The organism is Alishewanella aestuarii B11, assembly GCF_000280055.1.
Taxonomy (GTDB): domain Bacteria; phylum Pseudomonadota; class Gammaproteobacteria; order Enterobacterales; family Alteromonadaceae; genus Alishewanella; species Alishewanella aestuarii.
Map to the genome: position 1 here is coordinate 1 of NZ_ALAB01000019.1, position 43,112 is coordinate 43,112.

Genomic DNA, 43,112 nt, shown 5'->3' on the forward strand with positions numbered 1-43,112 from the left:
TCCCATCCGATATCCAGTACTTGCCTAAACCAAGGGCCACGAAATCCGGCGTCTGTAACGATAACCGGGCTTGCAGCTTGCCGGTAGTATTGCGTGAAGGCGCCTTAGAAATTGCTGATGAGTTTGGGGTTTATCTTTAGTCGCCAGGGAATGCACTTCCTCATAAAGGGTTATCGAGCGCCCCTCACATGCCAATGCGGCGCGCAGCAGGAAGAACTGCTGACCGGGCTCTAAGTCTGACCAGTCGACCAAAATCACTGGCTGTGCTTGATAACCTGCAAAATATCGGGCCAGTTGCTGATAAATGTGCGGTAACTCATAAAAAAGTTGCGTATTGGAGAGCAGGCGATCAGCACTTTTTATTCGATGCTTTTCATAGGCTTGCGTGTCAAGGTTCCGCCCAAGCGAAGTGACTGTGAGTTGCTGCTGGGTCGAGGCACTTAAGACTATATTTTGTAGCGCCTTGCGCCGGGCACTATGCATAGAAGGTGTGACAGCGTGAATGAAATTGGTTAGGATGTGCTGAACATTCATGGCGATTCCTGATTGTTTTTTTTGGCGAAAGATCTGATCATCGAGCGCCATGAATGTTCCCTTCCTATACCAATTTATTTAATCCTTTGTTTTATCATCCTATTTCGTGGGGATACCTCAGGGTCTGACCTCTGACCGGTACCGGAGTGCTGTGGATAAGTTGGGGTTGTGTCGGGGGGAGGGCTTTGGTAGCATTGCCGCGTAAAATCTACTTGTACAGGACGTCAGAGTATTACTATGCGGTTTGTTTATACAGTTGTTCTGGCCTCTGCCACACTCGCGTTTTCCCCGCTGTTGCAAGCTGCACCCTGGGTAAAAACAGAAGATCAATTTCTGCAACAAAGTATTCAGTTGCTCGCTAATGCTGGCCTGATTAAAACACCGGTTAATACTTGGCCGTTAATGTGGCAGCCCATTCTGCAAGACCTGGCGCAAATTGACACCCAAGGCCTCACAGATGCGCAGCTGCACGCCTATTTGCGCATAAAGTCAGCTGCGGGTTTTGCACAACAGGATCGGATTAACAGCCTTACGCTCTCTGGCAGCAATGAAGCCCTCGGCCCTCGTGGTGCCGGTAATCAGTACCAGCAAGAGGCCATGCTAAGCCTTGGTGCCGAACTAAAAGACAATAACTGGACGGCTGCGGTATACAAGCAATTCCGGCGCGATGCATACGACGCCAACAGCTTCTCTGACAACGATACCCATTGGGACGGTAGCTACGGTGCTTACACCGCGGGCAACTGGGTTATGCTGGCAGCCATTCATCAGCAATGGTGGGGGCCGGCAATTCATAGCAGCTTTAATTTTAACAACCAGCAACGTCCGGCAAAAAGCTTACAAATAAGCCGTCTTAATCCGAATTTACCACTACACCAAAGCCTTAGCGCACTTGGCGCCGTGCAGTTTAATCTGCAATATGGTGAATTTGCCGGCACAGCGCCAACCCGCCATGCTACCTATCTGGCGAGCCGGATTGGCTTAAAGCCCCTTACAACGCTGGAAGTTGGCCTAAGTGGGCGCAAATTACAGCCAAAGCCTGAGCAGCAGGCAATTAGCGAACCTTTTTACCAGCAACTACCGCAGCAGGATATCACTACCCTTGGCCTGGACCTGCGCTATCACCTGAATAACCAAACCGCGTTGTATGCCGAATACTCCAGCCAACGTAGTGATGAAACGGCTAGTGGTTGGCTCGTTGGTGGCCAATACCACTTAGGTAACGAATTTGTGTTGTTGCGCTTTTTTAACGAGTACCAACATATTGCAGCCGACTACAACCAATGGTTGTTTATTCAGCCCGGCCAGATACAGGCTGCAATTAAAAATGAATGGGTAGCAGGGGTGCAAATTACTACTCCCTCGGGTGAAAGCGGCTATGTTAAATTTAGTAAAACCCGCTCACAGCTAAACCCGGCTCAACCCGAATTGTTAGTTGATCCCGCCGCTATCCACGCCGGATACCAGCGGCCTTTGTTAAGCGGTTTAGTCAGTATCGACTACCAGCTACAGCGCGCCAAGCAATATGTTGATACCACCGAACTTAACCATGCAGTCGGCGTACGTTGGGAATGGCGTTGGTAATGGCGATAAAAGCAGCAGCTGCTCACTTTAACCGATGAAAGAATTGACGCCCGATACTGTTCAGCCTTACCATCCATACCAGCAATAAGGACGCAGTAATCTATGGACAATTGGTATCTTATTTACAGCAAATCGCAGCAAGAGCAGCGTGCACAACAACACCTTGCCAATCAGGGCTTTGAAAGCTTTGCCCCCCAGATCACTGTAAAAAAAATCCGTGCCGGTAAAACCGTACAGCTAACTGAGCCGCTGTTCCCGCGTTATATCTTTTTAAAGTGCCCGCAAACTCCTAACTTATCTACCATTCGAAGCACCCGCGGCGTCGCCGGGCTAGTCCGTTTTGGCGATAAACTAGCAACTGTACCCAGTTCTTTAATTAATCACCTGTTAAAAAACCAACTGGAATTACAGCAGCAAATGCCAGTGCAGCCGTTTCAACCCGGCGATAAGTTAGAAATTCTAAATGGGCCCTTTGCCAATTTAAATGCGGTATTTCAGCAAGCTGACGGCGAACAGCGCAGTATTATTTTGCTGAATTTTTTAGGCCAGCAACTGCAACTTAGTTTGGAAAATAAAGACTTAAGCAAGCCTGCTTAATACCAGCTGCCAACGCAGCTAAATCAGGCATTAAAACAGTAAAAACAGCAGGGCAGATAAGTTATACTCCCGCTGTTAAAAAAGTATGACATTCAGTTCTGGGGCGCCTAACTCAGGGGCGGTAGCGTGCCTGAAGGCTGGAAAACGCATAATCAACTACAAAACGGAAGCAAGTTAATGAGGTTGTCTAAAAGTTTTTTTCGCAAACTGGTTGTGAGCACCGCAGCGCTGTTTATGGCTGCCGGTGTCATGGCACAGCAACCCAGCGCAGCACAAATCGAACAGTTCAAACGTTTACCCAAGGCCCAGCAAGAGGCTTTGGCTAAACAGTACGGTTTCGATTTATCCATGATCTCCGGCACATCCAGTGCCAACCGCCTGCAAAGTCAGGATGTGGAAAAGTTGATGCCGCAGGCCGATCGCGACTCAATGCTGTTAATGCAGGCAATGGCCGATCTGGAAGACAAGCGCAAAACCCGCGAACCGGATGAAAAAGAACAATTAAAGCGTTTTGGCGAAAACCTGTTCGACGCCAATATCAGCACCTTTGCTCCGGTAGCGAATGCGCCGGTCCCAGATAATTATCGTCTGGGGCCAGACGACACCCTGTTATTACAAGTTTACGGCAAACAAAGCAGCAACTACGAGCTGGTAGTTAACCGCGAGGGTAGCGTCAATTTACCTGATCTCGGCCCGGTTAATGTGGCAGGTTTAACTTTTAGCCAGGCCAGCAGCCTGATCCGCAACCGTATTGCCGAAGCCAATATCGGTTTACAGGCGGCGGTCACCATGGGGCAGCTACGCACCATTAATGTCTTTATCGCTGGCGAAGCCCGTAATCCGGGTATGTATGCGGTATCGGCGCTGACTTCTGTTACTCAGGCGCTGTTTGTATCTGGCGGTGTGTCTGAAATTGGCAGCTTGCGCGATATCCGGGTAACCCGCAGTGGCCAAACTGTTGCCCGTTTCGATTTATACGACCTGCTTCTTAAAGGCAATAACGCCAACGATATTACCCTGCAGCATGGCGATGTGGTTTTTGTGGCACCAGCGGGTGCAGTAGTAGCCATCGAAGGTGAAGTACGCCGCCCCGCTTATTACGAGCTTGCTACGGGTGAAACCCTTGGCCAGTTGTTAACTATGGCTGGCGGTTTACAGGCCTCTGCTCACGTTAATGCTGTCTCATTACAACGCTCCGGCCCCAATGGCCGCGAGCTGGTTAACCTGAACCTGACTGAGCCCTCAGCACAAAGCTTTGCTTTACGCTCTGGTGATAAATTAGTTGTACCGGTGCTTTCACAGCGCGTACGTGACCAGGTTACTATCGCCGGTGCCGTATCGCGCCCGGGCACCTATGCCTGGCGCAGTGGTATGCAACTGCATCACCTGTTGGGTAACGTTTGGTCAGATTTACTGCATAGCACCGATACCGACTACGCCCTGATTGTGCGCCGCGTCAATAACCGTGGCGATGTTGAAGTACTGCAAATTAACCTGCTGGATGCAGTCGACAACAGCCAGTCTGGCGGTTTTACTCCGGTTAGCTTACAGCCACAAGATATCGTTTTAGTATTCCATCAGGTAAACCTGGCTTACGAGCGCGAACAGTTAAATACATTTATTCGCAAAGCTGTGCATAACAAGCTAAGCCATTTTTCAGAAAACGTTCTACTCTCAGGCGATATTACCGGTAATTTCTTTAAACAAATCGAAAGTAACTCCGCACTAATCGCCAGTACCCAGTTTAAGTTCGACGACAAAGAGCTGTCAGAGCAGGCGCTTATTGAAAGCTTTGTTGGCACTATGCTGCAGCAGTTATACGTTAACCCCGAGTATCTGGCGTTATCCAAGCATTTTACACGCCGCGAGCTACTATTCCCGCTGTTGCAAACCTTACGCAAGCAAAGCACCGATCAACGTGTCATCCCTATCGTATCGGTAAGTGGCGACGTAAAAGTGCCAGGCGAATACCCATTGGCACAGGGTGGTAATGTGGCGATGTTGCTGCAGGCCGCCGGTGGCTTAAATGCCTCTGCCTATTTACCACGGGCTGAACTTAGCCGCTTTCTGGCACAGCAAATTGAGCGTAACGGTGTTGAACAGCAAAATATTAATATCGACCTGGGTGCAATCCTAAGTGGTCAGCAGCAGGATCTGCAACTTACCAGCCGTGACCGCATTAATGTGTTCTCAACGCCAGACTGGTCGCAGGTACGCTTGGTTAATATTAAAGGTGAAGTACGCTTCCCAGGTACCTATCAGGTATTAAAGGGCGAAAAGCTATCCGATGTAATTAAACGTGCCGGTGGCTTTACCCGTGATGCTTATCCTTACGGCGCAGTTTTTACCCGCGAGGCCATTAAGCAACGGGAAACCGAGCAAGCCGAAAAGCTACTGGCACAGTTAAAGTCGGATGTGACCAGCCGTATTCTAACCTCTGGCCAGCCTATGACAGCGCCGGCACCATTACAAATGCTGCAAGAGCTGCAAACCCTGGAGCCGGTAGGTCGCATGGTTATCGACCTGGAGCAGATTATGCTGGGCCGTACCGACTTTGATATCGAAGTGGAGCACCGGGATAGCCTGACCATTCCTCGTACCCAAACGTCTGTGACCGTAATGGGTGAAGTGCAACACCCAGGCTCACATCGTTACCGCGCAGGTTTAAGTGTGCGTGACTACCTGGCATTAGCGGGCGGTGCCCGTAAACGCGCTGACGAAAAACGGGTATTTGTAATCCGCGCCGACGGCTCAGTAATGATCCCAAGCCAAAACCGCTGGTTTAGCGCAGCGAATGACGAACTACGCCCGGGCGATACCGTTATTATGCCACTGGATACCGAATATAAAGATGGCCTGAGTATGTGGGCGCAAGTCACCCAAATTTTCTATCAAACTGCCGTTGCTTTGGCAGCCCTGAATTCATTCTAAAAAACCAGGCTTAACAATGGCATTCGGTACAGCAGGCGAGCCGAATGCCTAAAATGCTAACAAGGAATCTTATGTCTGACCAAGTTCAACAACCCGTGTCGCAGGTTGCAGACGACGAAATTGATTTACGCGAGCTTTTTAGTGCGCTATGGCAAGGTAAGTGGATAATTATCGTCACAACCTTCCTATTTAGCGTAGCTTCGGTGTTCTATGCCTTAAGCTTACCCGATATTTATAAAAGCGAAGTGACACTGGCGCCGGTATCAGAAGATTCAGGCCTTAAAATCCCCGGCCAATTAGGTGGTTTAGCTGCCCTAGCTGGCGTAAATTTAGGTGGGGCCGGTGGAGGTGATAAGACTATATTAGCACTTGAAATTTTGAAATCTCGGGATTTTCTAGGTCGGTTTATATTAGAGAATGATTTATACATACCAATTTTTGCTTCAACGGGCTGGGATTTAATAAATAATAAACTCATTATAGATCCTAAAATATATGACGAGATAAGTGCTGAATGGGTAAGAGTTATAAATCCTCCATTTAAAGCAAAACCAAGTATACATGAGGTAGTAGATAGCTTTAAGAAGAGTTTAAGTATTAGCCAAGATAAAATGACTGGAATTGTTAAACTAAGTGTAAGTCATTATTCGCCATACTTAGCTAAAGATATAGCAGATAAGTTAGTTTCCAGAATTAATGAAGAGATGCGAAAAAGAGATTTAGAAGAGGCTGAACTCAGTATCATTTATTTAAACAGCCAAATTATGACAACTACCTTAGCTGATGTGAGGAATATGCTTTATTCATTGATAGAAGAGCAAACTAAAACATTAATGATAGCTAATGTAAGAAGAGAGTATGTTTTTAAAACAATAGATCCTGCAATTGTTCCTGAATTTAAAGCTAAGCCTTATAGAGCATTAATTTCTGCTTTAGGCTTCGGATTTGGTCTTTTAATAAGCATCTTTTTCTTATTAACAAAATTTTTTCTAAGCAACAGGAAATGAAAACTTTAATTGTATTTGGTACCCGCCCTGAAGCCATTAAAATGGCACCTTTGGTGCATGCATTAGCAGCGGATAGCCGATTTGAAGCTAAAGTTTGCGTTACAGCACAGCACCGTGAAATGCTTGATCAGGTTTTGGCTTTATTTGAAATTCGCCCAGACTATGACTTAAATATTATGAAAGCAGGGCAAACCCTTACAGATGTTACAACAGGAATTCTGAAAGGACTGCAACCTATTCTTTCTGAATTTAAACCCGATGTCGTATTAGTGCATGGCGATACCGCCACGACTTTAGCAACCTCTTTAGCTGCTTACTACCAGCAAATAAAAGTAGGTCACGTTGAGGCAGGTTTACGTACAGGTAATATCTATAGCCCCTGGCCAGAAGAAGGTAATCGTAAGTTAACTGGCGCATTAGCTAGCTTTCATTTTGCCCCTACTACTACCTCGCAACAAAACCTGTTAGCAGAAAACGTAGCGCAAGCAAGTATTAGCGTTACAGGTAACACCGTTATCGATGCTTTATTGCTAGTTAAACAAAAAATTGAACAAAAAATAGAGCTTGCCAATATTTTAGCCAGCCGTTACCCCTTTTTAGATGTTAACAAAAAAATGATACTGGTAACCGGGCATCGCCGTGAAAGTTTTGGTGGCGGTTTTGAGCGCATTTGTGAAGCTCTGCGGCAAATTGCGGTTAACTATCCAAATTGCCAAATTGTCTATCCTGTTCACCTAAACCCCAATGTACAAGAACCGGTAAACCGTTTATTAGCTGGTTTAAGTAATGTGTTTTTAATTGAGCCACAAGACTATTTGCCTTTTGTTTATTTGATGATGCGCTCGCACATTATTCTCACGGATTCAGGTGGTATTCAGGAGGAAGCCCCATCACTTGGTAAACCGGTGCTCGTTATGCGTGATACTACGGAGCGACCAGAGGCTGTTGCTGCCGGCACAGTCAAACTAGTAGGCACCGACGTGGGAAAAATCTTCTCTGAAGTGACTAGCCTGCTTACCAACGGCGAGGCTTACGAAAATATGAGCCGTGCGCATAACCCCTATGGTGATGGCAAAGCCTGCCAACGTATTCTTGATACACTTTTTCAAGGTAATTAGTTAATGAAATTCACGTCTTTATCCGTTATTGGTTTAGGCTATATTGGCTTGCCTACAGCCGCTGTCTTCGCGTCACGTAAAATTAAGGTAATAGGGGTTGATGTAAACCAAAAGGCTGTCGACACAATTAATCAGGGCAAAATTCATATTGTAGAACCCGATCTGGATATTGTGGTACATGCTGCGGTAACCGAGGGTTACCTGAAAGCGACAACCGCACCAGAGCCGGCAGATGCCTTTATTGTAGCAGTGCCTACCCCGTTTAAAGGTGATAACCACGAGCCGGATTTAAGCTATATAGAAGCGGCCAGCAAAGCCATCGCGCCTGCACTGCAAAAAGGCAATCTGGTTATTTTGGAGTCGACATCACCGGTGGGTGCAACAGAGCAAATGGCTGCTTGGCTTGCCGAGGCCCGGCCAGATTTAACCTTTCCGCAAACCCACGGCGAAGACTCCGATATCCGGGTTGCCCATTGCCCTGAGCGGGTATTGCCAGGCCATGTAATGCGCGAGCTCATTGAAAATGATCGTGTAATAGGCGGTATGACGCCAAAATGCTCTGACTACGCCATAGAGCTCTACAAAACCTTTGTACAGGGTGAATGTGTGGTTACCAATGCCCGCACAGCTGAAATGGCAAAACTTACAGAAAATAGCTTCCGCGATGTAAATATTGCATTTGCCAACGAACTATCAATGATTTGTGACAAGTTAGATATTAACATTTGGGAGTTAATTAAGCTTGCAAATCGTCACCCTCGCGTAAATATCCTTCAACCTGGCCCAGGCGTTGGCGGCCACTGTATTGCGGTCGATCCATGGTTTATTGTTAGTAAAACACCTGAACAAGCAAGGTTGATTCGTACTGCTCGCGAAGTAAACGATAGCAAGCCAGAATGGGTTATTGAAAAAGTTAAAATTGCTATTTTTGATTTTCTGCAAGCCAACCCGACTAAAACTGCGAAAGATGTGACGGTTGCTTGTTATGGTTTAGCCTTTAAACCCGATATCGATGATCTGCGGGAAAGCCCTGCTTGTGCGATAGCTCAGCAAATTATCAATTTTCACCAAGGAACAGTGCTGTTAGTCGAACCTAATATCGAGTTTTTACCAGCTAAATTAAGCAACAATGAGTTAGTGGCAGCAGACTTAGCTTATGCTAAAGCAGATATTCATATACTTTTAGTTGATCATAAAGAGTTTAAACGGCAAGGCCCGACTAACGGTTTAGTGGTAGACGCAAAAGGGATATGGTTATGAAGTTGTTGGTAACGGGTGGTGCTGGCTTTATCGGCTCTGCGGTTGTGCGTCATATTATTGATAACACATCAAATAGTGTTATTAATGTTGATAAACTAACTTATGCGGGCAATTTGAATTCGGTAGCTAGCGTTGCTAACAACGAACGCTATGCGTTTGAACAAGCTGATATTTGTGATGCTGCTGCCATGGCCGAAATATTTGAAACTCATCAGCCAGATGCCGTTATGCATTTAGCAGCTGAGAGCCATGTCGATCGCTCTATAGATGGCCCGGCAACATTTATTGAAACCAATATTATTGGTACTTACACTTTACTTGAAGCAGCACGTAATTATTGGAAAGGTTTGCCAGAAGCGCGTAAACAGGCTTTTCGGTTTCATCATATCTCTACTGATGAAGTGTACGGTGATTTGCATGGTACTGACGATTTGTTTACTGAAACTACGCCTTATGCACCAAGCAGCCCTTATTCTGCCAGTAAAGCCAGTAGTGATCATTTAGTGCGCGCTTGGCAGCGTACTTATGGCTTACCGGTATTAGTCACTAACTGTTCAAACAATTACGGCCCTTACCATTTCCCAGAGAAGTTAATACCGCTGATGATTTTAAATGCGTTAGCAGGTAAGCCGCTGCCAGTTTATGGAAAAGGTAATCAGATCCGCGATTGGCTATATGTAGAAGACCATGCCAGGGCCTTATACAAGGTGGTTACTGAAGGAATTGTTGGTGAAACCTACAACATTGGTGGCCATAACGAAAAGCAAAATATTGAAGTTGTTAAAACTATTTGCGCTATTCTCGAAGAATTAGCACCAATTCAAAATTCAACACTAAACATTCAAAACTACGAAAGCTTAATCACTTTTGTACAGGACCGCCCGGGCCACGATCTACGTTATGCCATTGACGCCAGCAAAATAGAGCACGAATTAGGCTGGAAACCAGAAGAAACCTTTGAAACGGGTTTACGCAAAACAGTGCAGTGGTATTTAAACAACAAAGACTGGTGGCTTGGTGTTCTTAACGGAAGTTACCAGCTTGAACGTTTAGGGCAGGGAGCTTAACAATGAAAGGCATTATTCTGGCAGGTGGTTCGGGCACTAGGTTATACCCCATTACGATGGGTGTCTCTAAACAATTGTTGCCTATTTATGATAAACCGATGATTTATTATCCATTATCTGTCCTGATGCTTGCAGGTATTCGAGATATTCTAATCATCACAACACCTGAAGATCAGGCTTCATTTAAACGATTATTAAATGATGGTTCGCAATTTGGAATCAATCTCACTTATGCTGTTCAACCAACGCCAGATGGGTTGGCACAGGCGTTTATTATAGGTGAAGATTTTATTGGCTCTGATGATGTGTGTTTAGTCTTAGGTGACAACATATATTATGGTCAGGGATTTACACCAAAATTAAAAGAAGCCGTAAATAAAGCTAAAGAAGGAAAAGGGGCAACAGTTTTCGGTTATCAGGTAAAGGATCCTGAACGTTTTGGCGTTGTAGAGTTTGACGCTGAAATGAAGGCGATCTCTATTGAAGAAAAACCAAAAAAGCCAAAATCGCACTTTGCTGTAACCGGACTGTATTTCTATGATAACCGTGTCGTTGATATTGCCAAGCAAGTAGAGCCTAGCGATCGAGGAGAGTTAGAAATAACCTGCATAAATAACGCTTACCTAGCGTTGAATGAGCTCAATGTAGAGTTGCTTGGGCGGGGTTATGCTTGGTTGGATACCGGTACTCACGAGAGTTTATTGGAAGCAGCGCAATTTGTAGAGACCATTGAAAAACGGCAAGGTTATAAAGTTGCATGTTTAGAAGAAATTGCTTTTAACCGACAATGGCTTAACAAAGAACAATTAATAAAGACTGGTAAGTTAATGAGTAAAAATAGTTATGGTCAGTACTTACTGGAAGTCGCAGAGGGTAAATTATGAGTCTTGTCAAATTAATAGATTTACCCTCATTAGGCGATGAACGTGGTTCATTAGTTGCTATAGAATCATTAAGTAATGTCCCTTTTGAAATACAAAGGGTGTACTACATTTTTGGAACTGAGAAGGGAATTTCTCGTGGCTTTCATGCCCATAAGAATCTGCAGCAACTGGCGATTTGTGTTGCCGGTAAATGCCGAATGCTTTTAGATGATGGAAAAACTAAGGAGTCAGTTTGGCTTACATCACCTAAGCAGGCTTTGATAATCGGCGAGAACATTTGGCGTGAGATGCACGACTTTAGTGATGATTGCGTTCTGTTAGTATTAGCTAGCCAACATTACGATGAGAATGATTATATTCGTGATTACAGTGAGTTTTTGAGGTACGTAAAATGCTAAGCTTAAAATCCATACGTTTACGACTTGTAGAGCCAAGTGATGCAGAATTTATATTGAAACTTCGGTTAGATGAAAGATATAACAACTTTCTCTCTAAAGTCGATAATGATATCGAGTCTCAACGCCGTTGGATAATTAATTATAAAAAGGACGAAGCTGATAAGCGTCAATTCTATTTTATTATAGAGCGCCAAGACGGTACGCCATGTGGAACAGTAAGAATTTATGATTTAAAAGCAGACTCATTTTGCTGGGGAAGCTGGATTTTAAACGAGCATAAAACACGTTATGCTGCAATTGAGAGTGCGTTATTAGTTTATCAATATGGTTTTGATTTTTTAGGGTTTAGAAAATGCCACTTTGATGTAATGAAAGGTAACTCTAAGGTTGCAGATTTTCATAAAAAATTTGGTGCTATAATTGTTTCTGAAGATAATGATAATCACTATTTTGAAATAACCAAAGAAAGCGTTGATAAAATGGCTGTGAAATTTAAGGATTTGATTGGATGAGAAATGTGTTGGTTACCGGCGGTTCAAGAGGAATCGGTAAAGCCATCGTCGAATATTTGATTGAACAAAACTACAGAGTCGTTTTTACCTATAAAAACGCGTTACCTGAAGATTTCCCTGCCGCAGCTATAGCAATGAAGCTAGATATGACAGAAGTAGCGCACTGTGAAAGTTTGTTGGAACAACTTGAAGAACAAAATTTGTATCCTGAGATTTTAATTAATAATGCTGGCATTACTGCTGATGCAATGTTTCATAAAATGACGGCACAACAGTTTTCAGAAGTAATTAATACCAACCTTATTTCTATTTTTAATATTACCCAGCCAGTTTATATCAAAATGCGGGAGAAAGGCTTTGGCCGTATTGTAAATATTTCTTCGATTAATGCAAGAAAAGGTCAAATTGGGCAAACAAATTACTGTGCATCGAAAGCGGGTATACAGGGTTTTACTAAAGCCCTGGCATTAGAGGGGGCAAAATTTGGCGTGACAGTAAATTCGGTCTCCCCCGGTTATATAGAAACAGATATGGTGATGAAAATAAGAGAGGATATCAGGGCTAACCTGATTAAGGATATACCTGCAGGCCGTTTTGGAAAACCAAAAGAAGTTGCTCGAGTAGTGGGATTTTTAATAGCTGATGAGTCTGACTATATTACAGGTGTAAATTACGACATTAACGGTGCAATGCATTTAAGTTAAAGATGGATAAGATAAAATGATTAATTTTTTGGATTTAAAAGCAATTAATGCCCAATACCGCCAAGAACTTATAGAAGCATGTACATCAGTAATAGATTCTGGTTGGTATATTCAAGGTGTTGAAGTTCAAAAATTTGAAAAGGAATTTGCCGCTTACTGTGGAACTGAACATTGTATCGGTGTTGCTAATGGTTTAGATGCTTTGATTCTAGTGTTTCGAGCTTGGAAGGAGCTTGGTAAGTTAAAAGAAGGGGACGAAGTTATAGTTCCTGCGAATACTTACATTGCAAGTATTCTTGCTGTAACAGAGAACAAACTAAAGCCTATACTTGTTGAGCCAGACCCACAAACTTTTAATATTTGCCCCACCAAAATACGCGAGGCGATCAGCAAGAACACAAAAGCCATCCTTGCTGTGCATTTATACGGTCAGTTAGCTGCTATGCCTGAAATTATGGCGCTCGCAACAGAACACGATTTATTAGTGTTAGAAGACTCTGCTCAGGCACATGGTGCTGAAATTAATGGAAAACGGGCTGGAAACTGGGGCCATGCTTCTGGATTTAGCTTTTATCCGGGTAAAAATTTAGGGGCGTTAGGTGACGCTGGTGCTGTTACTACAAATGATGCTGAACTGGCGAAAGTATTACGTGCGTTAAGTAACTACGGCAGTCATAAAAAGTATGAAAATTTATATCAGGGTGTTAATAGCAGACTAGACGAAATTCAAGCTGCGATGCTAAGAGTAAAGTTAAAATATTTAGATAATGAAACTCATCGTCGTAGAGAAATTGCTACTAGCTTTGCAAAAAAAATAGAAAATCCCCTGTTATCATTGCCAATTAATTTTGATAGCGTTAATATTAATTTATCTAACCATGTATTCCACTTGTTTGTTTTACGAACTGCTAAGCGTGACGAGTTACAGAATTACCTAATCAAAAATGGGATTCAAACTGTTATACATTATCCAATTCCTCCTCATAAACAAAAAGCATATTTCGAAAATAAAATTTCAGGTATTTTTTTACCCATAACAGAGCTAATACATAAAGAAGTGATAAGTATCCCAATTAGTCCTGTTATGACTGATGAGCAGGTGCAGTTTGTAATCGATGTTTTAAATAAGTTTTCATGAATTTAGCTAGAACATCACTTTTAAGCTTTATCGCAACAATAATTAAGATGCTATCGGCTTTGATTATTAACAAAGCCTTAGCAGTTATAGTCGGTCCTTCAGGTTTGGCATTTGTTGCGCAATTTCAAAGCTTCATTCAAATTTCTCAAGCAATAGGCCAGTGTGCAATTAATAATGGGATTACCAGATATACTGCAGAATATGCAACAGATAAAGAAAATTTAAGAAAAATAATATCAACAGCGCTATGTTTGAGTCTAATCTCTTCGATTATAACAGGTGTTTTAATAGTAATTATCTCAAAATATCTTTCAATTTACTTTTTAAAGTCGACGGATTACACATCAATAGTAGCCCTTTTTGGCTTTTTTCTTGCCTTTTTTGTTTTAAATAATTTTTTGTTATCAATACTAAATGGTTTAAAAGAGATTGGTTTATGGGTAAAAATTAATATTACACAAAGTGTGGTTTCTTTGCTTTTAACCCTGTTATTAATAACAGGGTTTGGTTTAAAAGGAGCCTTGCTTTCAATAGTCCTTACTCAATCCTTGGTATTGTTTTTAGCTATATTTTACATTTATAATCACGCGGTCATTAACAGAGATATATTAACCATAAATTTTTATTTTCCTGAATTTAAAAAGTTATCCAGTTACATATTAATGGGGTTAACTACAGCCATAATTGTACCCTTATCACATGTAATTCTAAGAGAGTCGATAGTATTAAGACTAGACTGGGTTGCAGCTGGGAACTGGCAGGCAATATGGTATATTTCTTCGATGTATTTAGGTTTGATTTCAACAGTTATAGGTGTTTATTATCTGCCTAGAATCTCAGAAATTAAAGACTTCAAAACCCTAGTTAACGAGCTAGCGAATGGATATAAAATTTTAGTTCCATTTATGTTTATTTTGTGTTTGTGCATATTTCACTTGAGAGAATTCATAATTAGTATACTCTTTAGTGATAGTTTTAGTAAAGTCGCTGATCTATTCATGTGGCAGCTTATTGGTGATTTTATTAAAATGATGTCATGGTTGATCGCTTATATAATGATAGCTAAATCGCTTGTGAGATCATTTATTTTTTCTGAAATATTTTTCTCTATGACCTTTTGCGTGATAACATTTTACTTAATACCTATTCATGGATTGGTTGGTGTTACGATAGCATATGCTTTGAACTATACACTGTACTTCTTGTTTGTGGCTGTAGCTGTATACATAAACAGGGAAAATATGTTTTCTAATTTAAGGGAAAATAATAATTGAGAATTTATTTTTTCTACGACTCTGAAAATATTGGTGGTGCTCAATTACTCTTAGCAAGAGTACTTACTTTTTTTATGCAGTCAGGTTTGTTTGTTGGTCTAGTAACTAGAAAACGTTCAGTTGAAGAAATATTTATTTATAAGTATTTAGTAGAATTTGGTTATAATAACGTTGATGTTTTGAATATAAATTCAGACTCAGATTCGAGTGTTGTCACAAATTCAGATGTAATTGTAACGCCGCTTTCAAACTTGCATGATTTAGCGAAGTTTAAATTTATTAACAATCCGAGAGTTTTTCTATGGGATATGCATCCCTATAATCTTGTTGAAATACATTCTTTTTCACTTTTTTATAAAAAACGCTTTCTTTCAGGTTTTTTTAAACTTATTGAATATAAAGCTTTCAATAGAGTCAAAGAAATAGCGCTTACTTTAAGTTTTAAAGACTCAATCTATTTCATGTGCAAAATGAATTACAATTTCAATAATGAGATCTACGGAGTAAATTTCAAATATAACCTTCTTCCAATATTTTCTGGTGTTGAAGATTACACAGGTAATACCTTATTACGAAGCATTGCTAATGTTAATGAAAGTCGTAAGTTAAGTATTATATGGGTTAGCAGGCTTGATGATGATAAAGTGAAAATTCTCAATTTAATAATAAATGACATTAAAAATTTTGTGACTAGTTCATCTATTGATATTGCTTTGCATATTGTCGGAAGCGGAAATGCTGAGTCATTCATTATTAAACCTGAAAATTTTGAAGTGATTCATACTGGTATAATTAGCGGTACTGAATTAAATAATTATGTTCATTCATATATAGATATTGGTATATCAGTAGGGACTGCAGCGCTAGACTTAGCACTCATGAAAATACCTGTTATACTTGCACCTGGAGCAGATGCTTATAACTTCTACAGGTTTAAAAATAAGAAATATAAATTTCTTTATGAGATCAATGGTTTTGATGTTGCTGTTGAACGGTATCACTCTAGTAGCACATTTAGTCTAAGTGAAATTCTTAATTCCTTAATGTCTTCTTATGAGCTTTTCTCTAAAAAAACACTTTCTTATGCGATTTTGAATCATACTTTAACCGCAAATTCAGATAAAGTTCTTTCTGCTATTACGAGTTCAAAGGGCAGACTTTCTGATGTTGTAGCATTAAATGATCTTGATTTTATTAGTCGAGTTCTTGCCTCGCTTAAAGCTTTATTTAAAAGGCTTTTGCGATGAGGGTATACTTGTCTCACTTATCTTACTTACTAAAGTATAAAACATACACCACAGTGTTTTATTTATCACTGATGTCTGTTCCAATATATTTTACTTTTGCGAGTGTTTTTGGTATTGCAAATGTTGAAGGTGAAACTACTATTTATTTCACATTATTCGTTTTATTAATTTTTTTTACTCAATTGCTCCTTTACTTTTTTACCTTATTAAAGGGTTCAATTTTAAGAAGCGAACTTTTTCTACTGTTGTTTATATTTTTATTAATTTCTCTCAGTTTTGGTATTGGTGTATTTTATGACTTAAAATTGGATAATTTTTACCTGTTTATTATAATGGGCATCACAGGTTTCTTATTGTACTTTTCTTCTGTAAAAATTTACTCTTTCAAAAATATTAGTTTGGATACATATTATTTAAGTTTATTTTTTTCGTGGCTGTTTATTTTTGCAATTTTTAAAGTTTTCACAGTGTCTGAAATTTTTAGTGACATAAACTTAGGCGGTGCTACATATCAAACAATATCCTACACAGCTGTATTGCTGTTTGGTTTATTACTTTTTTTGTTACCAAACACCTGTAAAAATAAGATTTTTTGCCTTGTTTTATATTTTTTGAATTTCATAACACTTGTTTCTCTTTCGTTTATAATGTTTCTTGGTGGTAGCAAAGGTGCATTTTTAGTATTTGTTTTATATTTGTTTTATTTTTTTATATTAAAATTTAGAATTTTGACACTTTTGAGTTGGCTAGCTATCGGTATGTCTTTGGCGATGCTAGGTTCAATCATCACATATGATATTTCAATCTTTGAAGTTGGCTTTAATCGAATATTGGCTTTTTTTGACCCCGATATTAGTATGTCTGAGAGGGCAACCGGTAGAGATTCTTATTACCAAAATTTTCTAACGCTATTTGAAGAGTCACCTTTTTTTGGTTATGGCTTACTATCATCAAATGGTTACGTCAGCAATTCACACAATTTATTTACTATGTTCATGCTTCAGTTTGGCTTTTTCGGTGTTATAAAGTCAGTATTTATCATACTGCTTTTGCTAATAACAGTTTTAAAAATTGACTTTAAAAGAAATTTATTTTTCGGCGTTTTACTTGTTCATGTCTTTGTCATGCTGATGTTTTCTGGGCAGTATTTTTCAACATTATTGTACTGGTTTGTTTTATCTTTTATGGTCGATAACCTATTTCGTGAGCATTCAACATGACAAGTTTAAATGAAAAAAAGACTAAGGTATTGGTGGTGACTAATCTTTTACCTCATTATCAAATTGATTTTTTTAACTACTTAAAATCAAATTACTGTGATGTTGATCTAATAGTTGCAGCTGATATTGAAACAAATGATCCACTTAATTTTTACAATAAAAAAGCCATTAATTTTGAAGTTGTCAATAACAAAATGTACTTTATAAAAGGGCTAATATTTCGTAGAGGAGTATTAGAGCTTATAAATAAAATAAAACCCGATAAATTAATAATATACGCTAATCCACGTGAATTGAGTTTATCATTTTTGATGTTGCTCTTGAAACTAAGAGGTGTAGAATTTTACATTCATGGAATGTTTCATCGCATTGGTGGACAAAAATTTTACTCAAGTCTTTACTATAGATTATCTTCTTTTCTTGCCAAAAAAGTATTTGTTTACAGTAGGAAAGGAGCAGAAGTCTTGCTCGCCTTGGGCGTAGACTATAGTAAAATAAATGTAATAGGGACTGCAATTGACGAAACAGTCTCACTAACTGAGGCTGAATTAATAAACGAAACACAGCTCAATGATTTTAAGGTTTCAAATTCTCTTATCAATCGAAAAATCGCTTTGCAAGTTGTTAGATTATCTTCTATAAAGCAGCCTGAGTTAATAGTCGAAGTCGCAGCATTATTAAAATCAGAATTTCCAGAAATACTTTTTGTTTTAATAGGTGGCGGTGAGTTATACAACGATATTAGGAATAAAATAGATTTTCTCGGCCTTCAAGATAATGTTTTAATGCTAGGCCCGATTTATGATAAGCAGGAACTTTCACTTTGGTTTAAATCGGCATCTGTTTTTGTGATTCCAACTTGTATAGGCCTGAGTGCACACCATGCAATGTCTTATGGTTTGCCAGTGATAACTGATGATAACCTTTTAAATCAAGCATCTGAATTCGATATACTATCTGATGGTTTGAATTCCATTATATATAAAAGCGGATCTATTAAGGATTTTGCAAATGCAATTGTACAGGTCTTGCATGATGAAGACTATCGATTGTCCCTTTCACTCAACGCTTTAGCTACTGTTAAAGTTAAGCACAGCTTAGCCAATAAAGCCAGAAATTATTACCGTGCTTTATTTTCATGAAGGTTCTTTTATGAAAATCGCTATTATCGATGTTAATTTTGATTTTTCGAGTACAGGGAAAATTGTAAAAGATCTTATGATTTACTTTGAAAGCGTTGGTCATGAAGTTCAAGCTTTTTATGGAAGAGGGCAAAGTAATCTAACACAGCTTTCAGTAACTAAGATATCTAATGATTTGGAAACTTATTTTCATGCTGGTTTAACTAGGCTAACCGGTTTTACAGGTTGTTTTTCTTATTTTTCAACTAAGTATCTCATTGAAAGATTAGAAGCTTTTAAACCAGACGTAGTTCATTTGCATGAGCTGCATGGTTATTATATTAATATTTATACGGTTGTTGATTGGTTAAAGAAAAATGAAATACCTGTTGTTTGGACTTTTCATTGCGAGTTCATGTATACAGGTAAGTGTGGTCATTCACATGAATGTAATAAGTGGAAATCAGGCTGTGGTGAATGTCCCCTTTTGAAAGAATACCCAGCTTCTTTTATTGACCAGACCGCTCATATGTTTTCGAAGAAGAAGAAACTTTTTGAAAGTTTTGAATATCTTAAAATTGTTACACCTTCTGAATGGCTTTTAGGTAGAGTGAAGCAGTCTTTTTTGAGTAATAAAGATAGTCGTGTGATTTTCAATGGCATTGACACGGATAATGTTTTTTATCCAAGAATGACATCTCCACAGAAATTAACTGGCTTTGATTTTTCCAAACCTATTGTTTTGGCTGTGGCTCCAAATATATTAGATGCCAATAAAGGTGGTGATTGGGTCATTGAACTTGCCAAGAGGTTTACATCTGAATTGAATTTTATTTTGGTTGGCGTCAATAATCTTACAAGACATTATCCTGATAATGTATTTCCTTTTCCAAAAACTTCTGATCAATCTGAATTAGCTGAGTTTTATTCTGTTTCTGATTTATTTGTTATTTGCAGCAAAAGAGAAAACTTTCCAACTACATGTTTAGAGTCACTTTCTTGTGGTACACCAGTAATCGGGTTTGATGGGGGGGGGACTAAAGAAACTGCTCCTTTACCTTATGGTAAATTTGTTGAATATGGTGATTTAGATTCACTAGAAAACGAAATTAGAAAATTTTTTAATAGAACTTCTAGTTTAGCAGATGCTAATCAGTGTAGAGATTTTGCCCTCCGGACTTATTCTAAACAAGTTATGGCACAAAATTACTTAAACCTTTATCAAGAGAATTTTGGATAAATTATGAATATTGAAGCAATGTGCAATCGTTGCATTATGGACAGCAGTGATAGTCAAATTAAATTTGACTCTAAGGGCCTTTGTGACCACTGCAATAATTTTGATCTAAACATTAAACCAAACTGGCATACTGATCAGCAAGGCTATGCCGAGTTAATGAAAGCTGCTGAGCTGATCAAGCAAGAAGGTAAAGGCAAAGACTTTGACTGTATTATTGGTTTAAGTGGTGGTTTAGATAGTTCTTATACCGCTTATGTTGCAAAAGAGGTCATGGGTTTACGGCCGTTACTGTTTCATGTTGATGCAGGTTGGAATACCGACCAGGCCGTTGGCAATATCGAAAAATTAGTTGATGGTTTGGGTCTTAATCTGTACACCGAAGTGATTAACTGGGAGGAGATGAAAGACCTTCAGGTTGCGTTTCTGAAATCTGGTATTCCGGACCAGGATATCCCGCAGGATTGCGCGTTTTTTTCCGCATTGTACAAGTTTGCTCGTAAGAACAAGATTAAGTATGTGCTGACGGGTGGCAACTTCTCCACTGAATGCTGTCGCGAGCCGAACGAATGGGGAGCCTACCCGGGTATTGATAAAACCTTTATTACTGATATCCATAAAAAGTTCGGTAAGCGTAAGCTAAAAACTTTCCCGATTATTGATGTGTTAGTTTACAAGGTGTTCCATCACCGGGTATTGGGTATGAAGGTATTTAAGCCTCTTAACCTGGTGCCATATATTAAGAAGGAAGCGGAGCAACTGTTAAAGGAAAAGTATGGGTGGCAGCCGTTCCAGCATAAGCATCACGAGTCACGCTTTACCCGTTTTTATGAAGACTACTGGATGCCGCGTAAATTTGGTTACGAAAAACGTCGTGCGCATTTTTCTAGCCTGATTATGACTGGCCAGATGACGAGAGAGCAGGCACTTGAGCGCATTGCTAAACCTGAGCTATCAGACGAATTTATGAAAAATGAGTTTAAGTATGTAGCAAACAAGCTTGGACTAAGTGTGGATGAGCTACAGCAGATTTTTGAACAGCCGAACAAGAGTTATCGTGATTACAAGAATAAACTTTGGTTAATTCAGTTGGGTGCCAAGCTAATCAATATGTTAGGTATTGAAAGAAGGCATTACAGATGATTGCACTTATTGACTACGGCATTGGTAACCTGCAGGCGTTTTTAAACCTTTATCAGCGCTTGCATATTCCGGTCATGGTGGCGACTACACCTGAACATATTGAGCAGGCTGATAAGTTAATTCTGCCGGGTGTTGGTCATTTTGATCATGCGATGCAGCTGTTTAATGCGTCTGTTATGAAGGACGCTGTAGTACGCAGAGTGACGGAACAAAATGTGCCAATTATTGGCATTTGTGTCGGGATGCAGATGTTGGCGTTTTCTAGTGAAGAAGGCGTTGAACCCGGTTTAGGCTGGGTGCCTGGGCGCGTGCGTTCATTAAAAAACGCGCTTGCTCACACACAGTTACCTATGCCGCATATGGGCTGGAATGATGTGGTGGCTGCGAAGGATGCGCCGCTGTTTAAATCGTTCAACCCTGATGACACGCGGTTCTATTTCTTGCATTCGTACTATTTTGAACCCGAGCAGGCCGATTTTTGTATGGCTCGTTGCGATTACGGCATTTCATTTAGTTGCGCGGTGCGTAAAGGAAATGTGTTTGGCGTGCAGTTTCATCCCGAAAAAAGTCATCATTTTGGTGAGCAGTTGCTGAAGAATTTCGCGGAGTTATAGCCATGCTTAGACCAAGATTAATTCCCTGTTTATTAATTCAGGATGGTGGCTTAGTGAAAACCACCAAGTTTAAAGATGCTAAGTATGTCGGCGACCCTATTAACGCGGTACGCATTTTTAACGAAAAAGAAGCCGACGAGCTTGTGGTGTTGGATATTGATGCCACAGTGCATCGGGTTGAACCCAATTACGAGCGTATCGCACATCTGGCTGCAGAATGTCGGATGCCACTTTGTTATGGTGGTGGGATAAAAACAGCTGAACAAGCGAAGCGTATTACGGCTTTGGGTGTTGAAAAGGTGGCGATCAGTTCTGCCGCCCTAGAGAACCCACAACTGATTGCCGAAATGGCGGCAGAAATAGGCAGCCAGAGCGTGGTTGTAGTGCTTGACGTGAAAAAGAAGCTGTTAAGTAAACACTACGAAGTCTGGACTCATAATGGCAAACACAATACCAAGCGCAGCCCGCTAGATGTGATAGCGGAGGTTCAGGCACAAGGTGCCGGCGAAGTGGTAATCAACTTTATTGAGCATGAAGGCACGATGAAAGGCATGCCGCTTGATGCGATAAAAATGTTTAAAGCTGCCTGCCGGGTGCCCTTTACGGTAATGGGTGGTGCAGGCTCACTGGATGATCTGGGTGACGTGGTGGCGGAGAACGGCTTGCTTGGTGTAGCAGCCGGTAGCCTGTTTGTGTTTAAAGGCCCTTATCGTGCAGTTTTGATTAATTATCCGACACAGGCGCAAAAGCGTGAGAAGATATATGGACGGTGTCATGTTCAGAAATAAAATTTTACTTATTACCGGTGGTACCGGCTCGTTCGGTAATGCGGTGTTAAAGCGTTTTTTAGATACCGATATCGCCGAAATTCGTATCTTCAGTCGTGATGAGAAAAAACAGGATGATATGCGAAAAAAGTATAATCATCCGAAGCTGAAGTTTTATATTGGTGACGTGCGTGATTATAACAGCGTTCTCAATGCCACCCGTGGCGTAGACTTCATTTATCATGCCGCAGCGTTGAAGCAGGTGCCCAGTTGTGAGTTTTACCCAATGGAAGCGGTGAAGACAAACGTGATTGGTACTGAGAATGTGTTAGAAGCCGCTATTGTCAACGGTGTGGCCCGTGTGGTGTGTTTAAGCACTGACAAAGCGGTATACCCGATTAATGCCATGGGCATCTCAAAAGCGATGATGGAAAAGGTAATGGTGGCTAAAGCCCGTAACCTGGACCCGGCAAAAACCGTGATTTGTGGTACCCGCTACGGTAATGTGATGGCCTCGCGCGGCTCGGTTATCCCGCTATTTGTTGATTTGGTTCGCGCTGGAAAGCCTATTACTATCACTGATCCGAATATGACGCGTTTTATGATGACTTTGGAGGACGCTGTAGATCTGGTGTTGTACGCATTTGAACATGGCGACAACGGCGATATCTTTGTACAAAAAGCACCTGCCGCAACAATAAATGTATTAACTCAAGCGTTGCTGGAGCTGATGCAAACCCCAGAGCACCCGGTAAATGTCATTGGTACCCGTCATGGCGAAAAGCTATTTGAAGCGCTGTTAAGCCGGGAAGAGCGTGCCTGTGCTATAGATATGGGCGATTATTACCGTGTACCACCTGATAATCGTGATTTAAATTACGGTAAGTTCTTTGACCAGGGCGATAAAACGATTGCCGAGCTGGAAGATTACAACTCTCACAATACCGAGCGTTTGGATGTAGCAGGAATGAAGCAATTGTTGCTTAAACTAGACTTTATTCGCGCTATTACCCGGGGTGAAGCTGCCACTGCAGAGGATTGATATTATGAAAGTTTTGGTAACCGGTGCCAATGGCTTTATTGGCAAAAACCTGATCATTAGTTTGCAGCGCAACCCCAGTATTGAGGTGATTAAATTTACCCGTGATATGCCTTTAGAATCGCTCCCCGGGTTATTGTCACAAGCTGATTTTATTTTTCATTTAGCTGGTATCAACCGGCCGCAAGATGACAATGAGTTTGCAACAGGCAATGCCGATCTAACGGGGGCAATTTGTCAGGCTATCAGAGAGAGTGGCCGCAAAATTCCTATTGTTTTAACATCCTCTATTCAGGCCGAGCGCCATAATGCCTATGGCAAAAGTAAGTTAATGGCAGAAATGCATCTTTTGAATTTGCACCTGGAAACGGGCAACAAAGTGTATATTTATCGCCTGCCAAATGTGTTTGGTAAATGGTGTAAGCCAAACTACAACTCAGCTGTGGCTACTTTTTGCCACAATATAAGCCGTGGTTTACCAATCCAGGTTAATGACCGTTCTGTTGAGTTAAAACTGGTCCACATTGGTGCCGTTGTTACTTCGTTTCTGAAAGTGTTGCACCAGCAACCTGAAGAGCAGTTGTATATCAATGTTGATCCCGTGTATCAGGTCACTTTGGGGGATCTCGTTGATCAGCTTTACAAGTTCAGAGATAGCCGTGAGAGCCTAATTACCGAACCGGTAGGCGAGGGTTTTATCCGGGTACTTTATGCAACTTATATTAGTTACATTCCACCAGATAAGTTTAATTATGGTTTAACCAAGCATGAAGATAAGCGTGGTTGCTTTGTAGAAATGCTTAAAACCAGAGATTCGGGCCAATTCTCCTTTTTTACCGCTCATCCCGGTGTTACCCGTGGCGGCCACTACCACCATGTAAAAACAGAAAAGTTTTTGGTGATTAAAGGCAAAGCCCGGTTTGGCTTCCGCCATATTATTACTGATGAAGTCATCGAGATTTTTACCAGCGGCGACATGCCTGAAATTGTGGAAACAGTTCCTGGTTGGTCACATGACATTACCAATATCGGCGACGATGAAATGGTGGTAATGCTATGGGCGAATGAAAACTTTGACCGTGAACGCCCTGATACTGTTGCATATAAGGTGTAATTAATGAACAAGTTAAAAGTGATGACTGTTGTCGGTACTCGCCCGGAAATTATTCGTTTGTCCAGAGTGATGGCAGCTTTAGAGCAGCATTGTGAGCATATTATTGTACACACCGGCCAGAATTACGATTTTGAACTTAATCAGGTTTTCTTTGACGACTTGGGTGTACGTAAGCCCGATTACTTTTTAAATGCTGCGGGTAGCACCGGAGCAGAAACCATCGGAAACGTGATTATTGCCGTAGATAAAGTACTGGCGGAAGTTAACCCGGATGCGATGTTGGTCTTGGGTGATACCAATAGCTGTATGGCGGTGATTCCTGCTAAACGCCGTAAAATCCCAACTTTCCATATGGAGGCGGGTAACCGCTGCTTCGACATGCGGGTGCCTGAAGAAATTAACCGCCGTATCGTTGACCATACCGCCGATATTAACCTTACTTATAGCAGCATTGCCCGTGACTACTTGCTTGCTGAGGGTATTCCTGCCGATAGGGTTATTAAAACCGGTAGCCCAATGTTTGAAGTTCTAAACCATTACATGCCGCAAATTGATGGTTCTGATGTATTAAATCGGCTGGAGCTAACCGAGCGTGAGTTTTTTGTCATTAGCGCGCACCGCGAAGAGAACGTCGATTCGCCGAAGAACCTGCACAAACTGGCCGCGGTACTTAACGGTTTAGCTGAAAAGTATGGTCATCCCGTCATTGTCTCCACACACCCTCGAACCCGTAAGCGAATCGAAGAGCAAGGTGTAGTCTTCAACCCGCTAGTGCAGTTACTAAAGCCACTGGGTTTTCACGACTACAACAAGCTGCAAAAGTCAGCTAAGGCCGTATTATCCGACAGTGGTACCATTAGTGAAGAGTCGTCCATCATGAACTTCCCGGCTTTGAATATTCGTGAAGCGCATGAGCGGCCAGAAGCCTTTGAAGAGGCCTCGGTAATGATGGTGGGTCTTGAGGTTGAACGTGTGTTTCAGGCATTACAGGTTTTGGATAGCCAACCAAGTGGTGACACACGTTTGCTGCGTCCTGTTTATGATTACAGCATGCCTAATGTCTCTGATAAGGTCGTTCGGATCGTCCATAGTTACCGCGATTATGTGATGCGTGTGGTTTGGAAGCAGTATTGATATGAGATTTGCGCTGTTACCGGATGCGTATCTACCATCCAGCACCTTAGTACACGCTAAAATGTTTCATGAACTAGCACATGAATTGCAAAATCGTGGTCATAAAGCAGTTGTGATTACGCCGGGTGAGCCTGACCAAAAAACATTACTTGTTGAGGAAATATACGATGGTGTTGAAGTATGGCGTTTTCGCACCGGTCGAACTCGTGGCGTTGGCAAAGTAAAGCGAGCCTTGAACGAATCTTTGTTGTCTATTAATGCCTGGCGTGCCATCTGTCATAAAGTTAAAGCAGAACCTTTTGATGGCTGTATTAACTATTCGCCCACTATTTTCTTTGGACCCTTAGCGAAGAAATTAAAAGCCCATGGCGCTTTCGTCTATTTGATTCTGCGCGACATGTTCCCGCAATGGGTAATTGATCAGGGCATGATCAAAGAAGGCTCCGTGATAGCGCGTTATTTCCGTTACTTTGAGCGTCTGAACTACCAGGCATCCGACTGCATTGGTGTCATGTCCGATGCCAATCTGAAATTATTTCATCATTTACATCCGGGCTATCCAAATGTGAAGGTTCTAATGAATTGGGCAGATACTCGACCATTAATTCGTGAGACTGTTGCAACGAATTGGCGTGATGCTTGGGGCTTGGGCGATAAAATAGTGTTCTTTTATGGTGGAAATATTGGTCATGCACAGGACATGACAAATTTAATGCGTCTTGCCAGAACCATGCAAAGTGAACAGCGTGCACACTTTTTGTTTGTCGGGCAAGGCGATGAGGTTGAGTTAATACATCAGCTTAAAGCTGAATGGCAGCTTGATAATGTCACTATCAAACCCTCCGTTTCGCAGCAGGTATATCGAGAGTTGTTAACTCAAATTGATATTGGTTTGTTTTCATTATCAGCTAAACACACCGCCCATAACTTTCCTGGCAAGCTCCTGGGCTATATGGTTGAGTCGCTACCTATTCTGGGTAGCGTCAATGCAGGAAATGATGTGATTGACTTAATCAATAATCACAGTGCTGGTTTTGTTTTCGAGAATGGTGATGATGAGGCTCTCAGTAACGCTGCTAAAGTGTTGCTTTTATCACCAGAGCAGCGCATGAAATGTGGTGAGCAGGCGAGGGCACTGTTGGAAAGCTATTTTTCAGTTGAGTCAGCTGTTTCACAGATATTACAACAAGTTCAAAATAGAGGTGCGGCTTGAGTATCTTAATTACCGGCCATACCGGTTTTGTTGGCCAAGCGTTAGTAAAAGTTTTAGCTGAAAACACACTACGACTCGTCGGGCGTCGTCACATAGCGGGGCAGTCAGGACAGTATTTTCAAAAAGAGCTTACTGCTACTGAAGACTACTCAGACTGCCTGGCCGGCGTTTCGGTCGTCATTCATGCGGCTGCGCGAGTACATGTGATGGATGATACTGCTGCAGACCCGCTGGCAGCATACCGTGAGGTCAACGTTGCCGGAACTCTTAATCTGGCTCGTCAAGCCGCAGCGTCCGGCGTAAAGCGTTTTATTTTTATTAGTACGATTAAAGTAAATGGTGAAGCTACGCTCCCAGATCAGCCGTTTACTGCGCGTGATTTAAGCAAAGCAACTGATCCTTACGGGATTTCTAAAGCCGAAGCCGAAGCAACTTTAAAAAAATTGTGTTTGGACACCGGAATGGAGCTTGTAGTAATTCGTCCTCCGCTGGTATATGGTCCGGGAGTAAAAGCAAATTTTGCTGCGATGCTACGTTTCGCAAAAAGGAACTTGCCGCTACCTCTAGGTGCTATTCGTAACCAGCGAAGTATGGTCGCGCTCAGCAATCTGGTCGACCTGATAAAGGTTTGTATTGATCATCCCAAAGCTGCCAATCAAACATTTTTAGTGAGTGATGACCGTGACCTGTCAACCACCGAGCTGTTACAGCTAATGGTTCGAGCCTATGGAAAAACTCCCAGACTTATCCCAGTGCCTATGAGTTGGTTTAATATTATTGGCAAACTAACGGGTAAACAGGCGGTAATTGCCAGACTCTTTGGTAATTTACAAGTTGATATTAACGACACCAAAACTACGCTTAATTGGCGTCCACCAGTGTCGGTTGAGGATGGTATTAAAAGTTGTATACCAAAAGAGGATCTATGTTAATTCGGCTGTTGGACATTTTATTTGCACTCTGTGGGTTAGTGTTTGGTTTTCCGGTTCTGGTTATTCTGACGATTATAGGCCTGTTTGACACCGGCTCACCAATATTCCGGCAGGTTCGGGTTGGCCGTTATAAAAAGCCTTTCACACTGGTTAAGTTTAGAACTATGCGAAAAGACACGGCATCTGTTGCCAGTCATTTAGCCAGTGCCAGCGCTATTACGCCTTTTGGTGGTTTTTTGCGGAAGACGAAGCTGGACGAGCTACCACAGTTATGGAATGTGCTATGGGGCGATATGAGCTTAGTTGGTCCTCGTCCTGGGCTTTTTAATCAAGAAGAGTTAACAGCTGCACGTGATAAGCTCGGTATTTACAATGCACGCCCGGGTATTACGGGCTTGGCGCAGGTCAATGAAATCGATATGTCTACGCCAGAACTGCTGGCTGAAACTGATGCCAAAATGCTGCAAAACCTGACATTGGCAGACTACTTTAAATATATTTTTATGACTGTAGCCGGTAAAGGGAGTGGCGATAGGGTAAAAAAATAGTAAACTCTATGCTGTGGATCTAATGCTGCAAAAAGGGAGTTTATGCAGAGTAGCTTTGAGCAGCCGGTAATATTGCACCACGGCGCCGTTGACGGTGTTACCGGCTCTTGTCATGAATATCAATTAGCTCCTGGTTATGCAGTGCTAATTGATTGTGGCCTATTTCAGGGAGACGAGCAGGGCAATGGTAGCAAGGCCAACCTTGCTATCAATTTTCCGCTTAACCATATTCAGGCACTTATCGTTACTCATGTCCATATTGATCATGTAGGACGAATTCCTTATTTGCTGGCCGCCGGTTTTACCGGCCCAATTTTTTGCTCTGAAGCCTCAGCTCATCTGTTACCTTTAGTGTTGGAAGATGCCCTTAAAGTTGGTGTAACGCGCGACGAGCAGCTGATTCACGGCTTTTTACGTACCATTGCCCACCAGATTGTGCCCTGTAAGTTTAACGCCTGGCTTGAATTACCGCCCTTTAACGGTACTAACGCGCACTTCCGGCTACAAAAGGCCGGCCATATCCTTGGTTCAGCCTATGTTGAAATTAAACATTTGCTCAATGCAAAGCCCTTTATTACGGTGTTTTCTGGTGATTTAGGCGCGCCTTACTCTCCGTTGTTACCTGCCCCTAAACCACCTTACGCAGCTGATATTGTTGTTATTGAAAGCACTTATGGCGATAAACTGCATGAAAACCGGCGCAGTCGAATTAAGCGCTTAGAGCAGGTGTTGCTGCACTCATTACAGGACAACGGCACCGTGTTATTCCCGGCCTTTAGTATTGGCCGCACTCAGGAACTGCTCTACGAGCTTGAAACCTTAATCCATCGCCTGCGCAATAAAAAAATCCATCAGCATTTGCGCTGGCAAGAGTTAACAGTCATTGTAGATTCACCTTTAGCGGCTAAATTTAATGTTGCTTATCAGCAGTTGGCTGCCTGTTGGGATAACGAAGCTAAAAAGCGTTTACTGCAGGGGCGGCATCCGCTTAGCTTTGCGCAGTTACATACGATCGATAGCCATTCACAGCATCTTGCCGCGGTAAATTTGCTGGCCAGCACCCGCAAACCGGCTATTGTTATTGCTGCTAGCGGTATGTGTGAGGGGGGCAGGGTAGTGAATTATTTAAAAGCGATGCTGGGCGATCCTGTGCACCAGGTGGTTTTTGTCGGTTATCAGGCGCGGGGTACACTTGGTGCGGCGATCCAGCAATATGGTCCGCAACAAGGTTATGTTACTATTGACGGCCAGCGTATTGATATTAAGGCAGAAGTGTTAACATTAAGCGGTTATTCTGCCCATGCCGATCAGCAGGGTTTAGTTAATTTTATAAAAGGCATGCGGCGACGGCCAAAACAAGTGCGAATTGTACACGGCGATCTGCCAGCAAAGCAGGCATTACAGGCCGCGTTAGTTAAATATGCTAACCAGGTTGTAATTGCCTGATGTTGAGTAAAGGGATGATATGAAAGTCACAGTTTTTGGTATTGGTTATGTCGGCCTGGTGCAGGCCGCGGTATTAGCTGAGGTTGGCCATCAGGTTCTCTGTGTCGACGTAAATGCCGAGCGGGTAGAAAACCTTAAAAAAGGTATTATCCCGATTTATGAACCTGGCTTAACACCGCTGGTAGAAAAGCACTTTGCCAGTGGTTATCTCAATTTTACTACCGACGCTCAGGCTGGTGTGCTGCATGGCGACGTGCAATTTATCGCCGTGGGCACGCCACCCGATGAAGATGGCTCTGCCGATTTACAGTATGTGTTGGCGGTGGCAAAAACTATCGCTACTTATATGCAGTCACCTAAGGTGGTTATCGATAAATCTACGGTACCCGTTGGTACCGCAGATAAAGTTAAGGCCGCTATTGCTTCGGTACTGGCAGAGCGTGGCCAACAGCTTGATTTCGATGTGGTATCAAACCCCGAGTTTTTGAAAGAGGGCGCCGCCGTTAATGACTGTATGCGACCCGATCGCATTATTGTTGGTACCTACGACGAGCGTCCTAAAGATCTGATGCGTGAGCTGTATGAGCCCTTTAACCGTAATCATGACAAAATGATTTTTATGGATGTGCGCTCTGCTGAGCTCACTAAGTATGCGGCTAACTGTATGCTTGCTACTAAAATTTCATTTATGAATGAAATGGCCAATTTAGCAGAACTTTTGGGTGCTGATATCGAAGCAGTGCGCAAAGGTATTGGCTCTGATCCCCGTATTGGTTACCACTTTATATATCCCGGCTGTGGCTATGGTGGCTCTTGTTTCCCTAAAGATGTGCAGGCCTTGATTCGCTCGTCAGAGCAAATGGGCTATAGCCCTAAGGTGCTGCAAGCTGTTGAGGCGGTCAACAATAAGCAAAAATATAAGCTGCCTGAGCTGATTAAACAGCACTTTGATACTGAGCTGGCAGGCAAAACTATTGCGCTGTGGGGCTTAAGTTTTAAACCCAACACCGATGATATGCGTGAAGCCAGTAGCCGGGTATTAATGGAGCAGTTATGGGCTGCCGGGGTAAAAGTGCAAGCTTATGATCCTGAAGCGATGGAAGAAACCCAGCGCATTTATGGTGTGCGTGATGACTTAACCCTGGTGGGGACCAAAGAGGCGGCCTTAAAAGGTGCTGATGCCTTGGTTATTTGTACCGAGTGGCAACAGTTCCGCGCGCCTGATTTTGATTTAATCAAATCGCAGTTACGCCAGGCTGTGATTTTTGATGGCCGTAACTTGTACGATCCGCGCCGCTTAGCCCAGCGAGGCTTTATCTATTATGCCATTGGCCGTGGTGAAACCGTGCGCAAACCAAGCTGATGGAGCGAGTATGAAATTTCTGGTTACCGGCGCCGCAGGCTTTATTGGTTTTTATGTGTGTCAGCGTTTGTTACAGCAAGGGCACCAGGTGGTGGGCCTGGATAATCTCAATGCCTATTACCCGGTACAGCTAAAACGTGATCGTCTGGCACAGCTGCTAGCGCAACCTGGCTTTCGGTTTGAACAGCTTGATTTAGCGGATCGCGCCGGTATTGCCAATCTTTTTGCCAAAGAAGGCTTTCAGCGGGTTATTCACCTTGGCGCTCAGGCGGGCGTACGATACTCACTGCAAAATCCGATGGCCTATGCTGATAGTAACCTTACCGGTACCCTTACCATTCTGGAGGGCTGCCGCCAGCACCGGGTTGAGCACCTGGTTTATGCTTCATCCAGCTCCGTCTATGGCATGAATAGCAAAATGCCATTTAGTACGCACGACAGAGTGGACCATCCGGTATCACTCTATGCGGCTACCAAAAAAGCTAACGAATTAATGGCCCATTCATATAGCCATTTGTATGGTATTCCCACTACGGGGTTAAGGTTCTTTACTGTTTACGGGCCCTGGGGCCGGCCAGATATGGCACCGTTTTTATTTACTAAGGCCATTTTAGCCGGTGAGCCTATCAAAGTATTTAACCATGGCGAGATGTTGCGTGACTTTACCTATATTGATGACATAGTTGAAGGTGTAGTGCGCATCCAGCAGCTGCCTCCCAAGCCAACGCCGGGCTGGGATGGCAGCGACGCCAGTCGCAGCTTCGCGCCGTATAAAATTTTTAATATTGGTAATAATCAGCCGGTAAAACTGATGACCTTTATCGAAGCCATTGAGCAAGCTACCGGTAAAATGGCCGTAAAAGAATATTTGCCGATGCAGGCTGGTGATGTGCCGGCGACCTTTGCGGATATTGATGACTTACAGGCAGCGGTAGGTTTTAAACCATCTACACCTATTACACTGGGTATGCAGCGCTTTGTAGACTGGTACCGCAGCTATTACAATGTTGAGTAGTTAGCAAAATGGTAAACACACTACTAAAAATAAAATGGAAATTGGAATAAATGCAAACAAATATTGTGCGTAAAGCAGTGATCCCTGTTGCCGGCCTCGGTACCCGGATGTTACCGGCAACTAAAGCTATTCCTAAAGAAATGCTACCAGTAGTGGATAAACCGCTTATTCAGTATGTAGTACAGGAGTGTATTGCTGCGGGTATTAAAGAGATTGTGTTGGTTACACATTCATCCAAGAACAGTATAGAAAACCATTTTGATAAAAGTTTTGAGCTGGAATCGATGCTGGAAAAACGCGTCAAACGCCAGCTGTTAGATGAAGTACAAAATATCTGCCCAAAAGACGTAACTATTATGCATGTTAGGCAAGGCGAAGCTAAGGGACTAGGGCATGCCGTGCTGTGCGCACTACCTCTAGTTGGCGATGCGCCCTTTGCGGTGCTGTTGCCTGACGTTATTGTCGATAGTTACGACTGTGATTTAACGCATGACAACCTGGCAGAGATGGTTGAGCTTTTTACGCAATCGCAGGTTAGCCAGGTGATGGTAGAGCCGGTGCCGAGGCAGAATGTTAGCAGTTATGGTATTGCTGATGTTGCCGGTGTTGAATTATCGGCTGGCGAGTCAGTAAAAATAACCGAAATTGTTGAAAAGCCAAGCGTAGAACAGTCGCCGTCAAACCTCGCAGTAGTCGGACGTTATGTGTTTAGTAAGGATATCTGGCCTTGCCTTAAGCGTACACCTATTGGTGCCGGTGACGAAATTCAACTAACAGACGCTATAGCGATGTTACTTGAGCAGCAGCAAGTCAACGCTTATCAAATTAAAGGCCGCAGCCATGATTGCGGTAATAAGCTTGGCTATATGCAAGCCTTTGTTGAGTTTGGCTTACGGGATAAATATCTTGGTCCTGACTTTCAGAAATGGTTACAGCAGTTGTTGCAGGGTAACCGTTAATAACTACTGGTTTTAGTGCTATACTTGAGCCAATTTTTGCTGTTTAAGTGCCGGTTACTGAAGCCGGCATAATGGAGTTAAAACATGCTTGCATGGTTGCTGGCGCTGCCTCGCTCGGCTAAGCGCATGATTTCAGTGGCAATAGATACCGTATTTTTATCGCTTTCTATTTATCTGGCCTTTGTACTTACCCAGAATGGTAATGCTCGCCAGCTATCTGATATTACACTGGCGTTTATTATTACTCTGCCGCTTACCTTGCTTATTTTTACCAAGCTTGGCTTATACCGTGCGGTAATTCGGTATGTTGGCCAGCACGCGCTGGGCGCGGTGTTATTTGGTATTTTAGGTAGTGCCGCCTTATTGGCTGCATTGTTTATGTTTTTTGACGTTGAGCAGCGTACCAATCTGGTTATTGTTTATGCATTAATAGCCTTGGTTACCTCAGGCGGTGTTCGTTTATTAGCCAGAATGCTGCTAGAGCAGCGCAATAACGGCCATAAAACCCGGGTGCTGATCTATGGTGCCGGCTCTTCGGGGCGGCAGTTAGCCCAAGCCTTAATGAATGGTGACCAATACCATCCAGTGGCCTTTGTTGACGATGACAACACGCTACAACGTTCAACTATTCTCGGTATCCCGGTAGGTAGCCCGAATAATATTCCCGGTTTAATTAAGCAAAAAAATATTGGCCGTATTCTGTTGGCGATGCCGTCAGCCAGTCGCGGCCGGCGTCGCGAGGTATTAGATAAGCTCGAGGCTTTGCCACTGCCAGTATTATCAATACCGGGTATGAGTGATTTAGTGAACGGCAGTATGCGTATTGATGAGCTGCAGGATGTTAAAATTGAAGACCTATTGGGGCGCGACCCGGTAGCACCGAAGAAAAAACTATTGCATGCCAATATTAAAGGTAAGGTGGTCATGGTTACCGGTGCCGGCGGCTCTATTGGCTCTGAACTATGCCGACAAATTATTCGCTGTGAACCGCTAACGCTGGTGCTATTTGAACTGTCTGAATATGCTCTTTATGCTATCGAGCAGGAGCTTAAAGCCTTAATTTGTAATGAATGTCTTGAGATCAACCTGGTGCCGGTAATGGGCACTGTGCAGCGGCAAAGCCGGCTTGAAAGCGTGATGCGCGCCTTTGGTGTGCATACTGTTTATCATGCCGCAGCCTATAAGCATGTGCCTTTGGTGGAATATAACGTTGTTGAAGGTGTACGCAATAATGTGTTCGGTACCTGGTATGCCGCTGAGGCCGCAATCAAAGCCGGGGTAGAAACCTTTGTCCTTATCTCTACCGATAAAGCTGTGCGGCCAACCAATGTAATGGGCGCCTCTAAAAGGCTGGCAGAGCTGGTGTTACAGGCGTTGGCACAGTACCAAACTAAAACCCGTTTTTGTATGGTGCGCTTTGGTAATGTATTGGGTTCATCTGGTTCAGTGGTGCCACTGTTCCGGGAACAAATTCGAAAGGGCGGCCCCGTTACCGTTACCCATAAAGATATTATCCGCTATTTTATGACCATTCCGGAAGCCGCTCAGCTGGTGCTGCAAGCTGGTGCTATGGGTAAGGGCGGTGATGTATTTGTATTAGATATGGGCGAGCCGGTTCGTATTGCCGAGTTGGCCCGCCGCATGATCCACCTAATGGGCCTGGAAGTGCGGGACGAAGAGCACCCACACGGCGATATTGAAATTAAATATACCGGCTTGCGTCCCGGCGAAAAGCTGTATGAAGAATTATTAATTGGCAACAATGTGCGCAAAACCGAACATAGCCGTATTATGGCAGCAGATGAAGTATGCCTGAGCTGGCCTGAGATGGAGCATTTGTTGGCTCGATTAGATACCGCCTGTAATCGCTTTGCCGTGGAAGATATTATTGCACTGATTCGCAGTGCGCCTACCGAGTTTAATTACAGTAACGCCACCAGTGATCTGGTTGTAAATGCGGCTTGTCCGGTGGATACCCGCAAGCAATTAGAGGTTTTAGCTGCTGCCGATACTTCCAGACCGCTTGTAACTGTTCTTAAACAAACGGAGGGTAAACAACAAATTGCTTAGTTTTCAATTTAGGCATTGTATAAACTTTAAACTTGGTTTAAGCTGCTACGTAATCGGAATTCGGTTTAACCATTGAGGGATATTTTATGAAAAAAACTTTAGTAGCAATCTCTGCTGCTCTGGCTTTAGCCAGTGTTGGTGCTGTTGCTCAATCATCTGATAATGCCGGTGGCACTGCTGCTTCTGGTGCTACTGTTGGCGGTGTGGCAGTTGGTACTATTGTAGCTGGTGCTGTTGCTGCGGGTGTATTAGCAGCTATCGTTTCTAATAGCTCAGGCGTTACATTGCCACCAGTGCCACCAACGCCACAACCACAACCAAGCTGTAATGGTTCAGACCCATTAGTTGGTGGTGCTTGTGTTGGTACTACTGTTACTAATACCGTTACGTTAACAGGTACTGGTACTGCTACAGGTACAACCACTGCGACAGCTACTACTACTTTTACTTACGCACCAACACTGCGTTAATAGTTGTGTCGTTTAAAAAGCCGCCTTTAGGCGGCTTTTTTATTCAATAATTTCTTAAGTTGCCAGGATAGCAAACAATGAAGAACGCTGTTTATGCGCTATGTACGGCGGTAATTTGTAGCCTTGGTTTGGCCGGCTGCTCGGGTACTTACCAGGCTTACCGTGATACCCTAAGCTATGCTTTTAAACCACCGGCTGATATCGAACTTTCTAATGAACAGGTAACTGCCTCACCGGTAGATTTACTCTATTTTCGTTATGGCGAGCAGCGCCAGGTGGTGTTGGCCCTGGCCTTTATGGAGCATAATCAGCAAAAGTGGATTTCTGCTGATAACGCTGTTGTGGTAATGCAATATGGTCGGATAGTCCGTACCGCTGGCTTGCCGCATAATTTGCTTTTTGTAACCGCCAGTACCGAAGATCCTTTAACCCGCGGCGTAACTTCCTTAGCTGGCAGTAGCTGGCAAAGTCTTACTGACTGGCAACAGGATGAATATGGCTATTTGGTACAAAGCCAGTTTAGCCAACCAAAGCCAGAAACACTGGTAATACTTGATCATAGCTTTAACGTATTAAAAGTAACTGAAACTTTAAGCTATAAAACCCGGCCGCAATTTTGGCGCTTTGATCAGCAGTGGCAAAACGAATACTGGTTTGAGCAATCCTCTGGCCAATTATTGAAATCTCGTCAGCAATATGCGCCTTTTCAGCCGCTTACCGAAATGGTTTTTGTCAGTCGGGCCGCTCGTTTAGCTAAGGCAGGATAACCTATGCGTTTACTAAAAAAACTCACTTTACTAGCCGCTGTGCTGCTAACCTTGCCAGTGTCAGCACAGGTGGTAGTACACAGCGCTGGCCAGTCGATAACCTTTGAGCAACCCGTGCGGCTAGATGCTGTACTAGCGCCACTAGTGCGCTCTGCTGATATTTATTGGCCTGCCGCCGCCTTGTATGACACTAACGTCCCTGAAGCAGAACAACTGCGCAGCGAAACCTTAACCCTGCTGCAGGAACTGCAACAAAGTGCTAAACCAGAGGTGCAGCAGGTATTACTGCAGTTAGCAAGCCGCATCGCTGATTGGCGTTTAGCTAGACGCTTACCTTTTGTCATTGATTATGATTTGGCACGTATTAATCTTGCAGCCAACCCGCTATTGCCGGCTGGTGACTATATTTTACAGCTCCCCCGTCGGCCTGATACGGTAGTGCTAATAGGCGCTATTCGCGGTGGCATTATCTCTCATGCGCATACGCCGGCGACTGCGGTCAATGATTACTTGCAGCGTGCTAAGTTACAGTCCGCAGATACCAACCTCGTTCAGCTATTACAGGCCGATGGCCGACTGGTTCAGGTACCGCTATCCGGCGCTTCCACGATATATCAGGAAGCACAACCCGGAGCAGCTTTATTTGTACCTTTTCGCAGTTCGTTGTTTAGCCGTGATTATCAGCGCCTAAACCAACTCTTGGTTGAACTTATGCAGTATAGGGTTGCAGTATGAATCGGATAACTATTAAACACCTGCTACCATTTGCGCTATCGCCGCTTCTGCTAGCCATGTCCGCAATGGTTAATGCCGAACAACGCTGGCAGTTACCACCGGCAGGGGTATCACAAGGTGCTCATGGTGGCGTAGGTTTAATTCAGGTACCAACAGCTCGCATGGCGTCGGAAGGGAATTTAGCGATTAACTACTCGGATAATGAAGAGTATCGTTTTTGGTCCGTAAGCACACAGTTGTTCCCGTGGTTAGAGGCTACAGTACGTTATACAGATGTTCGTACGCAGTTATATAGTGATGATCCAGGTTTTAGCGGTAATCAAACCTATAAAGATAAAGGTATTGATGCCAAAGTTCGCTTGTGGCGTGAGTCACAATGGTTACCTGAGTTCGCAGTAGGTTTTCGTGATTTGGGCGGTACAGGCCTTTTTGAAAGCGAATTCGCAGTTTTAAGTAAAAAATTTGGCGATTTTGATTTACATCTGGGGATGGGCTGGGGATATCTTGGTAACACCGCAAATATTACAAACCCATTTTGTAGTTTGGCTGAAAGTTTCTGTTTACGAGCTGCAGATGTTGGGCGTGGTGGCACCGTCAAGTACGATAATTTCTTTAAAGGCTCAGCCTCGGTTTACGGTGGTATTGAATACCAAACGCCCTGGCAACCGCTACGTTTAAAGCTCGAATATGAAGGCAATAACTACGTCAATGACTTTGCTGGCGCTCTGGCGCAAGATAGCCGTTGGAACTTGGGTGCGGTATACCATTGGCGTGATTTTGATTTTAGCCTGAACTATCAGCGCGGTAATACCTTGGGTTTTGGTGTTTCCTATGCGCTTAATTTGCATAATGCCGCTGGCTATAAAGTAAAACCGCCACTACGTGATGTTCCTGCTGAGCCAAAGGTGGCACAGTTTGACCAGGTACAGCGAGAGCAATTGATTTATGACTTGCTTTATCAGGCGGGCTTTTTAGTTAAGAGTTCAGCTCTGGCAGATGGGGTATTAACCGTTTATGGTAATCAGATAGCCTATCGCGATCACGAAGAAGCGTTAGAACGGATTGGGCGTATTTTAGCGGCCGAGTTACCTGCGGATATCACAACCTATAAGATTGTAAATCTGAACGGCAATATTCCAATGCTGGAGTCGGTGATTGATGCAAGTGAGTTTAAGGCGGTGGCCCGTAACGAACGTTTAGGTGCACCTTTTACCTCAACCTATGTGCGGCAGGATGTCTCGGCGCAAAGTCTGGCTGATTTTAAACCGCTGGTAACCAAAGGTTTTTACACTAATATGGAGCTATTCTGGATCCAAACCTTTGGTAGCCCGGAAGAGTTTTATATGTATCAGGGCGGTGTTATCCTTGGCGCGGGCTATAGTTTTAACCCTAACTGGGCGCTGCATGCCTCCAGCAAAGTAACCTTATTAGAAAACTTTGATAAGTTTAACTTTACTGTAGATGCTTTTGACACTGAGCTACCACGGGTGCGGACCTTTATTCGTGAATATGTTACCCGTAGTAAAATTACCCTGGATACACTGTACGGCAATTGGCAGGAGCGGTTAGCACCAAATCTTTATGGTCAGCTTTATGCTGGCTATCTGGAAGCCATGTACGGCGGGGTAGGTGGCGAGGTGATGTATCGCCCGGTAGACAGTAATTGGGCTGTTGGTTTTGATCTGAACTATGTGCGGCAACGTTCTTATGAAAACGATTTTAGCTTTTTCGATTACAAGGTACTTACTGGCCACGCCAATATTTATTGGAAACCGGATTTTCTGCCTGATACCCAGCTAACATTCAACGTTGGGCGTTTTCTGGCAAAAGATTTGGGCGTTAACGTCGACTTCGCCAAGCGTTTTAACAGCGGCATAGTGATGGGGGCTTACGCGGCCATTACCGATGTATCGTCAGAGCAATATGGTGAGGGGAGTTTCACGAAAGGGTTCTATATTTCGATCCCATTCGATTTGTTCTCTATCACGCCGGCGACGGGCCGTGGCAAGTTGCCATGGATCCCAATCTCCCGCGATGGTGGGCAAATGCTGAACCGGCCGAGCATGCTCTACAACATGACCGAGCAACGCTCCCCCTTCTTCGACTAATTATCCACAGCACTCCGGTACCGGTCTGACCTGTTTATCCACAGCACTCCGGTACCGGTCTTACCAGTTAGCGGGTAGGATTGAGGTTTTAAGGTATAGCGATGATTTATTTCAACAGTCAAAGTATCCCGGAATTACAAGGACTTAACTTTTCGCAGCGGATGCAGATTATTCGTACGGCAGCAGATCGTTTGCCAGCACCGACCAAAATTACCCTGAATATTATTAAGCTGATTATTTTATCAGTGCTGTTTATTATGATTGCCCGCGCCGATGGCTGGGCAATAGCAGGCTATATACTGCTATTGGTGGTGCTCTATCCGCTGATCACCAGACCTATCACCTTCTATCTTTGCCGTAAGCAGTTTGCGACTATTCGCCGCCAGCAGTTTCCAGAGCAAAACTAAGTTATCCACAGCACTCCGGTACCGATCAGAGCCTGATAGATCCCCACGATTTTAAGCCTCCCACCGAACAGCATACTCCAAAGTATGCTGTCGGAGTCGCTCGAAGACATCAATGCCTTCCATCAATTCATCTATGACATCAAAGCATCTGGCTAGTAATCGTCGCCCCAAAGACAGACAGCTCATGACAAAAGTGTCCCTAACGGTATTCGCCTGGAAGTAGCGGGCAAAGCCGGCAACCCGACCAAGCAGCCCAATCAAATAGAGATACAGACCCGCAAGGGTCGAAATCATTACCATTATCGCTAAACGAGTCATTTTCTTTGTATTATGCATGCTCATACCTAAGCCAAACCGCACCGACTTCATATCTCGGAAGCTTTCCTCTATCTGCATTCGGGCTTGATAACGCTTCACAATGCCATTGGCTTGGCCTTGGTGAGTGACAGCTAATGACGTCGCTAAAAGCCAGGGCTCTTTCCAGCTCTTTGCTGCCAGTTCATTCCTATTACTTTGGTTTCGCTCACCTTTTCTGTTGTAAACTCGTCGTCCTTTGGCTTTGTCTTTAAACAGCACAAAATTGGTGATTAATGGGTTTTCTTTGGCTAACTCGACATGATTGAACCATTGCGCCCGTTTAGTGGCTCTGGGATACAGCGAGGTACAGCGCTGCCACGGCAGCGGAGTAAGGCGATAATTTGTTTGGTTTCTCACCCGGCCAACATAATCCCATCCGATATCCAGTACTTGCCTAAACCAAGGGCCACGAAATCCGGCGTCTGTAACGATAACCGGGCTTGCAGCTTGCCGGTAGTATTGCGTGAAGGCGCCTTAGAAATTGCTGATGAGTTTGGGGTTTATCTTTAGTCGCCAGGGAATGCACTTCCTCATAAAGGGTTATCGAGCGCCCCTCACATGCCAATGCGGCGCGCAGCAGGAAGAACTGCTGACCGGGCTCTAAGTCTGACCAGTCGACCAAAATCACTGGCTGTGCTTGATAACCTGCAAAATATCGGGCCAGTTGCTGATAAATGTGCGGTAACTCATAAAAAAGTTGCGTATTGGAGAGCAGGCGATCAGCACTTTTTATTCGATGCTTTTCATAGGCTTGCGTGTCAAGGTTCCGCCCAAGCGAAGTGACTGTGAGTTGCTGCTGGGTCGAGGCACTTAAGACTATATTTTGTAGCGCCTTGCGCCGGGCACTATGCATAGAAGGTGTGACAGCGTGAATGAAATTGGTTAGGATGTGCTGAACATTCATGGCGATTCCTGATTGTTTTTTTTGGCGAAAGATCTGATCATCGAGCGCCATGAATGTTCCCTTCCTATACCAATTTATTTAATCCTTTGTTTTATCATCCTATTTCGTGGGGATACCTCAGGGATCAGAGCTCTTACCGGTACCGGAGACGTGTGGATAAATCAGGCGAGGCCGTGCTGTTTCATCAACGCTTCGAGTTCAGGTAGGCTGGCCGGATCGTCAATGGTGGAAGGGATCTGATAGGCCTGGCCTTCGCCGATCTGGCGCAGCAGTTTACGCAGGATTTTGCCGGAGCGGGTTTTCGGTAGCCGCGGCACGACTAAAGCGCGTTTAAAGCAAGCGACAGCGCCAATTTCCTGTCTTACCAATGCGACTAACTCATCCTGCACAGTCTTGGCATCGGTGTTGACGCCGTTTTTCAGTAGCACAAAGCCAACAGGTTGCTGACCTTTAAGTTCATCCGGTAAGCCTATAACGCAACACTCGGCAACCGCTGGGTGCGAAGCGATGATTTCTTCCATTTCACCGGTAGAAAGCCGGTGCCCGGCAACATTGATCACATCGTCAGTGCGACCCATCACAAACAGATAGCCATCCTCATCCAGGTATCCGCCATCGCCTGTCGCATAATAGCCTGGAAATTGGCTCAAATAACCCGCCACATAGCGATCCGGATTACCCCACACTGTACTTAAACAGCCGGGCGGTAAGGGAAGCTTAATCGCAATATTGCCCTGTTGGTTGGCAGCGACCGGTTGTCCTTCGTCATTGAGGATTTGTACGTTATAGCCCGGTACCGGACGGGTTGCCGAGCCAGCTTTGGCAGGTAGTAATTCAACGCCTGCCAGATTAGCACAAATCGCCCAGCCGGTTTCAGTTTGCCACCAGTGATCAATAACCGGCTTACCTGAGACTTCGCAAGCCCAGTGATAGGTTGGGGGATCCAGCCGCTCGCCGGCCATAAAGATGGTTTCCAGTTTACTCAAATCATGCTGCTTCATCAGCTCTGCATTGGGATCTTCTTTGCGGATGGCCCGAAATGCCGTAGGCGCCGCAAAAATCGCCTTAACACCATACTCGGCACAAACTCGCCAGAAAGCGCCGGCATCAGGTGTAAAAACCGGTTTACCTTCATAGAGGATGGTCGTGCAGCCTGCTAATAGCGGGGCATAGACGATATAAGAATGGCCAACAACCCAACCGACATCGGATGCAGCCCAGAACACTTCGCCAGGTTTAATATTGTAGATAGCGTGCATGCTATAGTGCAGAGCAACGGCATGACCACCGTTATCACGCACCACGCCTTTGGGTTTGCCGGTGGTACCAGAGGTATACAGAATATATAACGGATCAGTGCTTTTTACCGGAGTGGGAGCTGCCGGGCTGGCAGTGGTCATTTCGGCTTGCCAATCGAGATCCCGGCCGGCAACTAAATTGGCGACTTGCTGCGGCCGTTGAAAAATAATACAGCGATCGGGCTGGTGGCTGGCTTTCTCCAGAGCGCTGTCGAGCAGTGGCTTGTAGCTAATCACACGGTTAATTTCGATACCACAGGAGGCGCTTACCACTACCTTAGGTTTGGCATCATCAATCCGCACTGCCAGTTCATGCGGTGCAAAGCCGCCGAATACCACCGAATGAATGGCACCGAGGCGCGCTGTCGCTAGCATTGCAATTGCAGCCTGCGGGATCATCGGCATATAAATGACCACCCGATCTCCCTTGGTTACGCCCTGAGCTTGTAATACTCCAGCAAAAAGCGCGACCTCATCCCGCAATTCGCGGTAACTGTAACGACGTTTACTGCCGGTAACCGGAGAGTCGTAAAACATGGCAGTTTGTTCGCCGCGGCCTTGCTCCACATGGTAGTCGAGTGCCAGGTAGCTGGTATTTAGCTCGCCATCGGCAAACCACTGATATTGCCCTTGCTGTTCGGTGAGTACCTGAGTTGGTTGCTTAAACCAGGCCAGCTTACTGGCTTTGTCGCCCCAGAATTTAACAGCATTGTCGACGGATCCTTGGTATTCGGTATGGTAAGACATGATTTTGCCCCTGTTGGTGGTCTTTATGTCGACACTTTACAAAATTTTACGCTGAATAAAACTTAGACTATTGGCTATAACCCCGCCAATTTTTATCCACAGCACTCCGGTACCGGTCTGAGGTCAGAG

At 43.7% G+C, this 43,112-nt stretch carries 40 protein-coding genes; 36 read left to right on the forward strand and 4 right to left on the reverse strand.

Features of this window, described 5'->3' with window-relative positions; genetic code table 11:
- Positions 1 to 24: 24 nt before the first annotated feature.
- Complete coding sequence (locus AEST_RS06830; protein WP_156803873.1) at positions 25 to 534, reverse strand: hypothetical protein; 510 nt, start codon at positions 532 to 534, stop codon at positions 25 to 27.
- A 237-nt stretch (positions 535 to 771) separates the two neighbouring features.
- Here AEST_RS06830 and AEST_RS06835 point away from each other — a divergent pair, with 237 nt between their 5' ends.
- The 36 genes from AEST_RS06835 to AEST_RS07010 all read left to right on the forward strand — a co-directional run bounded on the left by AEST_RS06835 (position 772) and on the right by AEST_RS07010 (position 39,677).
- Positions 772 to 2,118: a capsule assembly Wzi family protein gene (locus AEST_RS06835; protein ID WP_008608003.1), complete on the forward strand. Its 1,347-nt coding sequence runs from the start codon at positions 772 to 774 to the stop codon at positions 2,116 to 2,118.
- A gap of 102 nt (positions 2,119 to 2,220) precedes the next feature.
- Positions 2,221 to 2,715 (forward strand): transcription/translation regulatory transformer protein RfaH, encoded by a 495-nt coding sequence (gene rfaH, locus AEST_RS06840; protein WP_008608005.1) that lies wholly within the window; start codon positions 2,221 to 2,223, stop codon positions 2,713 to 2,715.
- A gap of 177 nt (positions 2,716 to 2,892) precedes the next feature.
- Positions 2,893 to 5,646 (forward strand): SLBB domain-containing protein, encoded by a 2,754-nt coding sequence (locus AEST_RS06845; RefSeq protein ID WP_008608007.1) that lies wholly within the window; start codon positions 2,893 to 2,895, stop codon positions 5,644 to 5,646.
- A gap of 71 nt (positions 5,647 to 5,717) precedes the next feature.
- Complete coding sequence (locus AEST_RS06850) at positions 5,718 to 6,653, forward strand: Wzz/FepE/Etk N-terminal domain-containing protein (RefSeq protein WP_039925239.1); 936 nt, start codon at positions 5,718 to 5,720, stop codon at positions 6,651 to 6,653.
- Positions 6,650 to 7,771 carry a non-hydrolyzing UDP-N-acetylglucosamine 2-epimerase gene (gene wecB / locus AEST_RS06855; protein WP_008608010.1) on the forward strand — a complete coding sequence of 374 codons (1,122 nt, stop codon included), beginning with the start codon at positions 6,650 to 6,652 and terminating at the stop codon, positions 7,769 to 7,771. Before AEST_RS06850 ends, wecB (AEST_RS06855) begins: the two co-directional genes overlap by 4 nt.
- A gap of 3 nt (positions 7,772 to 7,774) precedes the next feature.
- Positions 7,775 to 9,031, forward strand: coding sequence for a UDP-N-acetyl-D-mannosamine dehydrogenase (wecC, locus tag AEST_RS06860; protein ID WP_008608011.1), 1,257 nt, complete (start codon positions 7,775 to 7,777; stop codon positions 9,029 to 9,031).
- The gene (rfbB, locus tag AEST_RS06865) at positions 9,028 to 10,098 is read left to right on the forward strand and encodes a dTDP-glucose 4,6-dehydratase (protein WP_008608012.1); all 1,071 of its coding nucleotides are present in this window, start codon (positions 9,028 to 9,030) and stop codon (positions 10,096 to 10,098) included. Before wecC ends, rfbB begins: the two co-directional genes overlap by 4 nt.
- Before the next feature lie 2 nt (positions 10,099 to 10,100).
- Positions 10,101 to 10,982, forward strand: coding sequence for a glucose-1-phosphate thymidylyltransferase RfbA (gene rfbA / locus AEST_RS06870; RefSeq protein ID WP_008608013.1), 882 nt, complete (start codon positions 10,101 to 10,103; stop codon positions 10,980 to 10,982).
- Positions 10,979 to 11,380, forward strand: a complete 402-nt coding sequence (locus AEST_RS06875) for a sugar 3,4-ketoisomerase (protein WP_039925236.1) — start codon at positions 10,979 to 10,981, stop codon at positions 11,378 to 11,380. Before rfbA ends, AEST_RS06875 begins: the two co-directional genes overlap by 4 nt.
- A complete protein-coding gene (locus tag AEST_RS06880; RefSeq protein WP_039925237.1) occupies positions 11,374 to 11,892 on the forward strand; it encodes a GNAT family N-acetyltransferase in 519 nt (172 codons plus the stop codon). Before AEST_RS06875 ends, AEST_RS06880 begins: the two co-directional genes overlap by 7 nt.
- Positions 11,889 to 12,596 (forward strand): 3-oxoacyl-ACP reductase, encoded by a 708-nt coding sequence (locus AEST_RS06885; protein ID WP_008608015.1) that lies wholly within the window; start codon positions 11,889 to 11,891, stop codon positions 12,594 to 12,596. Before AEST_RS06880 ends, AEST_RS06885 begins: the two co-directional genes overlap by 4 nt.
- A gap of 16 nt (positions 12,597 to 12,612) precedes the next feature.
- The gene (locus tag AEST_RS06890) at positions 12,613 to 13,734 is read left to right on the forward strand and encodes a DegT/DnrJ/EryC1/StrS family aminotransferase (protein WP_008608017.1); all 1,122 of its coding nucleotides are present in this window, start codon (positions 12,613 to 12,615) and stop codon (positions 13,732 to 13,734) included.
- Positions 13,731 to 15,008: an O-antigen translocase gene (locus tag AEST_RS06895; protein WP_008608019.1), complete on the forward strand. Its 1,278-nt coding sequence runs from the start codon at positions 13,731 to 13,733 to the stop codon at positions 15,006 to 15,008. The genes AEST_RS06890 and AEST_RS06895 overlap by 4 nt, the downstream gene beginning before the upstream one ends.
- A complete protein-coding gene (locus AEST_RS06900; RefSeq protein ID WP_008608020.1) occupies positions 15,005 to 16,255 on the forward strand; it encodes a hypothetical protein in 1,251 nt (416 codons plus the stop codon). The genes AEST_RS06895 and AEST_RS06900 overlap by 4 nt, the downstream gene beginning before the upstream one ends.
- Positions 16,256 to 16,326: 71 nt before the next feature.
- A complete protein-coding gene (locus AEST_RS06905) occupies positions 16,327 to 17,475 on the forward strand; it encodes an O-antigen ligase family protein (protein WP_169313973.1) in 1,149 nt (382 codons plus the stop codon).
- Positions 17,472 to 18,617, forward strand: a complete 1,146-nt coding sequence (locus AEST_RS06910; protein ID WP_008608022.1) for a glycosyltransferase family 4 protein — start codon at positions 17,472 to 17,474, stop codon at positions 18,615 to 18,617. Before AEST_RS06905 ends, AEST_RS06910 begins: the two co-directional genes overlap by 4 nt.
- 10 nt (positions 18,618 to 18,627) lie before the next feature.
- A complete protein-coding gene (locus AEST_RS06915; RefSeq protein ID WP_008608023.1) occupies positions 18,628 to 19,836 on the forward strand; it encodes a glycosyltransferase in 1,209 nt (402 codons plus the stop codon).
- Positions 19,837 to 19,839: 3 nt separating this feature from the next.
- Positions 19,840 to 20,976 carry an N-acetyl sugar amidotransferase gene (locus AEST_RS06920; RefSeq protein WP_008608024.1) on the forward strand — a complete coding sequence of 379 codons (1,137 nt, stop codon included), beginning with the start codon at positions 19,840 to 19,842 and terminating at the stop codon, positions 20,974 to 20,976.
- A complete protein-coding gene (hisH, locus tag AEST_RS06925; protein ID WP_008608025.1) occupies positions 20,973 to 21,590 on the forward strand; it encodes an imidazole glycerol phosphate synthase subunit HisH in 618 nt (205 codons plus the stop codon). The genes AEST_RS06920 and hisH overlap by 4 nt, the downstream gene beginning before the upstream one ends.
- 2 nt (positions 21,591 to 21,592) lie before the next feature.
- Positions 21,593 to 22,378 (forward strand): AglZ/HisF2 family acetamidino modification protein, encoded by a 786-nt coding sequence (locus AEST_RS06930; RefSeq protein WP_008608026.1) that lies wholly within the window; start codon positions 21,593 to 21,595, stop codon positions 22,376 to 22,378.
- The gene (locus AEST_RS06935; protein WP_039925238.1) at positions 22,365 to 23,399 is read left to right on the forward strand and encodes a polysaccharide biosynthesis protein; all 1,035 of its coding nucleotides are present in this window, start codon (positions 22,365 to 22,367) and stop codon (positions 23,397 to 23,399) included. The genes AEST_RS06930 and AEST_RS06935 overlap by 14 nt, the downstream gene beginning before the upstream one ends.
- A 4-nt stretch (positions 23,400 to 23,403) precedes the next feature.
- On the forward strand, positions 23,404 to 24,510 hold the full coding sequence (wbjC, locus tag AEST_RS06940) for a UDP-2-acetamido-2,6-beta-L-arabino-hexul-4-ose reductase (RefSeq protein ID WP_008608028.1): 1,107 nt from the start codon (positions 23,404 to 23,406) through the stop codon (positions 24,508 to 24,510).
- A 3-nt stretch (positions 24,511 to 24,513) separates the two neighbouring features.
- Complete coding sequence (wecB, locus tag AEST_RS06945; RefSeq protein WP_008608030.1) at positions 24,514 to 25,644, forward strand: non-hydrolyzing UDP-N-acetylglucosamine 2-epimerase; 1,131 nt, start codon at positions 24,514 to 24,516, stop codon at positions 25,642 to 25,644.
- 1 nt (position 25,645) lies between these two features.
- Positions 25,646 to 26,857, forward strand: coding sequence for a glycosyltransferase family 4 protein (locus AEST_RS06950; protein ID WP_008608032.1), 1,212 nt, complete (start codon positions 25,646 to 25,648; stop codon positions 26,855 to 26,857).
- Positions 26,854 to 27,789: a UDP-glucose 4-epimerase family protein gene (locus AEST_RS06955; RefSeq protein WP_008608033.1), complete on the forward strand. Its 936-nt coding sequence runs from the start codon at positions 26,854 to 26,856 to the stop codon at positions 27,787 to 27,789. Before AEST_RS06950 ends, AEST_RS06955 begins: the two co-directional genes overlap by 4 nt.
- Positions 27,783 to 28,337 (forward strand): sugar transferase, encoded by a 555-nt coding sequence (locus tag AEST_RS06960; RefSeq protein ID WP_008608034.1) that lies wholly within the window; start codon positions 27,783 to 27,785, stop codon positions 28,335 to 28,337. The genes AEST_RS06955 and AEST_RS06960 overlap by 7 nt, the downstream gene beginning before the upstream one ends.
- A 42-nt stretch (positions 28,338 to 28,379) precedes the next feature.
- Entirely contained in the window at positions 28,380 to 29,783 is a 1,404-nt protein-coding gene (locus AEST_RS06965; RefSeq protein ID WP_008608035.1) for an MBL fold metallo-hydrolase RNA specificity domain-containing protein, read from the forward strand.
- Positions 29,784 to 29,802: 19 nt separating this feature from the next.
- On the forward strand, positions 29,803 to 31,146 hold the full coding sequence (locus AEST_RS06970; protein ID WP_008608036.1) for a UDP-glucose dehydrogenase family protein: 1,344 nt from the start codon (positions 29,803 to 29,805) through the stop codon (positions 31,144 to 31,146).
- A gap of 10 nt (positions 31,147 to 31,156) precedes the next feature.
- Positions 31,157 to 32,161, forward strand: a complete 1,005-nt coding sequence (locus tag AEST_RS06975) for an NAD-dependent epimerase (protein ID WP_008608037.1) — start codon at positions 31,157 to 31,159, stop codon at positions 32,159 to 32,161.
- Between the two features lie 50 nt (positions 32,162 to 32,211).
- Positions 32,212 to 33,120, forward strand: coding sequence for a UTP--glucose-1-phosphate uridylyltransferase GalU (gene galU, locus AEST_RS06980; RefSeq protein WP_008608038.1), 909 nt, complete (start codon positions 32,212 to 32,214; stop codon positions 33,118 to 33,120).
- Positions 33,121 to 33,204: 84 nt separating this feature from the next.
- Complete coding sequence (locus tag AEST_RS06985) at positions 33,205 to 35,190, forward strand: polysaccharide biosynthesis protein (RefSeq protein ID WP_008608039.1); 1,986 nt, start codon at positions 33,205 to 33,207, stop codon at positions 35,188 to 35,190.
- An 86-nt stretch (positions 35,191 to 35,276) separates the two neighbouring features.
- The gene (locus AEST_RS06990; RefSeq protein WP_008608040.1) at positions 35,277 to 35,660 is read left to right on the forward strand and encodes a hypothetical protein; all 384 of its coding nucleotides are present in this window, start codon (positions 35,277 to 35,279) and stop codon (positions 35,658 to 35,660) included.
- Positions 35,661 to 35,737: 77 nt separating this feature from the next.
- Entirely contained in the window at positions 35,738 to 36,427 is a 690-nt protein-coding gene (locus AEST_RS06995; protein ID WP_008608041.1) for a YjbF family lipoprotein, read from the forward strand.
- A 3-nt stretch (positions 36,428 to 36,430) separates the two neighbouring features.
- The gene (locus AEST_RS07000) at positions 36,431 to 37,162 is read left to right on the forward strand and encodes a capsule biosynthesis GfcC family protein (RefSeq protein WP_008608042.1); all 732 of its coding nucleotides are present in this window, start codon (positions 36,431 to 36,433) and stop codon (positions 37,160 to 37,162) included.
- A 65-nt stretch (positions 37,163 to 37,227) separates the two neighbouring features.
- A complete protein-coding gene (locus tag AEST_RS07005) occupies positions 37,228 to 39,270 on the forward strand; it encodes a YjbH domain-containing protein (RefSeq protein WP_008608043.1) in 2,043 nt (680 codons plus the stop codon).
- A gap of 101 nt (positions 39,271 to 39,371) precedes the next feature.
- Entirely contained in the window at positions 39,372 to 39,677 is a 306-nt protein-coding gene (locus AEST_RS07010; protein ID WP_008608044.1) for a DUF6170 family protein, read from the forward strand.
- A gap of 51 nt (positions 39,678 to 39,728) precedes the next feature.
- On the opposite strand, the gene AEST_RS16795 is transcribed toward AEST_RS07010, so the two are convergent.
- The 3 genes from AEST_RS16795 to AEST_RS07020 all read right to left on the reverse strand — a co-directional run bounded on the left by AEST_RS16795 (position 39,729) and on the right by AEST_RS07020 (position 42,986).
- Positions 39,729 to 40,466, reverse strand: a complete 738-nt coding sequence (locus tag AEST_RS16795) for an IS4 family transposase (protein ID WP_083840401.1) — start codon at positions 40,464 to 40,466, stop codon at positions 39,729 to 39,731.
- Positions 40,429 to 40,938 (reverse strand): hypothetical protein, encoded by a 510-nt coding sequence (locus tag AEST_RS16800; protein WP_156803873.1) that lies wholly within the window; start codon positions 40,936 to 40,938, stop codon positions 40,429 to 40,431. Before AEST_RS16800 ends, AEST_RS16795 begins: the two co-directional genes overlap by 38 nt.
- A gap of 161 nt (positions 40,939 to 41,099) precedes the next feature.
- Positions 41,100 to 42,986, reverse strand: coding sequence for a propionyl-CoA synthetase (locus tag AEST_RS07020; RefSeq protein WP_338009703.1), 1,887 nt, complete (start codon positions 42,984 to 42,986; stop codon positions 41,100 to 41,102).
- Positions 42,987 to 43,112: the final 126 nt, after the last annotated feature.

Coding starts and splice junctions, on each gene's coding strand:
- AEST_RS06950 (WP_008608032.1), top strand. CDS start 25,646: ATGAGATTTGCGCTGTTACCGGATGCGTATCTACCATCCAGCACCTTA.
- AEST_RS06890 (WP_008608017.1), top strand. CDS start 12,613: ATGATTAATTTTTTGGATTTAAAAGCAATTAATGCCCAATACCGCCAA.
- AEST_RS07010 (WP_008608044.1), top strand. CDS start 39,372: ATGATTTATTTCAACAGTCAAAGTATCCCGGAATTACAAGGACTTAAC.
- AEST_RS06850 (WP_039925239.1), top strand. CDS start 5,718: ATGTCTGACCAAGTTCAACAACCCGTGTCGCAGGTTGCAGACGACGAA.
- AEST_RS06885 (WP_008608015.1), top strand. CDS start 11,889: ATGAGAAATGTGTTGGTTACCGGCGGTTCAAGAGGAATCGGTAAAGCC.
- AEST_RS06920 (WP_008608024.1), top strand. CDS start 19,840: ATGAATATTGAAGCAATGTGCAATCGTTGCATTATGGACAGCAGTGAT.
- AEST_RS06990 (WP_008608040.1), top strand. CDS start 35,277: ATGAAAAAAACTTTAGTAGCAATCTCTGCTGCTCTGGCTTTAGCCAGT.
- rfbB (WP_008608012.1), top strand. CDS start 9,028: ATGAAGTTGTTGGTAACGGGTGGTGCTGGCTTTATCGGCTCTGCGGTT.
- AEST_RS06930 (WP_008608026.1), top strand. CDS start 21,593: ATGCTTAGACCAAGATTAATTCCCTGTTTATTAATTCAGGATGGTGGC.
- AEST_RS06985 (WP_008608039.1), top strand. CDS start 33,205: ATGCTTGCATGGTTGCTGGCGCTGCCTCGCTCGGCTAAGCGCATGATT.
- AEST_RS06915 (WP_008608023.1), top strand. CDS start 18,628: ATGAAAATCGCTATTATCGATGTTAATTTTGATTTTTCGAGTACAGGG.
- AEST_RS06880 (WP_039925237.1), top strand. CDS start 11,374: ATGCTAAGCTTAAAATCCATACGTTTACGACTTGTAGAGCCAAGTGAT.
- AEST_RS06845 (WP_008608007.1), top strand. CDS start 2,893: ATGAGGTTGTCTAAAAGTTTTTTTCGCAAACTGGTTGTGAGCACCGCA.
- AEST_RS06975 (WP_008608037.1), top strand. CDS start 31,157: ATGAAATTTCTGGTTACCGGCGCCGCAGGCTTTATTGGTTTTTATGTG.
- AEST_RS06910 (WP_008608022.1), top strand. CDS start 17,472: ATGACAAGTTTAAATGAAAAAAAGACTAAGGTATTGGTGGTGACTAAT.
- hisH (WP_008608025.1), top strand. CDS start 20,973: ATGATTGCACTTATTGACTACGGCATTGGTAACCTGCAGGCGTTTTTA.
- AEST_RS07005 (WP_008608043.1), top strand. CDS start 37,228: ATGGTTAATGCCGAACAACGCTGGCAGTTACCACCGGCAGGGGTATCA.
- AEST_RS06965 (WP_008608035.1), top strand. CDS start 28,380: ATGCAGAGTAGCTTTGAGCAGCCGGTAATATTGCACCACGGCGCCGTT.
- wecB (WP_008608010.1), top strand. CDS start 6,650: ATGAAAACTTTAATTGTATTTGGTACCCGCCCTGAAGCCATTAAAATG.
- AEST_RS06835 (WP_008608003.1), top strand. CDS start 772: ATGCGGTTTGTTTATACAGTTGTTCTGGCCTCTGCCACACTCGCGTTT.
- wbjC (WP_008608028.1), top strand. CDS start 23,404: ATGAAAGTTTTGGTAACCGGTGCCAATGGCTTTATTGGCAAAAACCTG.
- AEST_RS06995 (WP_008608041.1), top strand. CDS start 35,738: ATGAAGAACGCTGTTTATGCGCTATGTACGGCGGTAATTTGTAGCCTT.
- AEST_RS06935 (WP_039925238.1), top strand. CDS start 22,365: ATGTTCAGAAATAAAATTTTACTTATTACCGGTGGTACCGGCTCGTTC.
- AEST_RS07000 (WP_008608042.1), top strand. CDS start 36,431: ATGCGTTTACTAAAAAAACTCACTTTACTAGCCGCTGTGCTGCTAACC.
- rfbA (WP_008608013.1), top strand. CDS start 10,101: ATGAAAGGCATTATTCTGGCAGGTGGTTCGGGCACTAGGTTATACCCC.
- AEST_RS06905 (WP_169313973.1), top strand. CDS start 16,327: ATGTCTGTTCCAATATATTTTACTTTTGCGAGTGTTTTTGGTATTGCA.
- AEST_RS06830 (WP_156803873.1), bottom strand. CDS start 534: ATGAATGTTCAGCACATCCTAACCAATTTCATTCACGCTGTCACACCT.
- wecB (WP_008608030.1), top strand. CDS start 24,514: ATGAACAAGTTAAAAGTGATGACTGTTGTCGGTACTCGCCCGGAAATT.
- rfaH (WP_008608005.1), top strand. CDS start 2,221: ATGGACAATTGGTATCTTATTTACAGCAAATCGCAGCAAGAGCAGCGT.
- wecC (WP_008608011.1), top strand. CDS start 7,775: ATGAAATTCACGTCTTTATCCGTTATTGGTTTAGGCTATATTGGCTTG.
- AEST_RS06960 (WP_008608034.1), top strand. CDS start 27,783: ATGTTAATTCGGCTGTTGGACATTTTATTTGCACTCTGTGGGTTAGTG.
- galU (WP_008608038.1), top strand. CDS start 32,212: ATGCAAACAAATATTGTGCGTAAAGCAGTGATCCCTGTTGCCGGCCTC.
- AEST_RS06875 (WP_039925236.1), top strand. CDS start 10,979: ATGAGTCTTGTCAAATTAATAGATTTACCCTCATTAGGCGATGAACGT.
- AEST_RS06895 (WP_008608019.1), top strand. CDS start 13,731: ATGAATTTAGCTAGAACATCACTTTTAAGCTTTATCGCAACAATAATT.
- AEST_RS06970 (WP_008608036.1), top strand. CDS start 29,803: ATGAAAGTCACAGTTTTTGGTATTGGTTATGTCGGCCTGGTGCAGGCC.
- AEST_RS16800 (WP_156803873.1), bottom strand. CDS start 40,938: ATGAATGTTCAGCACATCCTAACCAATTTCATTCACGCTGTCACACCT.